Source organism: Streptomyces sp. NPDC086519 (assembly GCF_040686075.1).
Taxonomy (GTDB): Bacteria; Actinomycetota; Actinomycetes; order Streptomycetales; family Streptomycetaceae; genus Streptomyces; species Streptomyces shenzhenensis.
In genome coordinates, this window is sequence record NZ_JBFBJL010000035.1 from 1 (window position 1) to 57,671 (window position 57,671).

A 57,671-nucleotide genomic window follows, 5' to 3' on the forward strand; every position below is an offset into this window, starting at 1 on the left:
CAGCAGCCGGATCCGGCGCACGGCCTCCTCCAGGGCGGCCGCGTGCGAGGACCCGGCGCGGCGCACCGGCCGGTCCGCCGCCACGGCGTCGATGGGGCCGCCGGTTCAGGCGGCCGTGACCTTCACCAGCTCGGTGCCCGCGGCGCTGTGCCGTTCGGCCCAGCTCTCCAGCGCGGTCCGGCAGGCGTGATCGAGGTGGTGCAGCCCGGAGAGGTCCACCCGGACCGGACGGTCCTGGGGCAGCGCCTCCAGGCTGTCGAGGATCTTCGGCAGCCGCAGGAAGGTCGCGTTGCCCGACAGACGGGCGTCGATCGGGCCCGAGCCCTTGTCGACGACCTCCAGTTTCAGGTGCGAGGCATCCCAGGCCGTCTTGACGATCGACAGGGCGAGCCCGATCAGCACGCCCTCGAACATGCTCACCGCGACGATCGACACCGCCGTGACGACGAGGACGAGGGCCTCGCCCCGGTACTCACGCCACAGCACGGCCAGCGCGCGCACCGGGATCAGCTTGGCGCCCGAGTAGACCAGGATTCCGGCGAGCGCCGGGATCGGTATGTACCCCAGCGCTCCCGGCAGCAGCGCCGCGAACAGCAGCAGCCAGACGCCGTGCAGCACCCGGGACGCCTTGGTGCGGGCGCCCGCCTGGACGTTGGCCGCGCTGCGCACGATCACCGCGGTCATCGGCAGCGCGCCGAGCACCCCGCACAGCGCGTTGCCCGCGCCCTGGGCGACCAGTTCCCGGTCGTACTCGGTGCGCGGACCGTCGTGCAGCCGGTCCACGGCCGCCGCGCTGAACAGCGACTCCGCGGACGCGATCAGCGTGAACGCGACGACCGTGCCGATCAGCCCGACGCTCGCCAGTTCACCGAAGGCGGCGAGCGGCGGCGGCTGGACGGACTCCAGCAACCCGTGCACCTCGACGGTGGCCACCGGGAGGTTCAGGAGGAACGCGGCCAGGGTGGCGAGGCCGACGGCGGCCAGCGGTCCGGGGACCGTCCGCACCTTCGCCGGGGCGTGCTTCCACAGCACCAGGACCGCGATCGTGACCGCGCCCAGGTCGAGCGAGGCCAGCGCCTCGCCGTCCCCGAGGGCGTTCAGGAACGCCCCGGGCAGTCCGGCTATCTTGCCGGGGCCCGACTCGGGGGCGGTGGCGGCGAGCGCCGGGTACAGCTGGCCGGCGATCAGCACCAGACCGATACCGGCCAGCATGCCCTCGACGACCGAGACCGAGATGGCCCGGAAAAAGCGCCCCAGCCCCAGGACGCCCATGGTGATCTGCAGGACGCCGGTGGCCAGCACGATCACCCCGAGCAGCGGCAGTCCGAACTCCCTTACCGCCTCGAAGACGAGCACGGTCAGGCCGGCGGCCGGCCCCGACACCTGAAGGCTGCTGCCCCGCAGCGTCCCGGTGACGAGACCGCCCACGATGCCGGTGACCAGGCCGAGTTCGGCCGGGACGCCGGAGGCCACGGCCACGCCCACGCAGAGCGGGAGCGCGACCAGGAACACGACGAGAGAGGCGGTGAAGTCCTGGCGTATGTATGGGAACTTGGTCATCGCGGCGCTCACAGGGCCTCGAAGGTGTCGGTGTCGGCACGGTGTTCGCGCACGGCACCGGTGTGGACCTCGTAGTACCAGCCGCGCAGGGTCAGTTCGCCCTGTGCCAGCTTCCTGTCGATGAAGGGGTACGAGCGCAGCCGCAGCAGCTGGGCGAGCACGTGGTTCTGCACGCCCTCGGCGACGGCCGGGTCCTCGGCCGCCCCGCTCGGGCGCGGCTCGGCACTGGCCAGCCAGTCCCGTACGGCGGGTACGGCGGTCAGGTCGTCGCCGCGCACGAGGGCGCCGACGGCGCCGCAGTGCGAGTGTCCGCAGACGACGATGTCGCGGACGCCGAGCACCTCCACGGCGTACTCGATGGTGGCCGCCTCGCTGGTGGGGTGGGTCGAGGCGTACGGCGGGACGATGTTGCCCGCGGTGCGCAGCTCGAAGAGCTCGCCCGGGCGGGCGCCGGTGATCAGGGCCGGGACGACCCGGGAGTCGGAGCAGGTGATGAAGAGCACCTGCGGGGACTGGCCTTCGGCGAGCCTGGCGAACTCCTCAGGGCGCTGTCCGAACGTACGGGCGTTGTCGATGAGGGGCTGCATGGTGTGTGAACTCCTCCTGGCGCGCTACAGCGGCGCGTCGGGCTTGCACGACGGTGGTGTGGGGGGATGCGGGGTTGTGGGGGGAGACAGCCGTGGCGGAGCCCGACCGGTCAGCAGCGGAAGACCTGCAGCGTGGCCGGTGAGTGGGCTCTGGACGCTCTTGACGCGCGGTGCTGCCCGGCCGCGGGAGGCGCCGGGGTGCGTATGGCCTCGGTGTGCCGTGCGGTGGGCGGACGGTCGTCGGCCCAGCCGGCGGTGGCGCTGCGATGACGGTCCACGCTCTGCGGCGGACCGGGCGGCTCACCGCAGCGGCCGTGGTCGCGGAGGGCGTGCGAGCCGTCGCGCACGGCCTTCGCCGGGACCTTCGGCCCGGCCTGGGCTTTGGCCTCTGCATGACTGAGGGTGTGCGCGGCTGCGAAGGTTGCCGCAGGTGCGAAGAACTGGACGGCGAGCAGGGCGGCGGCGAGGAGCGAGAGCACGGTCCGGGCCGTCGTACCTCGGAACATGAGCCCCCCTCGTGGCAGTTCACGCCTCTCGTGTGCACCAAGCACGGGTCAATGGCTGGTCAAGAAACACGTTAACCCTGCAAAGTTGTTTGCAGGGTCAAATCCGTGTCGCGAGCCGAAGACAGCGTGGAAAATGCCGGTGGGTGGCCTGATCGAGCTCTTGACCTGAAGAACTCGACCACCTGGGAACCGCCCAGGGGGGCCTACCCGGCGGCCACGAGTCCCTTCGCGTCCCTGGCCAGGGCGGTGAGCCGGGATATCGCGCGGAAGTACTTCTTCCGGTAGCCGCCGTTCAGCATCTCCTCGCTGAACAGCTTGTCGAAGGGCAGTCCGGAGGCCAGCACCGGGACCTCGCGGTCGTAGAGCCGGTCCGCGAGGACCACGAGCCGCAGCGCGGTCGACTGGTCGGGCACCGGCTGTACGCCGGTCAGGCAGACGGCCCGCAGGCCGTCGGTCAGCGCGCCGTACCGGCTGGGGTGCACCTTGGCCAGGTGGTCGAGCAGGTGCGGGAAGGCGTCGAGGGAGGCGCCCGGGGTGGCGTACGCCGCCTTGGCCACCTGCTCCTCGGAGTACGGCGCCGGCGCCGCGGGCAGGCCGCGGTGGCGGTAGTCCTCGCCGTCGATGCGCAGCGCGCGGAAGTGGGCCGACAGTCCCTGGATCTCGCGCAGGAAGTCGGCGGCGGCGAACCGGCCCTCGCCGAGCTTGCCGGGCAGGGTGTTCGAGGTGGCGGCGAGCGCGACACCGGCGTCCACCAGCCGGCCCAGCAGCGTCGACACCAGGACGGTGTCGCCGGGATCGTCCAGTTCGAACTCGTCGATGCACAGCAGACGGTGACCGGAGAGGGTCTGCACGGTCTGCTGGAAGCCGAGGGCGCCGACCAGGTTGGTCAGCTCCACGAAGGTGCCGAACGCCTTCAGCGCGGGCTCGGCCGGGGTGGCGTGCCAGAGCGAGGCCAGCAGATGGGTCTTGCCGACGCCGTACCCGCCGTCGAGATAGACGCCGCGGGGACCGGCCGGCGCCTTGGGCGCCCGCGCCCTCCCGAAGCCGAGGAAGCCGCGCTTGCCGCCGGCCACCGCGTGTGCCCCGCCGAGACCGCCGGCGAACCCCTCCAGCACCCGCACGGCCTCGGTCTGGCTCGGCTGGTTCGCATCCGGGATGTAGGTGGCGAAGCGGACCGAGTCGAACCGGGGTGGCGGCACCATCTCGGCGACCAGCCGGTCCGCGGGGACGTGCGGCGACCGGGCACACAGTGACAGCGGGGCCACGTCGGTTATGGGGCTGACCTCGGATGCGGCGGGAGAAGACGACACGGTCACCCATGCTAGTTGCCGTGCCACACTGCACGACATGCGACGCCTGTTCCCTGTGACCGAACGAACAACAGCCCGGGTCGCCGACGGTTCGGCCGAGGCGGAGAACGGCACGGCCGCGGAGCCGGGCGCCTCCCGCGCCGCCCGGCGGGAGCCGGCGGACGGGGAGTGGAGCCTTGCCGAGCTGGCCCTCGCCTACGCCTATCCCGAGTCCGCCGGGCAAGAGGCCTGGCTGCGGGCCAACATGGTGTCCACGCTCGACGGGGCCGGTCAGCACGACGGGCGGTCGCAGCCCATCTCCGGCGCGGCCGACATGCGGATCTTCGGCACCCTGCGAGGGCTCGCGGACGTCGTCGTGGTGGGCGCGGAAACGGTACGCCAGGAGGGGTACCGGCCGGCCCGCGAGCGTGCGGAGTTCGCCGGGGCCCGGACCGCGGCCGGCCAGGCCCCGGTCGCCGCGGTCGCCGTCGTCACCGCGAGCCTCGACCTCGACTTCTCGCTCCCGCTGTTCACCTCACCGCTCGTCCCCACGCTGATCCTCACCGGCGCGGCCGCCGCCCCCGACCGGACGGCCGCCGCCGAGAAAGCCGGCGCCCGGGTGGTGATCGCCGGTGACGGCGTCGGCGTCGACCCCGCCCGCGCGGTCCGCGCCCTCGCCGGCCTCGGCCACACCCGGCTGCTCACCGAGGGCGGCCCCCGCCTGCTCGGGCAGTTCATCGCCGCCGGTGTCCTCGACGAGCTGTGCCTGACCGTCTCCCCGTTGGTCACGGCGGGGAGCGCGCAGCGGATCGCGGGGGGACCCGGTGTCGCCGTGCCCCGCCGCTTCGAACTAGTGTCCCTCCTGGAAGAGGACGGATTCCTGTTCGGCCGCTACCGCCGCTCCTGAAAGCAGCGGAACCTCATGTTCCGCTTGACTTTCGACGCGCGCACCAAATCCGGCAGTACCTGTGCGATCACGGGGCAGGATGGTTTCGGCAGGGGTGCTGGGCCCCCACGGAGGACAGAGGGTCGCAGTGACCCTCTAAGGAGAAGAGGCGCCTGGTGTTCACAAGCGTTCTGATGATCGAGAAGGCCCTGACGTCCGCCGACGTGGAGTTCGTCACCACCTTGCACGGGGACGAGCAGGTCGCCTTCCACGTGCTGCTCCAGCCGCGCGGCGACCAGGCGGACCGCCTGCTGCGGGCCATCGACGACATCGCACTCGGCGAACTCGACGAGGCCGCGCGCGAGCGGGAGACCCCCGAGGGGGATGCGGCGAAGGCCCCGGCCGAGCAGGCGCTGGACGTCTCCCTGACGGCCCTGCGGGCGGCGGGGAGCACGGCGGAGGGGCGGATGGTCGAGGACCACCCGCTGGACGCGCTGCGCAAGCTGGTGGAAGAGGTGGGCGCGGACGAGGTGATCGTGCTGACCGATCCGCACTACGTGGAGGAGTTCTTCCACCGGGACTGGGCGTCCCGGGCGCGGCACAAGGTGGGGGTGCCGGTGCTGAAGCTGTTCTCGCACAGCAAGGCGTAGGCGCCGTAGAGGGGTGCGACGCGGGGGCGGGTCCGGGTGAGTCGCGGCTTGTCGCGCAGTTCCCCGCGCCCCTTGGGCCGGCTGCTCTCCCGTCGGCCGGGATGCGCGGCCGGCCGCGCCTGCGCGGCGGCGGCCGCATACGCACCCTGCGGGGTCCCGCGGGTTCGAGCGCATAGGCTAGGGCTGCTTTCGCACGTCACCGTCCCTGGGAGAAACACATGGCACCCGGCCTTCCTTCCGCCATGGAGCGTCCGCACTTCATCGGGATCGGCGGCGCCGGGATGTCGGGGATCGCCAAGATCCTCGCTCAGCGCGGGGCCGAGGTGGCCGGGAGCGACGCCAAGGAGTCGGAGACCGCCGAGGCGCTGCGGGCCCTCGGTGTCACCGTGCACATCGGGCACGCGGCCGGGCACCTCGCGGACGACGCCAGCTGTGTCGTCGTGTCGTCGGCGATCCGCGAGGACAACCCCGAGCTGGCCCGCGCCGCCGAGCTGGGCGTCCCGGTGGTGCACCGCTCGGACGCCCTCGCCGCCCTGATGGACGGCCTGCGTCCGATCGCGGTCGCCGGCACGCACGGCAAGACCACCACCACGTCCATGCTCGCGGTCTCCCTGACCGCGCTGGGGCTGGACCCCTCGTACGCCATCGGCGGCGATCTCGACGCCCCCGGCTCCAACGCCCTGCACGGCGCGGGCGAGATCTTCGTCGCCGAGGCGGACGAATCGGACCGCAGCTTCCACAAGTACGCGCCCGAGGTCGCCATCGTCCTCAACGTGGAGCTGGACCACCACGCCAACTACGCCTCGATGGAAGAGATCTACGAGTCCTTCGAGACCTTCGCCGGGCGGATCGTGCCCGGCGGCACGCTGGTGGTCAACGCCGACCACGAGGGCGCGCGCGAGCTCACCCGGCGGGTGGCGGGAAAGGTGCGGACGGTGACGTACGGCGAGGCCGCGGACGCCGACGTCCGGGTGCTGTCCGTCGTACCGCAGGGCCTCAAGAGCGAGGTCACCGTCGCGCTGGACGGGGCCGAGCTGACGTTCACGGTGTCCGTGCCCGGCCGGCACTACGCGCACAACGCGGTCGCCGCGCTCGCCGCCGGCGTGGCCCTGGGCGTCCCGGCCGCCGGACTCGCCCCCGCCCTGGCCGCCTACACCGGGGTCAAGCGGCGCCTCCAGCTCAAGGGCGAGGCGGCCGGCGTCCAGGTCATCGACTCCTACGCCCACCACCCGACCGAGATGACCGCCGACCTGGAGGCCATGCGCGCCGCCGCCGGGGACGCCCGGATCCTGGTCGTCTTCCAGCCGCACCTCTTCTCCCGGACCCAGGAGCTGGGCAAGGAGATGGGCGACGCGCTGGCCCTCGCGGACGCGTCGGTGGTCCTCGACATCTACCCGGCCCGGGAGGACCCGATCCCCGGGGTCACCAGCGAGCTGATCATCGAGGCGGCGCGGGCCGCGGGCGCCGACGTCACGGCCGTGCACGACAAGGACGAGGTCCCCGCCGTGGTCGCGGGAATGACCAAGCCCGGTGATCTGGTTCTCACCATGGGCGCGGGCGATGTGACCGACCTGGGCCCGAGGATCCTGGAACGCCTGGCGAAGTGAGGGGCTGAGAGTCATGTCGTACGACGTCGAGAAGCCGGACGAGCAGTGGCGGGCGGAGCTGTCGCCGGCCGAGTACGCCGTGCTGCGTCAGGCGGCGACCGAGCCGGCCTTCAGGGGTGAGTACACCGACACCAAGACCAAGGGCGTCTACTCCTGTCGCGCCTGCGGTGCCGAGCTGTTCACCTCCGACACGAAGTTCGAGTCCCACTGCGGGTGGCCGAGCTTCTACGACCCGAAGGACACCGACGCGGTCGAGCTGGTCGAGGACCGCACGCACGGGATGGTGCGGACCGAGGTGCGATGTGCGCGGTGTGGGTCGCATTTGGGCCACGTGTTCGAGGGGGAGGGGTATGCGACCCCGACCGACCAGCGGTACTGCATCAACTCGATCTCGCTTCGGCTGGAGCCGGACGCGAGCTGACCGCGGCCGGCGGACGACGGACCGGATGATGCCCGCAGCAGCGAGTTCTCCGCGGGCGTCATCGCGTGTCGCCGGGCCCGGCTACGCCAAGGGGCCCGGCGCCGGCCGAACGCGGCAGACCGCGCGCGCAGCGGTCGGCTCACTGGCCGCTCGGCCTGGATCGCCGACCAGGACGCCGGTCTCCCGCGCGGCCGTGTGGTCCGCCTGAGTGCCGTGCGTGCGCCCGGCCGACGGCATCCCGACCCGGTGTGGCCGTGGTCCGCGCGCCCCGGGCCGTTCCCGGCCACGTCGACCGTGGCGGGCGCACGCGGTCACGGTGCTCACCGTCGCCGGGGTCGACGCCGCACTCCATCCCGGCTCGTGGGGCCGGTGGAGCGGTCTCGACAAGCCGGTGGCGACCGGCGAGCAGCCTGCCCGTCCCGCCCTCGGCGCTCAGCTCACGACGGGCACCGGGTCGGCGCCGAACGGCACCGACGCGCGTGACACGACCGGGGCCGGGTGGCGCCACAGGCCGCGGCGCGCGAGCTCGGGCAGCACGCCCTCGCCGAACCAGTAGGCCTCCTCGAGGTGGGGATAGCCCGAGAGCACGAACTCGCTGATCCCGACCGAGCGATACTCCTCGATCAGGTCGGCGATCTCGGTGAACGAGCCCACGAGAGCGGTCCCGGCGCCGCCCCGCACCAGTCCGACGCCGGCCCAGAGGCCGGGGTGGATCTCCAGGTCGTCCTTCGAGCCGCCGTTGAGTTCGAGCATGCGACGCTGTCCCTCGCCGGCCGAGCGCCGCAGTCCCGCCTGGATGCGGTCGATGTCGGCCTGGTCGATCTGGTCGAGCAGACGGCCCGCCTCGGCCCACGCGGCCTCGGAGGTGTCCCTGGCGATGGTGTGCAGTCGGATGCCGTACCGGAGCGTCCGGCCGTGCTTCGAGGCCGCGGCGCGAACCCGGTCGAGCTTCTCGGCCACGGCGGCCGGCGGCTCACCCCAGGTGAGATAGACGTCGGCGTGCCGGGCGGCGACCTCGATGCCCTCGGGCGAGGAACCGCCGAAGTAGATCTCGGGCTGTGCGCCGGGGAGGTTGTTGAGGCGCGAGTTCTGCACCGACAGGTAGCGGCCCTGGAAGTCGACCGTCTCGCCGGCCCACAGCGCCTTGGTGATGGTCAGGAACTCGTCGCATCGCGCGTAGCGCTCGGCCTTGCTGAGGAAGTCGCCGTACATGCGCTGCTCGTGGTCCTCGCCGCCGGTCACGATGTTGAGCAGCAGGCGACCACCCGAGAGGTTGACGAAGGTGCTCGCCATCTGGGCCGCGAGGTAGGGACCGACCGAGTCGGGGCGCAGCGCGACGAGGAACTTCAGCCGGTCCGAGAGGGCGCTGACCATCGCCGTGGTCACCCAGGCGTCCTCGCACCACGCGCCCGTGGGCGTCAGCGCGGCCTCGAAGCCGAGCTGTTCGGCCGACCGGGCGATCTGCCCCAGGTAGGGCACGGACGCGGGCCGGCCGGAGGCCTCCGCGGCGAGTCCATGACCTCCTCCGATGATGTGGCGGCCGTCGCCGCCGTTGGTGGGGAGGAACCAGTGGAACTTCAGGTCGTTCACGAGTGCGTCTTTCGTTGTCGGGTCGGGGCGACGTTCGGGATGTTCGGCGTCAGGGCGTTCGGCGTCCGTCAGAGCTGGCCGTGCCGGGGCGGTGGCTGCCTCTCGACCGCCCAGCGGCCGAGGTGCTGCAGCTTCCACGCCGCCGGGTCGTGCAGGGTGTGGGTGCGGGCGTTGCGCCAGTGCCGGTCGAGCCCCTCGGCGCTCAGCGCCGCCCGGGTTCCGGCGACCTCCAGAAGCCGTGAACCCACCTCGACCGACACCCGCGTCGAGGAGGCGCGCGCGGCGGCGACGGCGAGGGCGGCCGCGGCGGCCGACTCCTCCGAGAGGTCGCCGTCGGCCGCGTCGACGGCCCGCCCCGCCTCCGCCAGCAGCGCCTCCGTGCCGCGCACCGCCAGCTCCATCTCGCCGAAGGCCTGGACGATCACCGGGTCCTGCGCGGCGCGGTCGATGCCGTGGATCGCCATCGCGTCGGGGTAGGGACGCGACTTCGTCGTGACGAAGGCGGCGGCGTCGTCGAGCGCCGCCCGCGCGATGCCGGTGTCGATGGCGGCGTGGATCAGCTGGGCGGAAGACCCGAACGTCGTGGGGCCGGTGAAGACCTCGGCGTAGTCGGTGATCCACTCGTCGCCCACCAGGACGTCCGTGAAGGTGGCCGTCCCCGAGGCGGTGGTGCGCTGGCCGACGGCGTCCCAGTCGTCGACGACCGAGACACCACCGGCGTCGCGGTGCACCCAGGCGACGTGCATCGGGCCGTCGGGCCCGAGGTGGGCCAGCACGGGGATCCAGTCGGCGAAGAGCGCGCCGGTGCAGTAGAACTTCGTGCCGTTGAGCCGCCACCCTTCCCCGCGAGCGTCGCGCGTCAGGGTGGTGCGGAAGTCCCGCACGTGCCTCGTGCCCCGCTCGGACTGGGCGTTGCCGAACCACCGGCCCGCCAGGACCTCGCCGAAGAGCCGCTCCTGCTGCGACCGGCTGCCCTGCAGCCGCAACTGGTTGACGTAGACGAAGTGACTGAGCGGAATCTGGCCGATGCTCGGATCGGCCCAGCTGATCCGCCGCACCACCTCCGCCACGACCGACGCGGGAAGACCAGGACCGCCGAACGCGCGCGGAACGGTGATGGCCAGCAGACCGCTCAGGGCCAGCCGGCGCAGCTGTTCGAACGGCAGGATCCGCTCGCGGTCGCGCGCCGCGGCCTGTGGGGCGAACTCCTGGGCCAGCCGGGCGGCCGCGGCGAGCGCGCCCGCGGCGTCGAGCACCTCCACCCGTGCGGCCGTCCTGATCGGCCGGCGTGGATCGGCCGCCTCGGCCGGCGCCCTTCCCCCGGTGGTCGCCGGAAGCCCGGCCTCCTGCAACGTCATGAGATGTGCACCCCTCTTCCCGGCTCCCCGGATCAGTGACTGGAGGTGAGCGCGGCCTTCTCCGCCTCGGCCCAGCTGCGCGGTCCGTTCGTGAAGGCTCCGCGGTAGCGGGCCGCCGGATGACGCTCGGAGAGCCGGTCCTGACCGAACAGCTTGCGGCGCAGCGTGCCCTCGCCGTACTCGCGCTGCGCGAGGCCGCGCTCGCGCAGCACCGGCAGGACCTTGTCGGCGAACTCCTGGAAGGACCCGGGGATGACCCAGTTGATGACGTTGATGCCGTCGACACCGGCGGCCTGCCACAGCTCGACGGTGTCGGCGATCTGCTCCGGCGTGCCCACGACCACGGTCTCCTCCAGCCGCTGGATGGCCAGGTCGCCGACGGTCGGCTCGCGGTCGGTGATGTGCTTGCGCAGGTGTTCGAGGAAGCCCTTGGCCGTGTTGGTGTCGATCTGGCTCAGCGGCGTGTCGGCGGGGTAGACCCGGCCGGACTTGTCGACGATCGCGGAGTGCGCGGAGTAGCCGTCGGCACTGACGTACTGCTGGTACCACTGGAACTTCTCGCGGGCCTCCTCCTCGGTGTCGCCGATGACGAAGGAGAGCCCCTGGTGGAAGGTGATGTCGTGCGGGTCACGGCCGTACGACGCGGCGAGCGCGCGGGTCTCCTCGATCTGCTGGCGGGCGATCTCCGGCGTCGGGGCGATGAGGAAGACGGCCTCGGCGTTGCGAGCGGCGAAGTCGCGGCCCGGGCCCGATGAGCCGGCCTGGAAGAGCAGCGGTGTCCGCTGCGGCGAGGGGGCCGGGAGGAACGGCCCCTCGACGCGGTAGCGCGGCGAGGAGTGGAAGATCTTGTGGATCTTGCCCGGGTCGGCGTGCCGGCTGCCCGCCTTGTCCTGCACCAGCGCGTCGTCGTCCCACGAGCCCTCCCACAGCTTGTAGGTCACGTCGACGAACTCATCGGCCCAGCGATAGCGCTCGGAGTGGTCCGCCAGCGCCTCGTAGCCGAAGTTGCGGTAGCCGTTGTCCTGGGTGCCGGTGACGATGTTCCACGCGATGCGGCCCTTGGAGATGTGGTCCAGAGTGGTCAGCTGGCGGGCGAAGTTGGTCGGGTGCTGCTGGAAGACGTTGCTCGTGACGGCCAGGCCGATGTTCTCGGTGTGGGCGGCCAGAGCCCCCACGAGCACGGCCGGGTCGTTGCTGGGGATCTGCAGGCCCTCGTTGACGTAGACCGAGTAGTCGGCTTCGGCGTCGCCGTAGAGGCCCACGACGTCGGCGAAGAACATCGAGTCGAACTTCGCCTCCTCGAGGATCCTGGCGAGGTTGATCCACGTCTCGACGTCGTTGAAGTTGTGCTGCTGAGCGTCCGGCCGGCGCCACTGGCCGTGGTGGATGTGGCTCGTCGTGTTCATCACGAAGGCGTTGAAGAAGAGGCGCTTGCGCTCGGCGGGGGTGGTGCTGGGGGTCATGAGGCACTCCTGTGCGGGGAGACACGCGCGGTGTCGGGGGTGTGGACGGTGGGGCTGTCGGCGGGGGCGTCGGTGGAGGCGCCGGTCTGGTTCGCCCGTACGGCCTGCCAGGTGCGGGTGATCCACTCGCTCGGCGAGGTGCCGTTGAGCGCCGCGTCGCCCACGATCGTCTGGCGGTAGATCACCGGGTTGTGCGAGGCCAGCGTGCGTGCGTTGCGCCAGTGCCGGTCGAGCCGGAAGCGCTCGGTCACCGCCGACGCGCCGCCGACCTCGAAGATCTCCGTCGTCAGGTCGAGCACGAGCTCGATGACCGCCGTCTGGGCCGCGAAGACCGCGAGGTCCGCGGCGTCGAAGAGCTCGGCGGTGGCCTCCTGTACGAGCTGGGCCCGGTGCACCCGGTCGAGCTCGTCGACGGCGGCCAGCGTGGTCGCCGAGGCGGCGAAGGACTTCGACCGGACGCGTCCGACGACCTGCTGGATCTGCGGGTCGAGCCGCGGCTGGGGGTACAGCGGGTTGGCGAGGTTGCGCCCACGCTGGTGGACGAAGGCGATGATGTCGCGGACCGCCGCCCGCGCGATGCCCGACAGCGTGGCGAGGTGGACGAGCTGGTAGACCGCGAACAGCGTCGTCCCGCGGAAGGCCCCGTTGGGATAGACCTCGACGTCCTCGGGCGCGATCCGGACGTCCTCGAAGACCGTCGTGCCCGAGCCGGTCAGGCGCTGCCCGAAGCCGTCCCAGTCGTCGATCCGGCGCACACCCGGGGCGCCGGCCGGGACCAGGACGTCGGCACTGTGCTCGGCGTCGAGCGTCGCGGTCGTCTGGATCCAGTCGGCGAAGAGGCTCCCGGTGGAGTAGAACTTCCTGCCGCTCAGCGACCAGCCGGCGTCGTCGCCGGAGCCGGCCGCGTGGACCGTGGTGACGTTCTCCCAGAAGGAGCCGTTGCCCTGCTCCGACTGGGCGTTGCCCACGACGGCGCCCGCCGAGATCCGCCGCAGCCAGCGCTCCCGGACCTTCGGGTCCTGGTGCACCAGCAGCGACTCGACGAAGCCGATGTGGCCCCGCCACAGCTGCGGCAGGTTGGAGTCCGCCTCGGCCAGCGCGATGAGCAGGCGGAAGAACTGCGGCGGCGTCGCACCCAGTCCGCCGGACTCCACGGGTACCCGGACCCGGCCGAAGCCGGCCGCCCGCAGCGCCTCCACCTCGTCGTACGGCAGCCCGCGGTCGGCCTCGCGGCCGATCGCGCCGAGGGCGATCTCCTCGAAGACCGGCCCGAACCGCTCGCGCAGTTCCGCGTCGGTGATCCCTTCGCTGAGGGTGTGGCCGCTCATGCCTGCGAGACCCGGGGCAGGGCGGTGAGGAGCCGCCGGGTGTAGTCGTGCCGCGGGCGCTCGAAGACGTCGTCCGCGGTGCCCGACTCGACGACCCTGCCGTCCTTCATCACGAGGATCCGGTCGCTCATGTGGTGGATCACCCCTAGGTCGTGGGAGATGAAGAGGTAGGAGACGCCGAGCTCGTCCTGGAGGTCCGTCAGCAGGTCGAGGACCTGCGCCTGGATCGAGACGTCGAGGGCCGACACCGGCTCGTCGCAGACGATGACGCCGGGTTCGGGGGCCAGCGCCCGCGCGATGGCCACGCGCTGGCGCTGGCCTCCCGAAAGGCGCAGCGGGGCCGAGTCGAAGTGCTCCTCGCGGAGCCCGACCTGCTCCAGGAGCCTGACGGCCCTGCCGCGCGCCTCCGCACGCGAGGAGGGCGGGGTGGGCCCGGTGGCCAACGCGTCCGTGAGGATGCGCCCGACCGGCCACCGGGGGTCGAAGGAGCTCAGCGGGTCCTGGTAGACCACGCCGATCCCGGGGCGCAGCGGGCGACGCTGTGCCCGGGTGAGGCTCGACCACGGCCGGCCGTGCAGCAGCACCTCGCCGGCGGTCGGGTCGATCAGGGACAGGGCGATCCGGGCGGTGGTGGTCTTGCCGGAGCCGGACTCGCCGACGATGCCGAGCGTCTCACCCTGGAAGAGCTCGAAGGAGACGTCGTCGACGACGGTGCGGTCGATCCTGTCCGGGCCGGTGTAGACCTTGGTGAGCTGGCGGGCGTCGATGACCGGCCGGTCCCGCTCGACCGCCCTGCGGGTGCGGACGGAGGGCGAGCCGGCGGCGTCCGAGGCGGGCTTCACCAGCCGCTGGCCGCGCGTGTGCTCCGACGGCACCGCGTCGAGCAGCGCCTGGGTGTAGGGGTGCCGCGCGTGGCGCAGGATCTCGTGCGCGGGACCCTGCTCGACGATCTCGCCGTCCTTCATCACCGCGATGTCGTCGGCGAGGCGGGCCACGACGGAGAGGTCGTGGCTGATCAGGATGATCGCCCGGCCGCGTTCCTTGGCCTCGATGAGCAGGTCGAGGATCTGGGCCTGGATGGTCACGTCGAGGGCCGTCGTCGGCTCGTCGGCGATGAGCAGCGGCGGGTCCAGGGCGATCGCGCTGGCGATGAGCGTGCGCTGCCGCAGGCCGCCGGAGAGCTCGTAGGGCCGCTGGCGCGCCTTCACCTCGGGCTCGGGCACGCCGACCGAGGCGAGGAGCTCGATCGCCTTGGCCTTGCGCGACGTCCTGGTGCCGACGCCGTGGAGCCTGAGGGGCTCCGCCACCTCGTCACCGACCCTGCGGAGCTGGTCGAGGGAGACGAGCGCGTCCTGGAGGACGAAGCCGACCTCCTTGCCCCGGATCCTGCGCCAGGCACGTTCGCTCTGGCGGGTGAGGTCGAGGCCGTTGAGCGTGATCCGGTCCGCACTCACCCGCGAGTCGCCGCCGGTGAGGCCGACGAGCGTGCGGGCGGTGACGGACTTGCCGGAGCCGGACTCGCCCACGATCGCCAGGCAGCGGCCGGGGTGGGCGGAGAAGGAGATGCCGTGGACGACCTCGCGGCCGCCGAACCGGACGCGGAGCCCCTCGACGCTGAGCAGCGACGCGTCGAGGGCCGGCCCGTCGGGACGGGCGGACCGGCGGGGCACGGCGACCTCGTCGGTGCCGGTGCCGGTGCCGGTGCCGGTGCCGGTGTCTCCGGCCGCGGTTTGGGCGGTGGGCGGCGAGACGGTCATCGGGCCGCTCCTTCCAGTCGCTGCCGGATCGCCCGGCCGAGGGTGGTGACCGAGATGGCGAAGAGGACGATCACGAGGCCTGGCAGGACCTCGAGCCACCACTGGGTGGTGATGTAGTTGCGCCCGGAGTCGAGGAGCGCGCCCCACTCGGGGTTCGGCGGCGGGACGCCCAGGCCGAGGAAGGCCAGGGACGAGGCCCACACGATGGACTGTCCGACGCCGAGGGTGACGACCGCGACCAGCGGGCGCATGGCGTTGGGGAAGAGGTGGTGGAGCAGGACCGTCCGCCGGCTGTGGCCCAGTGCGTGGGCCGACTCGATGTAGCCGGCCTGGCGCACGTTGAGCACCTGACCGCGCACCATGCGGGCGTAGCCCGGCATGGAGCTGATCCCCACCGCGATGATCGACGTCTTGACCGACGGCCCGAAGACGGAGATCACGAGCAGTGCCGCCAGCAGGGAGGGGAAGGCGAAGAAGACCTCGAGGACGCGGGTGATGATCGTGTCCACCACGCCGCCGGCGAGCGCCGAGACGAAGCCGAGCACGATGGCCAGGCCCATGGCGATCGCGGTGGCACCGAGGCCGATCCCGAGGGAGAGCCGGGTGCCGTGGACGACTCGGCTGAAGACGTCGCGGCCGGCCTCGTCGGTGCCGAAGAGGTGGTGCCACGACGGCGCGGCGAGGGCGTCGGTCAGCTCGATGTGGGTCGGCGTCGTGGAGGCGAGCACGCCGGGCGCGATCGCGGCCAGCACGACGAGCGCGACGAGCACGGCCGAGAGGGTGGCGCCGGGGCCGAGGCCGAGGCTCCGGCGGACGGCCCGCCGGGGCTCGACCACCTCCGCGCCGATCGGGTCGGGGCTGAGCGGGACGGCGGTCATGAGGCACGCAACCTTGGGTCGATGGCGGTGTAGGCGAGGTCGACGAGGAGGTTGGCGACGACGTAGATCGCGGCCACGACCACGACGACGCCGGCTACGGTCGGGACGTCGCGCGTGCTGACCGCGGTGTTGAGGACCATGCCGATGCCGGGCCGCCCGTAGATGTTCTCGACGATGACCGCGCCCGAGACGAGCGCGCCGAGCGCCCAGCCCGACAGGGTGACCGCCGGCAGCACCGCGTGCCGCAGGGCGTGCCTGAGACGGACGGCGGTGTCGCTCATGCCCCGGGTACGGGCGGTGGTGACGAACGGCTGGTCGAGGACCTTGTCGAGCTCGTCGCGGATGACCTGCCCCAGGAAACCGCTCAGCGGGATCGCCAGGGTGAGCACCGGGAGGACGAGGCCCGAGGCCCCCGAGCCGCTGATGACGGGGAAGAGCGGGACCTTCACCGCGAAGACCACCAGCAGGATGACGCCCACCCAGTAGTGCGGCAGGCTCGCGGTGAACGCCTCGAAGACCGAGCCGAGTCCCTCGAAGGCCCGTCCGCGCTTCACGGTGAGCAGCGAGACCGCGAGCGCGATGACCCAGGCCACGACGAGCGCCGAGACGGTCAGGACGAGGCTCGGCACGATCTGGGCGCCGATCACCTTCGTGACCGGCTGGTACTGCGTGTAGGACGTGCCGAGGTCTCCCTTGAAGAAGCCGCCGAGGTAGTGCAGCCACTGGGAGACCAGCGGATGGTCGAAGCCGAACTCATGTCTCACCGGGGCCAGTTGGGCCGCGGTGTAGTTCTGCTGCTTGCCGTTGCGCATGTTGAGGATCGCCGTCGCGCGGTCGCCCGGGATCAGGATCTGGGCGAACCAGGCCAGGGAGGCCGCCGCGAGGAGCACGCCGACCGCCGAGACGAGCTTGACGGCGGCCCTGCGGGCGGCCCGCGCGGTCGCCCACGCGGGCCGCCTCGGCGTCGTGAGCGACGCCGGGTCAGGGGTGATGGCAGTCATGACAGACCTCGGATCACTGCTTGGCGGTGAAGTACGCGTCGGAGAAGACCGGCTCGCCCTGGCTCTTCTCCACCCAGAAGCCGTGGAGCTTGTCCGAGACGGCGATCAGCGTGTTCTGGGTGTAGAGCCCGATGCCGGCGGCGTTGTCGTTGATGATCTTCTGGGCCTGCTTGTACTGGTCGAACCCGGCGGCGGTGTCGGTGTTCGTGTTGGCCTTGTCGATCAGCCGCGTGAGCGTCGGGTTGTTGTAGAAGGACTGGTTGTTGCCGTTCGGGTTGTTCTTGGTGGACTCACGCCAGACGATCCAGAGGATCGCCGGGCTGGGGCTGGTCCAGTACGACGCCTGGGCGTCGTAGCCGTCCGGGCCGCTGTACTTGCCGCCCCACGACTCGGCCTGCGTGGCCGGCACGAGGGTGACGTCGAAACCGTTCTGCTTCCACTGCTCCTGCAACGCCTGCAGGACGGTCGCGCCCTCGCTGGTGAAGATGTATCCCGGGCCGTAGACGAGCCGGATCCTCAGCTTCTGGCCGCCCTTGGCGTAGATCCCGTCGGCGCCCTTCTTCCAGCCGGCCCGCGCCAGCAGCCCGGCGGCCTTGCCGGGGTTGTAGGGGTACGGGTCGGTGCCGAGGTAGCCGGGGGTCGACTGCGAGACCGCGGGGTTGGGCTCGTAGGGGATCACGCCGTGGAAGCCCGCTGTGACCGCCGCCTTGCGGTCGGCGGCGTAGGCGAAGGCCTGACGGACGAGCTTGTCCGTGAACGGCCCCTTCGCGGTGTTGAGGTAGAACGAGACCGGGTGACCCGGAGTGATGTAGCGGATCGTGTTCTTGAACCTGGACCGGGCGTCCTTCCAGTTCACGGTCGGCACCTCGTAGACCACGTCGGACTGGCCCGTGGTGAGCGAGGCGTAGCGCGAGGTGCCGTCGGCGACGAACTTCCAGTCGATCTTGTCGACGTACGCCGGGCCGTGGTGCTTCGCGGTCGCGGGCCACGAGGTGTAATGCGGGTTCTTCTTGAAGATGACGTCCCGGCCCTTGTTCCACTTCTCGACCGTGAAGGCGCCGGAGCCGATCGGCTGCTCGCAGTTCTGCTCCTTCGTCCGGGTCTTGAGCGCGTGCTCGGACTGGATGCCGAAGTACCCCTGCGTGATCAGGCGGAGGAACTCGGGGTAGGGCTTGGTGAGGTGAACGGCGACGTGGCTCGCGTCGATCGCCTCGGCGCTCTTGTAGTACGGGTCCATCGACACCTTGGCGGTGCCGTTGAGGTCGGTGTTCTCGAACTGGTTGAAGTTGTAGGCGACGGCCGCGGCGTCGACCGGGGTGCCGTCGGTGAACTTCACGCCGTCCTTGAGGGTGAAGGTGTAGGTCAGGCCGTCGGCCGAGGTCTTCCACGAGGTGGCCAGCCACGGCTTGACGCTGCCGTCCTCGGCCTCGGCCACGAGGCCGTCGAGGACCTGGCGGGAGATGTAGGCCTGCTGGATCCAGCCGCCGAAGATGCAGGGCGGCTCCTGGACGTGCGTGTAGGTGATCGTGCCGCCCTGGACGGGCTTGCCGTTGGCGCCGTCGGCCGAGCCGCTGCCGCTGCCGCAGGCCGCCAGCGTGAGGCTCGCGAGCACGGTGCCGACGGAGGCGGCGGCGAGACGGGGTCTGGTGAAGTAGGTCATCAGCCGGCTTTCTCTGCAAGGGGGTCGGGCGTGGGGATCGGGTCCGAGATGCCCTCGGGGCGGGGGAGGTTCCTGCCGCCGCGGTAGCGGGTGGCGGGGTGGTCGGGCGGCAGCCGGTCGCCGCGGCCGAAGATGCGGTCGCGCAGCGACTCGGACTCGTCGTACGACGTGCGCAGCCGGCCCCGGGCCCGCAGGACGGGCACGACGAGCTCGATGAAGTCCTTCGCCGTGTCGAAGGTGTGGTACTGGAGCAGGTTGATGCCGTCGAGGCCGAGGTCGTCGAGCCAGTGCTCGATCGCGTCGGCCGCCTGCTCGGGGGTGCCGACGACCGAGAGCGGGTGGCGGGAGATGTCGCCGAAGCCGGCGAGGAACTCACCGACGGTTCCGTCGGACGTCAGCTGCCGCCAGCGACCGGCACGGCCGTCCTCGGCGGCGACGTCGGCGAGCGGGGTCTCGGGCGGGAACGCGGTCGGGTCCCACGGGAGTCCGGCGTGGGCGAGGTAGCCCTCGGGGTCGGAGAGCTCCTGGAAGCGGGCGGCCTTGGCGCGCGCCTCCTGCTCCGTCGGCGCGACGATGACGCCGGCCGTCGTGATCACCTTGAGGTCGTCGCGGGTCCGGCCGGCGTCGACGGCGGCCTGCTTGAGGTCGGCGACGAGCCGCTTGACCGCGTCGGGGGTGCCGCCGCCGGTGAAGACGACCTCGGAGTGCTTGCCGGCGAAGGCGATGCCGTCGGCCGACTGGGTCGCGGTGAAGAGCACCGGGGTGCGTTGGCGACTCGGGCTGGGCAGGTGCGGGCCCTCGACCCTGAAGTGCTTGCCGACGTGGTCGATCGGGCGGATCCTCGCCGGATCGGCGAACACGTTGTGCTCGCGGTCGGCGACGATCGCGTCGTCGTCCCAGCTGCCCTCCCAGAGCTTGTAGAGCACGTCGAGGTACTCGTCGGCGATCTCGAACCGCGTGCTGTGCTCGACCTCGTCCGGCAGCCCGTGGTTGCGGGCGGCGTTGGGCAGGTAGGACGTGACGATGTTCCAGCCGACGCGGCCCTTGGTGAGGTGGTCGAGCGTGCTCGCCCGGCGGGCCCAGGCGAACGGCGGTTCGTACGTGGTCGAGAAGGTGATCCCGAAGCCGAGGTGCTTCGTCACGGCGGCCATGGCCGGTACGACGACGGCCGGGTCGTTGTTGGGGATCTGCAGACCCTGCTTGACAGCGGTCTCCGCGGAGCCGCGGAAGGTGTCGTAGGTGCCGACGACGTCGGCGAGGAAGACGGCGTCGAAGCCGCCCTTCTCCAGCAGCCGGGCCAACTCGGTCCAGTACTCGATGTCGTTGAACCGCTCGCGGTTGTTGTCCGGCAGCCGCCACAGGCCGTGGGTGATGTGGCTGACGCAGTTCATCTCGAAGAGGTTGAGGATGAGCCGCTTCTTCCCTGTGGAACGCGGCGGTCGGGCGGATGGCTGGGTGCGGGACATGGGGCCCTTCGAGGGGTGCTGGATGTTTCGGAGTCCGGCTCGGGGAATCAGGCCGCGGCGAGGACGTGGTGCCGGGCGGTGAGCGCGGCCGAGAAGGCGTCGGCGACCCGGTAGACCTCGCGGGCGGTGTCCTCCTGGACGGTGACCGCGCCGTCCGGGGCGGCCGTGATGTGCTTGTCGACCACGAACCAGCCGGGCAGCACATGGTCTGCGCCCATGGAGGTGAGCACCGGCCTCAGCGCGTAGTCCACGGCCAGGACGTGCGCCGGGCTGCCGCCGGTGGCCAGCGGGAGCACCGCCTTGCCCGCGAGGGCGTACTGGGGCAGCAGGTCCAGGAGGGTCTTGAGGAGACCTGAGTAGGCGGCCTTGTAAACGGGTGTCCCTATCACCACGCCGTCTGCTCTCTCGAACAACCGGGCCGCGTCCTGGATCGCAGGGTGGCCGAAATCAGCCCCCAGCAGCGCCTCGGGAGGCAGGGAGCGCACGTCGAGCGGGATCACGTGGTGTCCCTGCCCGGCGAGGCGCGCGTCGAGGTGGCGTAGCAGGCGACCGGTGCGGGAGGTCGCGGACGGGCTTCCCGAGACGGAGAGCACGGTGGGCATGAGGGCTCCTTCACAGAGGGCAGGGCGGCAGCGCGCAGGGGAGCGCCGGCCGTGGGCTGCCGTCCCGTATCGACCGAAGCGGTGGAAACGGGCAGGTCACGGTCACGTGAGGGGATGGAGAGAAGAGACGCCGGACCGGCGGAAGGTCAGGAAGAACGCCGCCCGGCTGCGGGCAGGCGAAACCCGGGGGTCACGGCGGGAAAGCGCGAGAGGAGAACTCGCTCAGCGGGCGGCGCGAGGCGAACAGAGGCCGCTGGACACACGCGAGAGGTCGACGTGGCGTCGACGCGTGAGGTCCTTGCGCTGGTTCATGTGAAGGATTTAAGCAGATGATGGCCCGATCGGTCGAGGTGACCCCTGCTAAGGATCGGTGATGCCCTGATAGGGTTCCCCTTTCATGCGGATCGAACAGCTCGAGTACCTCCAGACCGTCGCCCGGCTCGGGTCCCTGCGCCGCGCCGCCGAGGCCCTGCACCTGTCGCAGCCCGCGCTCAGCGAGACCGTCCGCAACCTCGAACGCGAACTCGGTGTCGGCCTGCTGGACCGCCATCGTTCGGGAGCCCGCACCAGCGATGCCGGCCGCGAACTGCTGCCGCACATCGCCGCGGTTCTGGAGGCCGTGGACCGGCTGCGGCAGGCCGCCGACCACCAGCACCAGGTCAGCCGGATGGTCAGGCTCGGCACGGTGCATGCCGCGACCGTCCCGCTGCTCGTCCCCGCCGTCCAGGACTTCCGCGCCGCACACCCGCAGACCCAGGTCGAGATCGTCACCGCCCAGCAGGTCGACATCCACCGGATGCTCACCGAGGGCGGCCTCGACCTGGGTCTTGTCAACTACCTCACCGGCGACGACCTGCCGCCCGACCTGGACTCCACCCAGCTGCTGCGTGGTCGCCCCGTCGTCTGCCTGCGCCCCGACAGCCCACTGGCCGCGCACTCCGCCGTCAGCACCGACGCCCTGCTGCGCGAGCCCTTGATCGTCATGCGAGCCGGTTATGTGATGCACCGCTACATCCACCGGCTGCTGCGCGGCCGCACCCCGGCCTTCTCCTACTCCACCGACGGCGCCGAGATGGGCAAGCTCATGGTCGCCGAGGGGCTGGGCGCCACCGTGCTGCCCGACTTCAGCGTCATCGGCGACCCGCTGGAACGCAACGGCGTGATCACCTGGCGTCCGCTCGCCGACGCGGAGAAGGACACGGAGGTCCTGATGGTCACGGAGCGCCGCCGCTCCGGTTCGTACGCCGAGGCCGTCCGCGATCTGCACGACATCCTGCTGGAGCGGGCGCGGCTGTACCAGCGCTAGCCGGCGGTGCGGGCGGCGGTCGGGCTGCCGGGCAGCGTCAGCGTGAACACCGTGGCGGCCGTGGGGTCCTCGCCCAGGGCGATGGTCCCGCCGTGCGCCTCCACCAGTGCCCTGGCCACCGACAGGCCGAGCCCGCTGCCGCCGCGGTCGCGGCTGCGGGCCTTGTCGACGCGGTAGAAGCGGTCGAAGACCCGGGCGCGGTCGCCGGCCGGGATGCCGGGGCCGTGGTCGGTGACGCTCACCGACGCCGAGCCGGCGACGACGGCGACCGTCACGGACACCGGGGTGCCGGCCGGCGTGTGGACGGCCGCGTTGGTGAGGAGGTTGTCCAGCACCTGGCGGATCCGCACCGGATCGAGGCGGACCGGGACCGGGTCCGGGCCGGCGGTCACCGTCAGGGGGTGGTCGGCGTGGGCGGCGCGGAGGGCGTCGGCGGCCTCCCGGACCAGCTCCGTCAGGTCGGCGTCCTCCAGCCGCAGCGGCGTCTCCACCTCGGCCGCGTCGAGCCGGGCGAGGAGCAGCAGGTCGTCGAGGAGGACGCCCATCCGGGCGGCTTCCGCGCGCAGCCGGGCCAGATGGCGGTCGCGTTCCCCGGGCTCGTTGGCGGCGGCGTACTGGAAGAGGTCGGCGTAGCCGCGTACCGACATCAGCGGGGTGCGCAGCTCGTGCGAGGCGTCAGCGACGAAGCGGCGCAGCCGCTGTTCGGCCTCGGCGCGCACGGCGAGGGAGTGGTCGATGTGTTCGAGCATCGTGTTGAAGGCGGTGCGCAACTCCTCGACCTCCGGCCCGCCGCCCCGTTTCGCCGCGCGCAGCGGCAGCCGGGCCGCCGACTCCGTCAGGTTGTGCGAGGCGATGCCATGAGCCGTGTGCGCCATGTCGCTCAGCGGTTCGAGGCCGTGCCGCAGCAGCCGTCGGCCGAACACCACCAGCGCCAGCAGCGCCAGCCCGAAGGCGACCACCTGGACCGTGACCAGCTGTCGTACCGTGTCGTCGATGCTCTCCGTCGGCGCCCCGCTGACCAGCACCACGCCCGGCTCCACCGCGCAGCCGCGCAGCCGGTACTCGCCCTCGCCGGTCAGGTCCCTGGTCCGCAGTACCTCGGTGCCCGCGGCGATCTGCGCCTTCGCCACCGAGGTGAGCGGGGCGATGTCCGCGGGCAGGTCACCGCTCTCCTCCGGCTTGCGCAGCACCGGGGTGCCGTGCGAGACGTCGTACACGGCGTAGTACCAGTGGTAGTACTTCTTGCCCTGGAGCGTGCCGTTCTGCGCGATGCTCTTGGACTGGGCGACCTGGGCCAGGCCGAGCTGGTCGTCCAGCTGGGCCGACAGGTAGTCCCGCATGTACGTGGTCAGGGCCGTGCCGACGACCGCGAACACCACCAGCGCCAGCGCCCCGAGCCCCAGCGCCAGCCGGGTGCCCAGGCGCATGGTCCGGTACGAGCGGCGCAGCCTGCCGGTCACGGGGCAGCCTGGGGCCGTATGACGTACCCGAAGCCGCGCACGGTGTGGATCAGCGGCTCCCCGCCGGCCTCGTCCATCTTGCGGCGCAGCCGGCTGACGACCAGCTCCACCACGTTCGAACGGCCGCCGAAGCCGTACTCCCAGACGTGGTCGAGGATCTGCGCCTTGGTGAGCACGGTCGGCGACTTGCGCATCAGGTAGCGCAGCACCTCGAACTCGGTGGGGGTGAGGGAGAGCGGCCGGTCGCCGCGGCGGACCTCGCGGGTGTCCTCGTCCATCGTCAGGTCGGCGATCCGCAGGACCGAGCGCTGGAAGCCGGGACCGGCGCTGCGCCGCAGGACCGTGCGCAGCCGGGCCATCAGCTCCTCCACCGCGAACGGCTTGACCAGGTAGTCGTCCCCGCCCCGGGTCAGCCCGGCGACCCGGTCCGCCACCCCGTCGCGGGCCGTGAGGAACACCACCGGCACCATCGTCCCGGAGTGCCGCAGCCGGTCGAGCACGCCGAAACCGTCGAGGTCGGGCAGCATCAGGTCGAGCACGACGATGTCCGGCCGGAACTCGGCGGCGCGGGCCAGCGCGTCCGCACCGGAGTACGCGGTGACCGCCTCCCAGCCCTCGTACCGGGCGACCGTCGCGACCAGGTCGGCGATCGGCGGGTCGTCGTCCACGACGAGGAGTCGTACTTTTTCCACCCGCTCATACTGCGGCACCCGGCCGTGGGCGCCGGCCCCGTGCTCACCCAGAGAGCACATCGATAGCCAGTTGAAAGCCGTCCGACAGGAAATCGACAGCGGCCGCGGGTCTCGACCGGCGCCTCGGGCACCCCTTCGGGCACGGTCGTCAAGGGCACCACCGTCACCACGGACAAGGGCCCGGTGCGGGTCCAGGTCATTCTCCGGTGACCGGCTCTCCGCGGCGCAGACGCTCCAGCGTCCGAGCCGTCCGCAGACCACGGCCGCCGTGCCGGTGCTGACATCGGAGACACTGAAGGCACAGAGCGCCGGCATCGGCACGGTGTCCGGCGCGACGATCACCAGCGACGCCTGCCGGGAGTCCCTCCAGGCCGCTGCCGACGCGAAGGGCTGAGCGTGCACCGAGTCGAACACGTGATGGGCTTCCCGGTCTCCCTCCGCGTCGACGACGCGGGTGACTTCACGGGGGCCGCGGACGCCGTCTTCGCCTGGCTGCGCGAGGTCGACGAGCGGTTCAGCCCGTTCCGGCCGGACAGCGAGGTCTCCCGTATGGACCGGGGCGAGCTCGCCGAGTCCGAGACGAGCCCCGACCTCGCCGAGGTGCTCGCGCTGTGCGAGGAGTACCGGCTGGCGACCGGGGGCGCGTTCGACGCACGGCTGCCGGGGCGGGGCCTCGACCCGTGCGCGGTGGTCAAGGGCTGGTCGGTGCAGCGGGCCGCGCGCCTGCTGGCGGTGGCCGGGGCGAAGCGGTTCGTGCTGAACGCCGGCGGTGACGTGGTCGCCGCCGGCGGCCCCTGGCGGGTGGGGGTACGCCACCCCGACCACGCCGACCGGCTGTGCACCGTCCTCGAACTCACCGACGGGGCGGTCGCCACCTCCGCCCGCTACGAGCGCGGCGACCACATCATCGACGGCCGCACCGGGCGCCCGGCGACCGGGCTGCTCAGCCTGACCGTCGTGGCCCCCTCGCTGACCGAGGCGGACTCGGTGGCCACGGCCGCCTTCGCGATGGGCGCCGAGGGCGTCGGGTGGGCGGCCGCGCGGCCGGGCTGCGAGGTGTTCGCCGTGGACGCGGAGCGGCAGGTGCTGCGGACGGCGGGCTTCCCGGTCGCGGATGAGCCGCCGGCAACCGCCTGACCGGACGCCGCCCGCGTTCGTCTCGTTCATGACCACGACGATCGGAGCGCTGTCCGGCGCGGTCGGTTCCCCGGTGCCGCGCGGTGTGCTGTCGGCAGGTCACAAACTGAAGAGGATCAGTCAGTCGCCAAAGTGCTGAAACAGTTCCGGTTTAGACTCTGTCCGCAACGGCCTGCGCCACGGCGACCGTGGTCGATTACCGGGCACTTTCTGCCAAACCCGAAGGGCATTCGGCGTTTTGATACGGATAGATTCAGTCACCAAGCGGTACCCGGACGGAACGGTCGCCGTCGATCGGCTCTCCCTGGAGATACCGGATCGCTCGATCACCGTCTTCGTCGGTCCCTCCGGCTGCGGCAAGACGACGACGCTGCGGATGATCAACCGAATGGTGGAGCCCAGTGAGGGCCGGATCCTCCTCGACGGCGCCGACATCCAGGCGCAGCCGGTCAACACCCTGCGCCGGTCGATGGGTTACGTCATCCAGAACGCCGGCCTCTTCCAGCACCGCACCGTCATCGACAACATCGCCACCGTGCCCCGGCTGCTCGGCTGGAGCAAGCAGAGGGCGCGGGCCCGGGCGGCCGAGCTGATGGAGCGGGTGGGGCTCGACTCGGCGTTCGCCAAGCGCTACCCGTACCAGCTCTCCGGCGGCCAGCAGCAGCGTGTCGGTGTGGCCCGGGCGCTCGCCGCCGACCCGCCGGTGCTGCTGATGGACGAGCCGTTCTCCGCCGTCGACCCCGTGGTCCGCAAGGGACTTCAGGACGAACTTCTGCGCATCCAGGGTGAGTTGGGCAAGACCATCGTCTTCGTCACCCATGACATCGACGAGGCGATCAAGCTCGGCACGATGGTCGCCGTGATGCGCACGGGCGGCCACCTCGCCCAGTTCGCCCCGCCGGCCGAACTGCTCACCGACCCGGCGGACGCCTTCGTCGAGGACTTCCTCGGTGCCGACCGGGGCATCCGGCGGCTGTCCTTCTTCCCGTCCGCGGGCCTTGAGCTGCAGCAGGCCCCGATCGTCGCGATCGACGCCGATGCCGGCAAGCTCGCCGCGCGCACCTCGGCGGACACCCCCTATCTCCTCGTGACGGACCTGGACGGCAGGCCGCTCGGCTGGGGCGAGCCGCGGGCCCTGACCGCCGGTTCGATCCGGCCGGAGCAACTGATCCCCCACGGGCGGCCGTTCGTGCCCGGCAGGGACTCGCTGCGGGCCGCCCTCGACGGTTCCGTCCTCTCGCCGACCGGCTGGGCCGTGGCCGTGGACGGCGAGGGACGCGCCGTCGGCGTCGTCTCCCAGCAGGTCATCGGCGCCGCGATCCGCACCGCCCACGCCGAGGGCCGCGACGACGCGAAGGCCGGGGGATGAGCGGCTTCTTCGACATCCCGAGCGACCTCCAGAACACCTACTTCGGCCTGATCGGCCTGCATCTGCGCGAGGCCCTGATCCCGGTCCTGGCCGGTCTGCTGGTCTCGCTCCCCGTCGCCCAGCTCTGCGTGCGCCTGCGCTGGCTGTACCCGCCGGTGCTGGGCGTGACGACGGTCCTGTACGCCATCCCCTCCCTGGCCTTCTTCGTCGTCCTCATCGACTACACGGGCCAGACCGAGACCACGGTGATGATCCCGCTCGCGGTGTACAGCCTGGTGGTCCTGGTCCCGGCCATCGTGGACGGCGTCCGCTCGGTCCCGGAGGAGACCCTGGCCGCCGCGACCGCGATGGGTCTGGGCCCCGTACGCCGCTACTTCCAGGTGCAGTTGCCGATCGCCGTCCCCGCGATCATCGCGGGCCTGCGCGTCGCCACCGTCTCCAGCATCTCCCTCGTCAGCGTCGGCATGCTGATCGGCAACCAGGGCGCCCTCGGCAACCTGCTCAACGACGCGAACATCTACCACCGCCCCGAACTGGCGGTGAACTCCGTCGTGACCACGGCCGTGCTGGCCATCCTGGCCGACGCCGCCCTCGTCCTCGTACGCCGTGTGCTGACGCCCTGGATGCCGAAGGAGAGCACCCGGTGAACGTCCTCAACTTCGTCCACGCCTTCTTCAGCGACAGCTCGCACTGGCACGGCTACGACGGCATCCCCACCCGCGTCTGGGAGCACATCCAGTACTCCCTGGAGGCCCTCGCCTACGCGGCGGTCATCGGCCTGCCCATCGGACTGCTCACCGGCCACTACGGCCGCGGCGGCAACGCCCTCGCCCTGGTCGCCACGGCCGGCCGGGCGCTGCCCAGCTTCGGCCTGCTGGTCCTGATGTTCATCTGGCTCGGCTTCGGCATGCTGCCGGTGATGATCCCGCTGGTGATCCTCGCCGTACCGCCGATCCTGGTCACGACGTACGAGGCGATGCGCTCGGTCGACCCGTCCCCGGTGGACGCGGCCCGGGGCATGGGGATGCCGGAGACACGCGTCCTCTTCCAGGTCGAACTCCCGGTCGCCCTCCCGCTGATCCTCAGCGGCCTGCGCTCGGCGGCCATCCAGATCGTCTCGACGGCGACCATCGCGGCGTACGTCAGTCTGGGCGGCCTCGGCCGCTACATCATCGACGGCCTCTACCAGAAGAACTACGAGAAGGTCGTGGGCGGCGCCACGCTGGTGGCGGCCATGGCCCTGGCCACACTGGGCATTTTCTGGGCGGTACAGAGACTGACGGTCTCTCCCGGAGTACGACGGGGCAACTGACCCAGGGTGCGGGGAACTGCGCGCTCAGCCGCATGCGGCCCGCAGTTCCCCACCCGCCGGACTACCCCCCACTCCGCGCCAACGCCAGTTCCAGGACGACAAGCAGCGCGTCCCGGACAGAACCCCGTTCACGTGCGTCGAAGACGACCAGCGGGGTCCCCTCGGCCACGTCCAGCGCCCACCGGACCTCGTCCAGCGTGTGCTCCACGCGCCCGTCGAACGCGTTGATCGCGACGGCGAACGGAATCCCCTTGTGCTCGAAGTAGTCGACCGCGGCGTAGCAGTCGTCGAGGCGACGCGTGTCAACGATGACGAGCCCGCCGAGCGCGCCCTCCACGATGTCGTCCCACATGAAGCCGAAGCGTTCCTGCCCGGGCGTGCCGAACAGATACAGCTTCAGCGTCGGGTCGATGGTGATGCAGCCGAAGTCCATCGCCACGGTCGTGGTCGTCTTGCGCGGGGTGAGCGTGAGGTCGTCCACACCCGCCGCGACCTCGGTGATCGACGCCTCGGTGGTCAGTGGCTCGATCTCCGAGATCGAGCCGACGGCGGTGGTCTTGCCCACGCCGAAACCGCCCGCGATGACCATTTTCACCGGCAGCGGCGGCCGTACGGCCGTACGCCCGGTGCCCCGGGTCAGCGAGTCAGTCGGTGTCACGGAGTACCCCTCGGGAGTCGGGGATGGCCCGCAGGCCATCGATAACCCTGCGCAGGACGGACGAGTCGTGGGTGGCCTCGAAGTCGGGCACGTGCACCGTCAGCTGCCCGGCCTCGCGCAGGTCTTCGGCCAGCACCCGGACCACGTTCAGGTGCAGCCGCAGCCGCGCCGCCAGTTCCGCGAGCGACTGCGGAATCCGGCACGCGGCGACAATGTCGTGCTGCTCGAAGGAGAGCCGGTCCAGCACGGCGAGCCCGGCGGCGGTGGCCACCACCTGGGTCTCGACGGGCATCGCCGGTCCGGAGGCGCTGTCCGCCACCCGGCCGGCGGTGACCAGGAACGGCCGTACGGCGGGGGCGGGGCCGACCGGGTCCGGGCCCGGGGGCGGGGTGCCGTCCGCCATGGCTGTGTATTCCTCTCTCGGCCTTCTCGGCGTGCCGACCGGCGGTGCCGGTCAGCGCGTCTGTGGGACGCCGACGCTGTTCTTGAGTTCCAGGACGAGCTGCGGACTGAGCGCCGCACCCGCGCGGTTCGCGAACAGCGTCATCTCGTAGGCGATGTTGCCGAGCTTGGCCTCCTTGTCGGCGACCACGCCGAGCACGGCGCCGTTGCCGATCGCGGAGACGATCACATGGCCGCCCTCCAGGTCGATGATGACCTTGTTGAGGCCGCCCAGGCCGTAGTTGCCGGAGGCACCGGCGGCCAGGCTGGTGATGCCGGAGACGATCGCGGCCAGCCGTTCGGAGTGGGCGCGCTCACGCAGTTCCGAGACCGCGATCAGCAGTCCGTCGGAGGACACGGCGATCGCGTCGACCACGCCTGCGGTCTCGGTGGCGAAGCGGTTCAGCAGCCAGGTGAAGTCGGCTGCGGCCGCCTGCAGGTCGGTCGGCGTGGTGCCGCCCGTCGGGGTGTCACCTGTCGACGTGCTCACTGCTCGGCTCCTTCCGGAAGGTGGTTCTGGTGCTGCGGGGGGTGCGTGGGGTCGTTGTGCGGCCGGGGCCGCTCGTGGCTGCCGGTGTCGCTGTCGCGTCGGGCGCGTTCCACCGCTGCCTCGAACTCGTCCAGCTCGTGCCGTTCGGCCTCGGCGTCGCGGGTGCGTGGCGCCTGGGCGAGGCTCTGGGCGGCACCGACGGTGGTGCGCAGGGTCGCCCCGCGTACCCGGCGGCGCAGCGGGCGGGTCCCGTCGCCGGAGCAGGGATCGGAGTCGGGGCCGGCCGGGGGCTCGCCGGAGCGGGCGGCCGGGATGAGCGGGGCCTGCGCAGCGGCCGGCTCGGCGGTCGCCTCGCGGCGCGGCAGCCGGCGCGGGAGCGGGCTCTCCGGCTCGGCGGCGGTCGGCACCATGACGGCCGGGGTTGGGCCGGTCGGCTCGGCGGCCGCCACCGGTGCCACCGGTACCGGCGGTGCTGCCGTTTCCCCGGCGAACGGGGTGCCGGGGGTGTCCGCCACCGAGCTCATCGTCAGCAACAGACGGGCGGGCAGCGTCACTTCGGCGGTGACACCGCCGCCCGGGGTCCGGGTCAGCTCGACGCCGATCTCCCAGCGCCGGGCCAGCGCACCCACCACGAAGAGGCCGAGCACCTTGGTCGGCACCAGGTCGAGGCGCTCACGGCGGATCAGCCGCTGGTTCTCCTCGGCCAGCCGCTCGGCGCTCATGCCGAGGCCGTGGTCGGTGACGACGATGTGGGCGCCCGCGTCACTGGAGCGGACGGTCACCTCGACGGGGCTGCCGGCCGGCGAGAACGACACCGCGTTCTCCAGGAGTTCGGCCACCATCAGCGTGAGGTCGCCGATGATGTCCGGCTCGATCATGGCATCCGTGCCCGCGTACAGCCGTACCCGCTGGTAGCCCTCGATCTGGCCGAGCGCGGCCCGGACGACGTTGGACACCGGGGTCGGGCCCGCGGCCAGCACGGTCTCGCGGATGCCGGCCAGCAGCATCAGGCTGTCGGCGTTGCGGCGCAGGCGGACGGCGATGTGGTCGATGGAGTAGAGGCGTTCGAGGAGGGCCGGGTCGGTCTCGGCCCGCTCCACCGCGTCGATGAAGGCGAGCTGGCGGGTGGTCAGGTTGCTGACGCGGCGGCCGACGTTGCCGAACATCTCGGCGGTGTTGCGGCGGCTGAGCACCTGGCGTTCCAGCAGGGCCGCGGCCGTGGTCTGCACCTGGTTGAACGCCTCGGCCAGGTCACCGATCTCGTCGCGGGCGGTGACCGGCATGTCCCGCAGCCGGGGCGGGCCGGAGTCCTCGGCGTCGTCGTCGGCGACGCGGGCGAGTTCGCGGCCCGCCACCTCGGCGACCTCGTGCGCGACCCCGGTCAGCGCCTGCACCGGGCGGATGATCGAGCGACGCACCAGCGCCGCGAGGGCGATCCACAGGACGAAGCCGAGCAGCGAGCCGTTCAGCAGCCAGATCGCGCGCCACCGCGCGGAGGCGGCCGTGGCGTCGGCCCGTTCGGCGATCTGGCCGATGAGCGAGGTGGTGATGGTCAGCCGGGCGGTGGCCTGGTCGTGGTAGGCCGGGTAGTCGGAGAGCGCGTCCTTGACGGCCCGCCGGATCTGGCCCTGGTTGCCTGAGACCAGCTTGGTCGGGTCGATCTGAAGCTCGGCGAAGGACTCGGCGATGGTGCTCTGGGCCTTGGTGTGCTCGACGTCGGCCAGCTGCCGGGCCTGGCCCTCGGTGGCGAACCGGGTGAACCGGGCGGCCTGGTGCTGGTAGAGGTCGTAGGCGCCCACCGCGTTGGTGAACTCGATCAGGGCGTTGGTGTCACCGGTGGTCGCCGCCAGCACGTTGGTCTCGAAGGCGCCGTGGGCGGCGTCCGCGCGCAGCAGCGAGTCCAGCAGGTTGCCGGTGAAGGTGGAGGCGAGGTTGGTGTCGCGGTCCAGACCGAGGCCGTCGATCAGGTCGTTGGACGCGTTGGCGTACGCCGGGTCGATGTTGTCGGCCGGCAGGTAGGCCTGCTCGACCGACTCCCGCAGGCTGGACAGGCCCTCGACCTGCCGCAGGGCGTCCCCCTCGGTGCCCGGCAGCCGGTCGCCGAAGACCTCACGGACTTTCGTGACCTGGGAGTTCACCGCGTCCTGGGCCTTGCGGTAGGCGGCGGCCGAGGGCTTGGCGTCGCCGGACTCGTACCGCGCGGAGAGCAGGATCGCCTGCTGGTGTTCCGCCTCGACGTTGTCCACGAGGCGTGCCACCTGCGCACTGTCCCGGACCGTCTGCGAGGCGTCGTCCGCGCTGGTGGACTGCCGGACCAGATCGGTGAAGACGTACGCCAGCAGTACGGCGATGACGGCGAGCGGCACACCGACCAGCAGGTTGAGCTTGCGCCGGAAGGGCCAGCGGTCGGCGAAACCCCGTACCCCGCCCCGCGCCTGGGCGGGCCGGACGGGCGCGTCCACCTGGTTCGTGGACACCGGGCCTCCTTCATGAGGGTGTCTGGTCTGGGGGCGTCTTCACCCCGAGCTGCTGCGGAACGACACCGAGTAGCGGGCCCCGTGCACCGCTGTGACCGATATCAACTGCCGTGAGACTACAGCGTTCTGGAAGCCCGGTTCCGCTTGCTCTCTATCAAGAATCCGTTACAAAGAGACCGCGCTCCGTCCACAACTGGACACGGATCGAAGCCAATCGGTGACCCGGAGATACTTGACTGACCGAGAACCGGCTGGATTGGATCGATGGAGTGCTTCGCAACACCCCCACCCTTCCCACAGCTCCCGGAACGGCAACCGTGACTTCCAACACCCTTCCCAGCAGGTCAATCCGGACATACCGAGGCGTGGCGGCCGTCGCGCTCGCGGCGACGACGGCCCTGCTGGCGGGCTGCTCCTCTTCTTCCGGCGACAGCAAGTCCGACCCGCTGTCGGACAGCAAGGCGAGCGGGGACACCGTTGTCGTCGGCTCCAACAACTTCTCCGAGAGCACCCTGATCGCCGACCTCTACGGCGAGGCGCTCAAGGCCAAGGGCGTCAAGGTCACTTACAAGCCGAACATCGGCAGCCGCGAGACCACCTACGGCCTGCTCAAGAACGGTTCGATCTCGGTCCTGCCCGAGTACAACGGCGCCCTGCTCGCCTACCTGGACCCGAAGGCGGCTCCGAAGACCGTCGACGAGACCACCAAGGCCGTCGAGGCCAAGCTCGCCCCCAAGCTGACGCTGCTGAACCCGGCGGACGCGCAGGACAAGGACACGGTGACGCTCAACGCGGCGACCGCCGCCAAGTACAACCTCACCGAGAAGTCCTCCATCGCCGACCTCAAGGACATCGCCAAGGACCTGGTCATCGGCGCCTCGCCGGAGTTCCAGACCCGCCAGCAGGGCCTGGTCGGCCTGAAGTCCGTGTACGGCCTGGAGTTCAAGTCCTTCAAGGCGCTCGACGCGGGCGGCGCGCTGACCGAGGCCGCCCTGAAGAAGAACGCGGTGCAGGCCGGCGACATCTTCAGCACGGACCCGACCATCACCAAGGAGAAGTTCGTCGTCCTCCAGGACCCGGAGAACCTCTTCGGCTTCGAGAACGTCCAGCCCCTGGTCTACAAGAGCGCCCTGAACCAGACGGCCATCGACGCCCTCAACGCCGTCTCCGCCAAGCTCGACACCGCGACCCTGCTGGACCTGGACACCCAGGTGCAGTCGGACAACAAGGACCCGCTGGACGTCGCCCAGGCCTGGCTGAAGAAGGTCGGCCTCACCAGCTGACCCGCCTCCGGCCCTCCGCGGATCCCCCTGGATCTCCCTGGCTCTCCCTGGACCTTCCTTGGACCGTGTCGTACTCGACGGCAACGGCCTCGGCCTGACCGGACTCGTCCGGCTCGCCGACGCCGTTGCCGGTCCCGTCGTACCGCCCGAGGCGCTCGACCGGGTCCGCCGTGCCCACGAGAGGGCCGACCGCCTCGCCGCACAGGGGCGCTGGTACGGCCGCGGCACCGGCGTGGGCGCCCACCGCTCCGTCACCGTCGACCCGTCCGACGCGGCCGGTCACACCCTGCGCCTGCTGCGCAGCCACGCCGGCGGCGCCGGCCCGCTGCTGCCGGCCCGTCAGGCCCGCGCGCTGATGGCCGTCCGCGCCAACCAGCTGCTCGCCGCCGGGTCCGGCATCCACCCTTCCTTCGTCACCGCGCTGACCGACGCCCTGCGCCTCGGCGCGCACCCCGCCGTCAACGAGTACGGCGGTGTCGGCACCGGCGACCTCACCGCCCTGGCCCAGACCGGCCTGACCCTGATCGGCGAACGTCCCTGGCTCACGGCGTCCCCCGACGCCGAACTGCCCGCCCCGGTCACCCTCCACCCCGGCGACTCGCTCGCCCTGCTCAGCAGCAACGCCCTCGCCCTGGGCCGGGCCGCCCTGGTCTGCCACGACCTGGACGTCCTGCTGCGGGCCACCCACGCGGTGGCCGCCCTCTCCCTGGCCGCCGTCTCCGGCTCCCCGGAGGCCTACGCCCCCGAGGTGCACGCCCTGCGTCCCTACCCCGGCCCGGCCAGAGCAGCGGCTGAGGTACGACGCCTCCTGGCGATGCCCGACCGCCCGCTCACCACCGGCCGCCGCATCCAGGACCCCTACGGCTTCCGCGCCTTCCCGCAGGTGCACGGCGCGGCCCTGGAGGCCGCCGACGCCCTCCGCCGCATCATCGAGACGGAGATCAACTGCGCCACCGAGAACCCCGTCCTGGCCCCCGACGGCAACCTCTACCACCACGGCGGCTTCTTCGCGGCCCCGCTCGCCCTGGCCCTGGACGGCCTCGACCTCGCCCTTCTCCAGACCGCCCAGCTCTCCGCCGCGCGCCTCCAGGCCCTGACCCGCGCCGACCTCACGGGCCTGCCCGCCTTCCTGACCGCGGGCCCGGTGAGCAGCTCCGGCACGATGATCCTGGAGTACACCGCCAACTCGGCCCTCGCGGAGCTCCGTTCCAGCGCCACCCCCGCGTCGGCCGGCCACACCGTCCTCTCCCACGGTCTGGAGGAGGCGGCGAGCTTCGCCGGCCAGGCGGCGAAACAGGCCGAACGGGCGGCGGAGGCCTACGCGGTGGTCCTGGCCTGCGAACTGGTGGTGGCGGTGCGGGCGTTGCGGCTGGGACCGGTGGAGCCGGCGGTGCCCGTCTTCAGGGTGGCCGCGGCGGCTCTGCCGGGGGACATGGAGGACCGCGCGCTGACGGGAGACGTGACGGCGGCGACGGCGCTGCTGCCCCTGCTGGCCGACGTCTGAGCAGCCCTGCCCCGCTGGGCCACGAGCCGGCCGACGTGAGCCGCCTTCGCCCCCGCCCCCGCCGGCCCGGCCCCGGCTGCGGTCAGAGGTCGAACTCGTGCGGCGGCAGGTCCAGGGTGTAGCACGCCTCGCGGACCACGGCCTGCTCGGTCTTGTCGAAGTCGCCGTCCGCGCCGCCGATCACGATGCCGATCTGGATGACGGCACGCGCCTCGGCCGGCTTCTTCTTGGCCTTGGCGACCTCCTGGAGCACGCTCACCTTGCCGAAGGCGAAGTCGGTGGTCAGCTTGTTCAGGTTCTCCTCGAAGCGGCGGCGCAGGTCGTCCGCCGGGAAGTTCTGCAACACCTCGTTGGTCGAGATGAGTTGGGCGACCCGCTGGCGCTCGGCCGGGTCGATCGTGCCGTCGGCGGCGGCCACGAGCGCGCACATCGCCATGCTCGCGTCGCGGAACGCACCGCTCTTCAGGTCGTTCTTCTTCGAAACGAGCTGGGTCTGCATCTGCGTCGCGGACTCCTTGATGCGGTCCCACAGGGCCATGCGCACTCACTCCTCGGTCGGTACAAGACCTGCTTGCCAGGAAATTACTTCTACAACACCGTAGAAACTTGTGCGGCGGCCGATAAGTTCCCGCGTCCTAAACTGTCCCTCCGGCCCGCGACGGGTCGCTTCGACCCGATCCGCGACGGGCCCCCGCCGCGGTGGACAGGAGGACCACGACGGTGGCGACGGTGCCCGGCAGCGGTCGCGAGGACCCCACCGCGGACGTGCTCACGGAGGCGGCCGCGGCCTTCGGGCTGCTCGCCTCGCCCGCCCGGCTGCACATCGTCTGGGCGCTGGCCCAGGGCGAGAGCGATGTCACGGGCCTCGCCGAGCGGGTCGGCGGCGCGCTGCCCGCCGTCAGCCAGCACCTCACCAAACTGAAGCTGGCCGGCCTGGTCCGCTCCCGCCGGGAGGGCCGCCGCCAGGTGTACCTGGTCGACGACCCGGACGTCGTCGACGTGGTACGCCTGCTCGTCGGCCGCCTCACCGCCCGCACCGCCGACGCCGAGCTCCCGGCCCCCCGACGGCTCCATGGTCTGTGAGGGCGAGGCCGCCACCTCGCTGCAGGTGCTGCGCCGACTGGACACGGGACCGCGCGGGCTGACCGAGGCCGAGGCCGCGTCCCGGCTCACCGACCTCGGCGAGAACACCCCGCCCCGCCCGCACACCGTCTCCTGGCCGCTGCGCTGCGCCCGTGCCCTGCGCGATCCCTTCACCGCCGTCCTCCTCACCCTCGGCCTGGTCTCCGCCCTCGTCGCCTCCTGGGGCACGGCCGTCGTGATCCTCGCCCTGGTCGCGGTCAGCGCCGCGCTCCGCGCCCTCGGCGAACACCGGGCCGACCGTGCCCTGGCCGGTCTGCGCGCGCTCGTCGCCGGCACCGCGACCGTGCTGCGCCGCAGCGACGCGGACGCACCGCCGCGAGCCCGGGAGGTGCCGGTCGCCGAACTGGTGCCGGGTGACGTCGTCCGGCTCGGACCCGGCGACCTGGTCCCGGCCGACGTACGACTGCTGCGCGCCCGTGGGCTGACCGTGCACCAGGCCGTGCTCACCGGCGAGTCGGCGCCCGTCGCGAAGACGGCGGTCGACGTCCCCGGGACCGCAGACGACGGTCCCTTCCAGGAGCCGTACCTCTGTTTCCAGGGCAGCGGGGTCGCCTCGGGCAGTGCCACGGCGGTGGTCGTGGAGACGGGGGAGCGGACCCGGTTCGCCGTCGCGCAGGGCGCGGCCGCGCCGCGGGAGGCGAGCGCCTTCGACCGGTCCGTGCACGGCATCTCCTGGGTGCTCGTCCGGTTCATGCTGCTCACTCCGCCGCTGGTCCTCATGGCCAACGCCGCCCTGCGCGGCCGCGGACTGGAGACGCTGCCCTTCGCGGTCGCGGTCGCCGTCGGGCTCACCCCCGAGATGCTTCCGGTGATCGTCACCACCTGCCTGGCCCGGGGCGCCGCGCTGCTGGCCCGCGCCCACCGGGTCGTCGTACGGCGGCTGCCCGCGCTGCACGACCTGGGCGCGGTCGACGTGCTCTGCATCGACAAGACCGGCACCCTCACCCAGGACCGGCCCGTCGTCGATCGCGCCCTCGGACCCGACGGCGCCGAGGACCCCGAGGTGCTGCGCTGGGCGGCCGTCGGCGCCTGGTGGACCCTGCAACTCGCCGAACTGCCCGCCCCCGACGCCCTCGACGAGGCCCTGCTCACGGCCGCCGGACCGGTGGGGGAGGAGTACGACGGCGTCGGCGCCGTCCCCTTCGACCCCGAGCGGCGCGCCGCCACCGCCGTCGTGGCCGGCACCCCCGGCACCCATGTCCTCGTCACCAAGGGCGCCGCCGAGGACGTACTGCGCCGCTGCGACCTCGGCCCCGCCGAACGCGACCGTCTCCTCGCCCTCGCCGCCGCTGAGGCCGAGGCCGGGCTGCGCGTGCTGGCCGTGGCCACCGCCCGGCTCCCGGCCCGCACCCGCCCCTACACGGCCGCCGACGAACACGGCCTCGCCTTCCGCGGCCTGGTCACCTTCCGCGACGCCCTCGCCCCCGGCGCCGCCGAGGCGCTGCGCGGCCTGGCCGACCTCGGCGTCTCGATCCGGATCCTGACCGGCGACCACCCGGCCACCGCCGCGCGGGCCTGCCGGGACCTGGGACTGGCAACCGTCGAGGCGGGAAGGGCGACGGACGTACCGCGCCCGGCGGACGGTCCGGCCCCGGAGGGCACGGGCCCGGTCCGCGAGTCCGTCGTCGTCGCCCGCTGCACCCCCGAGGACAAGGCGCGGATCGTCGCCGGGCTGCGCGCCGCCGGGCACACCGTCGGGTTCCTCGGGGACGGGGTCAACGACATCCCCGCCCTGCGCGCGGCCGACGTCGGGATCGCGCCCCGCACCGCCGTGGACCTCGCCCGGGAGACCGCCGACGTGGTGCTGGCCGAGAAGGACCTCGGCGCGATCGGGCACGCCGTCGCCGCCGGCCGGCACAGCAGCGCCAACATCGCCTCCTATCTGCGGGTCACCCTCTCCTCCAACCTCGGCAACGTCATCGCGATGCTCTTCGCCGGCCTGCTCCTGCCCTTCCTGCCGATGCTCCCGGTCCAGGTGCTCGCCCAGAACCTCTGCTTCGACGCCGCCCAGCTCGCCTTCGCGTACGACCGCCCCGGCCCCGCGGCACTGCGCCGCCCGACCGTGCTGCGGCCACGTGCCTTCCTGCGGTTCATCACCGGCTTCGGGATGCTCAACGCGATCGCCGACCTCGCCACCTTCGGCGTTCTCGCGCTCGCCCTGCGCGGCCCCGACGCCCTCGACGACCAGGCGGTCTTCCACTCCGCCTGGTTCACCGAGAACCTGCTCACCCAGGCCCTGGTGATGTTCCTGCTGCGCGGCGGCACCCGCCCCGGGCCCGTCGCCCGGGCCGCCGCCGCCCTCGCCGCCGTCGGCCTGCTGCTCCCGCCCGGTCCGGTGGGCGCGGCCCTGGGCATGACCGGGCTGCCGCCCGCCTACCACGCGCTGCTGGCCGCCGTCCTGGGGCTGTACGCCCTGGCACTGCGGGCGGTGCGGGCCCGCCATGACCGGCGGCGGCCGGGCCGGTCGTAGCGCCGGTCGCGGTCACCTTTCCCACCTTGGGTTGTACAGTTGCGCAACGTAGCAATCGTCACTGCCGGGCCGGGGCGCGTGAAGCACCCTCCGTCGGCACGGAACAACGTGAGAAAGGGAGGGGCGGTCATGCTCCGCAACGGACTCGAACCCTGGCACCTGCTGGTCGTCGCGATCGTCTTCATCGTGCTCTTCGGTTCCCGGAAGCTGCCCGACACCGCCCGCGCCCTGGGCAAGTCGATGCGCATCCTCAAGAGCGAGGCGAAGGCCATGAAGTCCGACGACACGGCGGCGGCGCCGGTGGAGCCGACGTCGGTGCAGATGGCGGCGGAGCCGGCCGCGGCCCCCGTGCAGCCGGAGCCCAGGCAGGCCGCCGAGCCGACCGTCGCGACGAGCTGACGCCGACCGGTCCGGTACCTCACGGGTCCGTGGTGCGCAGGGCGTGACCGGTCCGGGTGCCCGGCCCTCGGCCCGCGGGTCCTGAAGACCACCGATTCCACGGACCCGCGGCCGGATCACCCCGGCCCGGCGCGCGGACGGCGCCGCCGGCACCCCGGTGGGCGTCGCGGTGGTCCACGATTCGTCGGCGGCCCGCCGCTCACCGCCGGACCCGGCGCCCGCGCTGCCGGACGGCCCGGCGCACGGACGGCCCCGCCGGACCGGCTCCGGCGCGCTGCCGGATCGGCTCCGGGCGGTCAGCTCCGGGCGGTGATGAAGGCGCTGACCCTGTCGGCCAGTTCCTTCCCGGCCTGTTCCTTCGCGGTGTCGTCGGGCGCGGCGATGGCCGAGACGTGCGGGCGTGCCGAGCCGGCGCCGACGATCACGAACTCCTGGTGCGGGTTGGCGCGCGCCGCGGCCTCGGTCGCGGGTCTCATGCCGGTGCCGACGGTGACGATGAGCTCGCAGTGGTGCTGCACGGCGCCGTTGAAGTACGGCAGCGCGGCCTTGGCGTCGATGGTGGGGGTGGGGAAACGCTGGGCGTTGACCCCGCCGGAGCGCGCCGCGTCCTGCATGCCCTGCCAGGACGCCTGGCTGAGCCGGGCGTCCGTGGCGCCCGCGGGCGAGACGAGCAGACAGGCCCGGAAGTTGCGGGAGACGTTGGCGGCCTGGGGCTGGGCGCTCCGGTCTCCGGCGAGCAGCACGGTGAGCGACAGGACCGCCACGAGGACGGCGGCCGTGGCCGCCGCGATGACCGGGTGGCCGCACACCGGAGTGGCGAAGCGGTGGAGAAGGCGCGCGGTGGGAGCCGGGAGCCGCATGCTGATCGGGTTCCTCCTGGGGATCACGTGGGACCTGGGGATCACGTACGACGACGGGCGCGGCGGCGGACGAGGAGGCCGCCCGCCCCGGCGGCGGCCACGACCGCCACGGCGCTGATCAACGCGACGGTCACGCCGGACGTGCCGCCCGTCGCGTCGGCCGCCTTCGGGGCGCCGTCCCCGGGTGCGGTGAGCAGCGGATTCGCGGTGGCCGCCGGAACCGGTGCGCCCAGGGCCTTGAGGGGATCGACGATGCCGTAGCCGAAGCGGTCGTCACGGCCGGAACCCCCGCCGGGGCGGTCGGCGGTGCCGATGAGCCGGGCGATGATCTGCCCGGCGCTCTCCGACGGGTGCGCGGCACGCAGCAGCGCGGCGGCCGCGGACACATAGGGAGCGGAATAGCTGGTTCCGTCCTTGGTGAGGTAACCGCCGCTGTTCCGCGTCGAGCAGATGTCCACCGCCGGGGCGGCCAGCGCGATGTAGGACCCCGACTCGCCGGAGGCCCAGAAGCCGCCGGCCCGGGTGGTGCCGGAGACGGCGACCACTCCGGGGAACGCGGCCGGATAGGTCACGGGGTTTCCCGCCCGGCCGTTGTTGCCCGCCGCCGCGACCACGACGATGTCGTGGCGGCGCGCGTAGGCGACCGCGTCCCGGACCTGCGGGTCGGGGTCGGTGGTCACCATCGAGATGTTGATGACCGAGGCCCCGTGGTCGGCGGCGTAGACGATGCCCCGGGCGAGGGCGAGCGGATCCGCCGCGTTGTCGGCGCTGACCCGGACGGGGAGCACCGTCGCCCGGGGGGCCAGCCCCGCCATGCCCTTGCCGGTGCCGCCGGAGCCCGCGATGACTCCGGCGACGGAGGTGCCGTGCGAGTCGGTCGACAGGTCGATCCGGCCGTCGGCTGCCTGCCGGGTGACATCGGCACCGGGCAGGACCCGGCCCGCCAGATCCGGATGCCGGGCGTTCACCCCGGTGTCGACCACCGCGACCGTGACGCCGTCCCCCTGGCTGAGCCGCCAGATCCGGGAGGCGTCGAAGTGCTCGGCGTCCAGGGGCCATTCGGCGCTGAGCGGGGTGGGCGCGGCGGTCTGCCGTGCGGTGGCCGCGGGTGCGGCACCCAGGAGCAGCATCAGCGGCACGCCGACGTATGCGCAGGCTCGTAACGCGCCCGACTGTCCCCGTCTCATCTGCCCCCGCAGCCCCTCTGGTGTCCCGTGAGAGCAGCCTTCCTCCGCAACTGGAAAGAGCGGGGCGGGAGGTGGCCAGGAAAGCCACAAGGACTTGCAATGTACCGGTCAACCCTGGCGCGCAATGCCGGTCTTTGATCCCAATGGCCCGGGATGTAGGGCTGTCCTGGCCCGTCATCCCGCTGATAGAAGATCCCGCTGTCTGGAGTTGGATGTCGTACATCGCTGGGGGGCAACGACAGTGGGCCGCTTGTGGGTATCCGTTCGGCGTGCGCCGGTTTCGCTCAGAGCCACCGCGTTCGTCGCGATCGCCGCACTGATCGGCGTGCAGGGCTCCCAGGCCGCCCAGGCCTTACCGAGAGCGGCGGTCACCCCCGCCACCCCGAAACAGCAGAGCGGTACCGCCGCGGGCAAGAAGCACGCCGTCCCGGCCTCGGCGACCAGGAGCAGATCCAGAACCTCGCTGGCCAACTCCGGGCCCGGCCAGGTCAAGGGCGCGGTGGGAGCGTACAAGGTCCACGGCGCGAAGAGTGACCCGGTCAACTCCGGCAGCCGGATCCACAAAGCCCCGAAGCCCGTCGCCGCACCGGCGACGAAGAAGCATCGGGGCTTTGTCGCGTCCACCAGCGTGGAGCAGCCCAGGCTCGACACCGCCACCACGACCGTCTTCAAGAACGCCGACGGCACCTACACCGCCCAGATCCACACCCACCCGGTCAACTACCGCACATCCGACGGCACCTGGGCGCGCATCCCCGCCGGCGCCACCGGCACCCGCACCGCCGCCCCGGGAACGGCCTCCACGGCCTCCTACCGGACGGCGGCCGCCGCCGGCAATCCGACCGGCCAGGGCAACGCCTCCTCCTCGACCTACGTCGAGTCCGGCGTCACCCAGAACTTCCACGGCAACGGGCAGCTGTACGTCGGCAAGTACCAGAGCCACGACTACACCTCGTTCCTCCAGTTCAGCGGCTTCGGCACCCAGTTCGCCAACGACTACGTCGTCAACTCGACGCTCTGGCTGGACACCGAGTACTCCGGCCTGGACACCACCGGCGCCTGCGCGGCCGAGGCGGTGAACGTCGCCCCCGTCTCCGCCTCCTGGGACCCGGCGAAGATCGACACGTATCCCGGACCCGCGGCCGGCGCGCAGACCGGCACCGCCTCCTTCGCGGCCGGCACCGACTGCTCCAACGGCCGCCAGTGGGAGGGCATCAGCCTCGACACCAAGACGGTGATGAACTGGGCCCACGGCTGGGCGGCCAACTACGGTCTGCGGCTCAGCGCGGCGTCCACCGCCGCCGCGGCCAAGGAGTTCTACGCCGACGACCCCTACCTGGCCATCGAGTACACGCCCAACGGCGCCGGGGCCTCCTACTCCGAGGTCAGCTACGCCTCACCGTGGAACAACCAGCCCGGCTGGGGCAAGGTCACCGTGCAGAACCGCGGTACGGCCACCTGGACCCCGACCAACGGCTACAAGCTCTCGTACCAGCTCTACACGGTCTCCGGCACCACCCGCACCCTGCTCACCAGCCCCGCCGCGACCCCGGCGGTCATGCCCTCTTCGGTCGCGCCGAACAAACCGGTCACCGTCACCGCGTCGATCCCCGCACTGACCGCCGGCAAGACGTATCTGATCTGCTGGGACATGTCCTACAACGGGACGCTGTTCTCCACCTACGGGGTCCCGCAGACCTGTTACTCACTGCCGGTGGTCAACAACCCGCCGATCGTGGACACGTTCACGCCGGGCAACAACGGCTCGGTGTTCAGCCTCACCCCGACGCTGGCCGTGACCGCGCACGACCCGGACAACTACCCGGGTACCGGCCTCAGTTACTCGTTCAACGTCTACGCCAACGGTTCGACCACCGCGCTGGCCGCCTCGGGCTCGCTGACCACGCCGGTGTGGACCGTCCCGGCGGGCAAGCTCGCCTACGGCAAGACGTTCTACTGGACCGCCCAGGTCAGTGACGGCAACGCCGCCTCGCTGTGGTCCGCGCCCGACTACTTCACCATCCCGGCCGCGCCCCAGCCGCTGGTCACCGCACACCTCGGCGCGGCCCCGTACGACGCCACCGTCAAGGGCGTCGACCCGCAGCTCGGCGACTACTCGACGCAGACCACCGACGCGACCGTCCCGGGGCCGTCCGACGGCCCGACGCTCAGCGTCCAGCGCACCTACAACAGCCTCGACCCCGGTGTCTTCAAGGCGTTCGGCGCGGGCTGGTCGTCGTTGCTGGACATGCGGGCCACCGAGGACGCGGACGGTTCGGGCAACGTCGTGATCACCCTGGCGGACGGGCGCCAGGAACGGTTCGGCGCGAACGGCGACGGCACCTACAGCCCGCCGGCCGGCGACTACGCCGTCCTGTCCGCGCCGGCGTCCGGGTACGGCACCTCCGGCTTCATGCTGACGGAGAAGTCGGGCACGCGGTACTTCTTCCAGAACCAGGTCACCGATCCCGTCACCGGCCAGACCTACTGGGGGCTGACCCAGTACGGCAACCGCAACGGTCACGGCCTGGACGTCCAGTGGCTGCCTGTCACCCTCACCCTTCCGGACGGCAGCACCATCAAGTCCGAGGAGCCGACGGGGTTCGGCTACGTGCTCGCCCAGGACAACGGATACAACAACGGCGACTTCAACGGTGCCGACATGGGCACCACGCTCCAGCTCACCTGGGGCGTCCAGCAGGTCACCGCCTCGGACGGCACCGTCAAGAACGTCCCGCACGTCGACAACGTCACCTCCAAGCCTGGCCTGTTCGCCGCCACCCGCAACCCGTGGACGTACGGCTACGATGCCGCCGGCGACCTCACCTCGGTCTGCCCGCCCGCCAGCAGCAGCTCCACCGCGACGGCCTGTACCCAGTACAGCTACACCTCGGGCGCCAACTCCGGATCGCACTTCGCCTCGATGGTCCTGGACTCCAACCCGACGGACTACTGGCGGCTCAGTGACGCGACCGGCTCGGCCACGGCCGAGGACGGCGTCGTCGCCAACGAGGCCACCACCGACGCCACCGCGGCCAACGTCACGTTCGGCCAGGCGGGCCCGCTGGCCGGCACCCCCGCCACCGCGGCCTCCTTCAACGGCACCAGCTCCTATCTGGCGCTGCCCGACAACCTGCCCGCCAACGCCGGCAACCTCGCGGTCGGCATGTGGTTCAAGACCACGCAGGCGGGCGGGACGCTCTTCTCGTACCAGGGCGGAAAACCCGGCACCGCCGTCTCCGCGAACTACACCCCGTCGGTCTACATCGGCACCGACGGCAAGATCCATGCCGAGTTCTGGGACGGCAAGGCCACGCCGATGGCGTCGCCCGCGGCCGTCAACGACGGCAAGTGGCACTACGTGGTGCTGTCGGGGGCCCGCACCAGCCAGACCCTGTTCCTCGACGGCGCCCAGGTCGCCACCCGCACCGGTAGCACCATCACGGTGAGCGGCCAGCCCTACACCACCGTCGGCGCGGGCGAACTCGCCGGATCCTGGCCGTCGGTCCCCTCCGGCAACGCCCTGGGCTGGTTCAACGGCCAGATCGAGGACGTCTCCTTCCTCCAGCACCCGCTCGGCCTGCCCGCCGTCCAGCAGGAGTACGCCTCGGCCACCCTCGCCGCCCGCGAGCTGACCGGCACCACCCTGCCCTCCGGCAAGACCGCGCTCGCCGTCGGCTACGACGCGCTGACCGACCGCGCCTCCTCCGTCACCGACGCCGACGGCGGCACCTACCAGCTGGCCACCCCGGTCACCACCGGCAGCAACGACTACTACTACGGCGCCGTCCGCGGCACCCGGCCCGCCCACGACTACCCGATGACCGAGCCGGCCGGCCTCACCGCCGCCGACCAGTACGGCATCGACAACCCGGCCGGCGGCGCGTCCGACGGCATCTACAACGACGTCATGCTCGGCGAACCCGGCATCTTCGGCCCCGGCGGGGACTCCGCGGCCGGCTTCAACGGCACCGACTCCTCCCTGTCACTGCCCACGGGAGCCCTCGACGACAGCAGCGGAAACGCCTCCGTCGCCCTCTGGTTCAACACCAAGCAGGCGGGCGGCGTCCTCTTCTCCTACCAGAACGCCCCGATCGGCTCGGTGCCCACCAGCTACACCCCGGCCCTCTACATCGGCACGGACGGCCTGCTGCACGGCCAGTTCTGGGACGGCAGCCTGTCCCCGATGGCCTCCAAGGCGGCGGTCAACGACGGCAACTGGCACCTGGTCGTGATGACCGCGAGCGGCACCGGCCAGACGTTGTGGCTCGACGGACAGAGCCAGGCCACCCGCACCGGCAAGTCCATCGCGGGCCAGGTGAAGACCTGGGGCGAGACCACGGTGAGCGTCGGCGCCGGATACGTCGCGGGTTCCTGGCCGAAGCCGCCGGCCAACGCGCAGGGGTACTTCAACGGAGAGATCGGCCAGGTCGGCATCTACCAGACCGACCTCGGCCAGAGCGGCGTGGAGGCACCGCTCGGGCTGTACACGGCCAAGGGCTCGGCCACCATGCTCATGCCGTCGACCACACTGACGGTCACCGACCCCGCGCAGCACACCGAGACGTACACCTTCGACCCGTCGAACGGAAACCGCACCACCGCCGTCACCGACGCGGGCGGCGGCCGGACGACATACGCCTACGACTCCCTCGGCTTCCAGGACGCCGTCACCGACCCCGACGGGCACTCGACCAGCCGTCAGCACGACGCTTACGGCAACGTCCTGGCGACGACGACCTGCCGCCAGGTGAACTCCTGCCAGACCTCGTACTTCAGTTACCACACCAACGCCGCCGACCCGATGGACCCGCTCAACGGCAAGGTCCTCTACGCGGCCGACGCCCGCTCCGGCGCGACCGGCACCGCCAACCCGGCCTACCGGACGGCCTACACCTACACCCCGTTCGGCGCCCTGGCCACCGTCACCACGCCGCCGACACCGGACTACCCGAGCGGCCGGAAGACCAGATACACGTACTACAACGACAACGAGAGCTTCACGGACAACCACGGCGTGGCATACACCGAGGTGTACGGAATGCTCGCCACGGTCACCGACCCGAGCGGCAAGGTCACCCGCTACCACTACTGCGGCACCGACCACCTCGGGAAGGTCTGCAGTGAGACGGACCCGTCCGGCCAGGTCACCTACTACCTGAACGACTTCCTCGGCCATCTCACCACCAAGGTGGTCAGCTCCGACGCCTATCCGGTCACGTTCCCCACCGCCGGCGCGCCGGTCGGCGGCGTGCAGACCACGTACACCTACGACCCGCTGGGCAGGACCCTCACCGAGACCGGTCCGGCGACCACCGACGCGGTCAGGGGCGTCACCCACACCCCGAAGACGACGTACACGTACGACGCGGACGGCGACCTGACCGGCATCTCGACCGCCGACACCACCGGTCACGACGCCACCCGCGCCACGACCTACGTGTACGACGACAACGACCGCGTCAAGACCGTCACCGACCCGGCCGGCCAGGTCACCGCGTACACGTACGACACTTTCGGCCGGAAGACGACCGAGACGAACCCGGCCGGCACCACCTACCGGTACGCCTACTCGCCGACCGGCCGGCTGCTCACCACCACCCTGCTCGGCTGGACCGGTGACCCGACCGCCCCCTCCGACCCGGCCGACCTGGTCGTGGAGTCCCGGGCCTACGACCCGGCGGGGCGGCTCGCGTCCGTCACCGACTCCATGGGCCGGACCACCGCCTACGGTTACTTCGACGACAACCTGCTCCAGTCGCAGACCGACGCCTCCGGCACCTCCATCGCGACCACCACCAAGGCCTACGACTACGACGCCGCCGGCAACATGACGTGGGAGTGCGACGTCTGGTCCGGCACGGCCTGCCTCAAGCAGACCCAGTACACCGTGGACGCCGCCGACCGGACCACCAGGACGGCGGTCGACCCGTCCGGCGTCAACCGGATCACCGTCAACACCTTCGACCCGGACGACAACGTGCTGTCCCGCGTCCTCACCGGCGGCGGCCAGACCCGGCAGATCGGCTACTCCTACGACGCCGCCGGGAACCGGGTCGCCCAGTCCGTACGGACCGACACCACGGGGCCGACCGGCTACTGGCCGCTCGACGAGGGCGCGGTCACGGCCGCCGACTCCTCGGGCAACGGCTTCACCGGCACGCCGTCCACCGGCACCTCCTGGGGGCCGCCCGGCGGCAACTACACGTCCTTCAACGGCACTTCGGGTGCGGTCCTCACCAGCGGCACGCCCGTCGTGGACACCACCAAGGCCTTCTCCGTCTCGGCGTGGGCCTACCTGAGCGCCACCAGCACCACGAAGGACTTCACGGTCGTCAGCCAGCAGGGCGCCCAGAACAGCGCCTTCCAGCTGGAGTACAACCACACCACCAAGTCCTGGGCCTTCGTCCGCGCGAGCAACGACACCACCACGGCCACCAACTACGTCGCCAGCGACCCCACTCCGGCCACCGCGGGCACCTGGACCCACCTGGTCGGCGTCATGGACGCGCTCGGGAACATGAGCCTGTACGTCAACGACGTCGAGGTCAGCGGCAACTGCCTCAACTGCACCCTGGTGACCGACCCCACCCCGATGGCCAGCACCGTGGGCGTGGCGATCGGCCGGGGCAAGGCCGCCGGCGCCTCGGTCAACTGGTTCGCGGGTCGGGTCCGCGACGTCCAGCTCTACGGGCGCGAACTCAAGCCGAACGAGATCAGCCAGCTCTACACCTCCTCCACCAACACCGGCGAGTCGCCGGTCACGGTGGGCGCGGCGGGCTGGTGGAAGCTGGACGACGGCGAGAACCCGTCCGCCGGCGACCACTCCGGCGCCGGGAACGCCGGCACCCTGAACGCCTCGACGAGCTGGTCGACGGAGAACGGCGGCTCCGCCGTCTTCGCCGGGGCCGGACAGATCGCCACCGGCGGGTCCGTGGTCGACACCACCAAGAGCTTCTCGGTGTCCGCCTGGGCGAAGATCACCACCACCCCGACCGGCACCTGGCAGACGGTCATGGCCCAGCAGGGCACCCAGGCCGCCGGGTTCTCGCTCGACTACAACCCGACCGCGGGCCGGTGGGCGTTCGACCGGGCCACCACCGACGTGGCGTCCCCGACCCTCGCCGGTGCCACCTCCACCGCCGCCCCCACCCTCAACACCTGGACCCACCTGGCCGGCACGTATGACGCGAGCAGCGGCAAGATGACGCTCTACGTCAACGGCACCGCCCAGAACACGGCGACGGACACCACACCGATCGCGAGCTCCGGGCCGTTCGTCATCGGCCGGGGCTACACGGCGGGCGCGGCCGCCCAGTACTTCAACGGCTCGGTCAGCAACGTCCAGACGTACAACCGCGTCCTGTCCGCCACCGAGGTCGCCGCGCTGCACACCTCGGCCGGTACCGCGGGCTCCGCGCCGCTGACCACCAGCTGGACCTACGACCAGCGCGGCCTGCCGGTCACGATGACCGACGCACGCGGCAACGCCGCCGGCGCCACCGCGTCCGCCTACACCACCACCTACGCCTACGACGAGGACGGCCGGCTCACCACCACGACCTCGCCGCCCGTCAGCACCGAGACCGGCGGGGGAGCGGCCCAGCAGACCGTGGCCGTCGCGAAGTCGGGCTACGACACCTTCGGCGAACCGGTCGAGACCGACGACGCCGACGGCAACATCGTCACCACCACCTACGACCTCGACGGCCGTGTCCAGGCCGTCTCCCAGCCGGCGTACACCCCGCCGGACGGCTCCGGCACCATCACCCCGACCACCTCCTACACGTACGACGCGCTCGGCGACGTCCACACCGAGACCGACCCGCTGCAGCACACCGCGTCGTACGTCTACGACCAGCTCGGCGACCGGGTCCAGCAGACCCTGCCCGGCGGTCTGGTCACCCACGTCGGCTACGACACCGACGGCGAGGTCCTCAACACCACCGACCCGACCGGCGCCAGGACCGAGGCGACCTACGACGCGCTCGGCCGCGAGGCCACCAGCACCCAGGTGGAGCGCAGGCCCTCCCCGGCGGCCTATACGACGAAGTACGGCTACGACGGCCTCGGCGACCTCACCTCGATCGAGGACCCGCTGGGCAACACGGCCACCGCGGGCTACGACGCCCTCGGCGAGACCAGCACCGTCACGGACTCGTTGCACAACACCACGTCGTACGCGTACGACGTCGCGGGGCAGCTCATCAGGACCACTGCCCCCGACCTCACGGCGACCACACAGGGTTACGACCAGGCGGAGCGGCTCGTCTCGGCCGCCCGGCTCGACGCGAACGGCGCCACCCTCAGCTCCACCTCGTACGGCTACGACGCGGCGGGCAACCAGACCTCGGCCACCGACGCCCGCCAGCACACCACCACCGCCACCTTCGACGCGCTCAACCGGACCGTCAGCCAGACCCAGCCGGTCGACGCGAGCACCTCGATCACGACCTCCTTCGGCTACGACGCCGCGGGCAACGAGACCCGCTACACCGATGCCGACAAGAACGCGACCTACTACACCTACAACCCCCTCGGCGGGCAGGAGACCAGCGTTGCCCCCAGCGTCACCGGTCTCACCTCGGCCGCGGACCGCACCACGACCTTCTCCTACGACGCCGACGGCAACCAGCACACCCTCACCCGCCCAGGTGGGGTCACGATCGCCGAGACCCACGACGCGAACGGCCTGCTGACCGCCGAGTCCGGCACCGGCGCCGAGGCCGCCACCGCGGCCCGCTCCTTCGGCTACGACGACGACGGCCGCCTCACCTCCGTCTCCGCACCGACCGGTACCGACACCTTCGTCTACGATGACCGCGGCCTCCTCCTCACCATGGCGGGCCCTGGTGGCACCGCGAGCTACGGCTACGACTCCGACGGCGACATCGCCACCCGTACCGACGCCACCGGCACCGCCACCTTCGGTTACGACGCCGACGGCCGGGTCAACAGCGAGACCGACCCGCTGACCGGCACCACGGCCACACTCACCTACAACCAGCTCGGACAGACCAAGTCCGTCACCTACGGCACGGGCGGCGCGACCAGGTCCTACGACTACAACACCTCCCACCAGCTCACCTCCGACGTCCTGAAAACCCCTTCGGGGGCCACGGAGGCGTCGGTCGCGTACACGTACAACGCCGACGGCCAGATCGCCACCCAGGCCACCACCGGCACGGCCGGTTCCGGCACCAGCACCTACGACTACGACTACGCCGGCCGTCTGAAGTCCGCGGCCACCGGCTCGGCCACTATCAGCTACGGCTACGACGCCAACGGCAACCGCACCAGCGCCGGTGCCGCCACCGCCACGTACAACGCCCGGAACGAACTGACCTCTGTCACCAGCGGGTCAGCCACCACCACGTACGCCTACACCGCGCGCGGAACGACGTCGAGCGTCAGCTCCGGCAGCTCCACCACCACCTACACCTCAGACGCCTTCGACGAGTTGACCGCCACCGGTACCGGCGCCGGCTACGGCTACGACGGCCTGGGCCGGCTGGCCACCGCGAGCTCGGGGGGCCGCACTGCCGCCTTCAGCTACGCCGACGGCACCAACAACCCCGTCTCCGACGGCACCCAGTTGTTCGCCCGGGACGCGGACGACGGCGTACTCGCGGTCGGCGCGGCCGGCGGTACGAGCGCCGGCCTCGCCCTGACCAACAGCCACGGCGACGTCACCGGCACCTTCACCGCCACCGGCTCGGCGCTCACCGGCTCCACCGCCTACGACCCCTACGGCACACCCACCGCCACCAGCGGCAGCCGGACCGACCTCGGCTATCAGTCCGGCTGGACCGACCCGGGGACGGGTTACGTCAACGCCGCCGCCCGCTGGTACAACCCGGCCAACGGCGACTTCACCAGCGCCGACACGGTGAGCAACCCGCCCACCCCGGCCGTCAACGCCAACCCGTACGCGTACGGCAACGACGACCCGCTGGACGCCACGGACACCTCCGGCCACGACGCCTGCACCAGCGACGACATCAAGGCCCAAGAGGAGGCGTACGAGGCGCAGCAGGCCTGGCTCAAGCAATGGCAGGCGGGCGCCTGGGACCGGATGGAGAAGTACTCCCAGGACCAGTACAAGGCCTGGGAGCGCGAGCATGCCCGGGAGATGGCCCGCAACGAGGCCGACGAACGGGCCCTGCAGCAGCAGATCGCCGACCAGGAGCGGCAGTTCGAGAACGAGTTCAACGACGCCATGAACTGGCAGCCGTCAGGTCACTCGGGCGGCCGTGGTTCGGGCTCGGACAGCGTCTCCTACGGCAACTCGTACGGTTCCTACGGCTCGCACGGCTCGTCCGGGAGCAACTACTCGTCCCTGTACTACGGAGTCGCCGCCGGAGGGGCGCTGACCTACGGCTACGGCGCCGCGAGTTCCGCGAGTGGCGGGGCCGCCGCCGAGGGCCTGGGGGCGGTCGGCGACGTCATCTGGGAGGAACTCGCCTCCGCCAGCGCCGAGGAACTCCTCTTCGGCCTCGCCCTGGCCGCCTCGGCGGACGACGACTGCGGCGCCCACGGCATCCCCACCCGCCCCAAGAACCAGAACCTCGGCGGCGTCAACACCACCCCGGTCGTCGGCACCACCCCGGACGAGGACGCGGCCGCGGCAGCCGCCCACCAGGCCACCAGCTCCTCGGCGGCCACCGACACGGGCGTCGCCACGGCCACCAACGGCCCCGGCGGCAACGGGACGGCGACCGACGAGGACAGCCAGTGCGGCACCGTGCCGCGTGACATCCGCTACCAGTACGAGGACCTCGACGCGGAGAACCGGGCCCAGGGGGCGACCGCGTTGATCTGTCCTTCGGACCTGAAACCCAGCGGCAGCAAACGGGACAGCATCGCCTCGGTCCCCGTGGCCGGGTTCCCGGACGGTCCCACGAACAGCCTGGGTCCCGGTAGGGCGACCTACAACAAGACCCACATCATCGGTGACCAGTTCAACGGGGCACCGAAGGCCGAGAACCTCTTCACCGGGTACGACCGTATGAACAAGAGCGGCATGCGGCGGTGCGAGAAGAAGATGGAGACGCAACTCAAGCAGGGGAACTGGGTGCAGTATTCCGCGACCCTGGAGTACGGCGACGACACAAATCCCATACCCACCGGAATACACATGACGGCCACTACCAAGGCCGGACCGCTGTTCGATGTGACAGTGGAGAACAACTCGGACTGGCAGGACACATGCTGAACGTTTCGGACCTTGAACGCGCGATCCAGGGACTGCGGGCGCTGCGTCCGGCCTCGGCCCGCCGGGTCGACTGGCCCACCCTGGAGCGCTCACTGGGCGTCGGCCTACCGGCGGACTTCAAGGAGTTCGCGGAGGCCTACCCCCCGGTCGAGGTCGACGAGTTCCTCCGGATCTGGAGTCCGACACCCGGACGGGAGGAGGAGTTCGTCGAAGGGGTGCGGTACGGTCTCGAAGTCCTGCGGGATCTGCAGGAGTCCGGCGACACCGAGGAGTACACGGCCTACCCGGAGCCGGGAGGGCTGCTGCCATGGGGCGAGTCGCTGGAAGGCGATGTCTTCTACTGGCGTACGGTCGGCTCCGATCCGCAGCAGTGGCCGGTGGTCGCCAGCGGGCGCAACGGCGCCTGGTGGGAGTGCGCGGGCGGCATGCTTGCGTTCCTGGTCGGCGTGGCCGACGGGACGGCGGAGAGGTCCGAGCTGCCCGACGGCGTACTCGGACCGGCCGCGTCCGTGGTGCTGCTCGGTTCGTGAGGCGCGACGACCTCGACCTACGCCGTCCCGCCCTCGGAAAAGAGGCCTCCGCACCCCCGCCGCCGGTCGGCGGAGAGGGTGCGGAGGCCGTCTTTCACACGTTCACTACGCCTGGACGGTGTCCGCCGCCCGTGCCTGCTTCTTCCGCTGCCGCCGACTCACCCGCGGCTCCTGGTCCGGCAGCCAGCCGAAGATCATGCAGCTGCCGACGGCCCCGAGAGCGAGGCCGACGAAGAAACCGCCCAGGTTGGAGGTGACCCAGCTGCCCAGGGAGCACAGCATGCCGAGGATGGAGTAGAAGAGACGCTGCGAGGGGCTGAAGAGGGTCAGCAGGCCGCACAGCACCATGACCGCCGGCAGCAGATAGCCCGCCACACCCTGCATGCCGACATGGACGATGACCTTCAGCGAGGCCTTCTCGGTGAGCAGGATCCACCCGCCGCCCAGGGTCAGCAGCAGGCCGCCCAGGAACGGCCGACGTGCCCGCCAACCGCGGAAGGCGGGCTGCCACCCCTGGTGTGGAGTGTCTGTGTCGGACATCAGCAACCCGAGTCGCTGAAGCTGAGTTTCAGGCCGGGGAGCGTGAACGTCCCTGCGGTTGTCGCGTAGTTGGTCTGCCGCAGGTTGTCGATGTGCACGGTGTCGGCCTGCTGGCTGAAGACGCCCAGAGGTCCCTTTACCCCGGCCTTGTTGAGTTCGCTCGCGTCGTTGCCGATCTCAATGTTGTTGAAGGACGCGTCGCCCGACAGCAGGGTCGAGTCGGTGGTCAGGTCGGTCGCCTCCACCTTCGACGAGCCGCTGCCCGCCTTGATGAGCAGGTTGGTGCCGCCGAGGTCGACGCTCTGGCACAGGCTGTCCAGGGTCGCCTTCTTGATCGCGGAGGTGACGACCAGCACCTGGCCGCCGGTGTCACCGGCGTTCGGGCTGTCCTTGGCCATGTTGTCGAGCCCGCCGAACTGCTCGAAGCCGGTGCCCTGGAGCGACTTGGCGGTGACCGTGAAGGGCATGCCGGAGATGTAGAACGACACCCCCAGTGCCCCCTGGGCGGTCAGGACCGCGAGGCCGGCGACGGCCAGGGTGGCCGGGACGGCCATCACGGCGGCCCGGCGTGCCCGGACCCGTCCCCGTCTCTGTTGCCCCCCGGTGGTTCCGGTGGTCTCTGATGTGTCTGAAAGAGAACCGCTTCCCGGGTTCTCAGGCGTGTTGTCGGCGGACGGAACGTCCGGGGACGAGGCCATGTCTGCTCCCATGCATTAGTCACGCGGGTTGGGCTTCAGCGGCCCGTTGTCCTGGCGCGGACAGCGGCTGCCGCGCCCCCTCCTCGCAACTCCCGGCGGGCGCAAGGACGTTCTGGTTACGCGGCAGTAGCCAAGCTGAAAGTTACCGGCGGTTACTTTTCAGGGTCAAGACAGTTGTGAAAAAAGAGTGTTGAATTCACGTCAGTTGTGTCCCGGCCATGCATTCCCATGATCGAATGCCCAACTCCCTTGATCGGTCTTGACGTTGACGGGCAATCAGGTCTACAACTCTCCCTGTTTCCTTCGGGTCCGTGGCGCCGGATCCGCCGAGCGGCGTCGACCGCTTCCCGGCCTCTTCGATCACCGCTCCGATCAGCGGCGTCAGCACGGTCGCTTCCCCCCAGGGGCCGTGCCCGCACGCCTGCGACCGGCCCGGCCGGAGGCCTAACCCCCCAGGCTTTCGGCCGGTGTCCGGCCTGACCGCTGTTGCCGGCCCGTCACGTACGGAGAAGGCGTGACGAGCCGGCAACGGCCGGCGCCGCATTCGCGCCCCTTCGCGCAAGTCCCCCCAATCAACGCAAGTCCCCTAGAAAGAGGCAACCCGCATGCGTACGCGATCCCTCCTCGCCCTCGCCGGTACCGTCGTCGCCCTCTCGGTCGCCGCCACCGTTCCGGCCTCCGCCGACGGCGCCGTGCTGACCACGGGCAGCGCCGGCGGCACCGCCGTCGCGGTCGGCGACACCCTCAGCGCCTCGCTGGCCAGCGGCACCACCGCCACCCTCTACTCGAGCGCCACCAGCACCAGCGGCATCACCTGTGCGGACTCGACCTTCACCGCGACGGTCACCGACAACCCGGCCGCCTCCGGCACCGCCACCGAGTCGGCCACCGCGCAGACCTTCGGCAGCTGCACCAGCAACGTGACCGGTGTGACCGGCGTCTCCAGCATCACGGTCGACAACATGCCGTACACCACCGCGGTCGCCTCCGACGGCTCGGTCACGGTCACCCCGCCGAGCGGCTCGACCATCCAGACCACCGTCAAGCTGAAGACCCTGCTGGGCAGCATCACCTGTGTCTACCAGGCGCCCAGCCTGTCCGGCACCAGTTCCAACACCGACAACAGCCTCGCCTTCAGCAACCAGGCGTTCACGAAGACCTCCGGCTCGATCCTCTGCCCCTCCGCCGGCTACTTCACCGCCAAGTACGCCCCGGTCACCGACAACGGCGCCGCCGTCTTCGTCAACTGACCTCGTAACAAAGGCTGTCAGCGTCGACGCAGACGCGACGCCAGGGCGGCGCCGCCGGTGAGCACCAGCACCGCGGCGGCGCCGCCTGCCAGCAGTGGCGCCGACGGGCCCGCACCGGGGTCCGTGTCGGAGGCCACGGGAGTGCCGTCGGCGGCGGTGGTCCCGGTCTTTGGGGAGACCGGGGGCGCCGCCGCCGTCCGCTGTGCGCGGGCGGCGGCGCTCGCCGAGGTGCCGGAAACGGGTGTCGCGGTCGGCCGCGGCTTCGCGCTCGCCGTCGCCGCGCCGTCCTTCCGTGCGTCCTTCTCCGCGCTCTTCCCGGCGGTCTTCTTCGCCGAGAACACCACGTCGGAGCACGAGTAGTAGGTGTCCGGCGTGCTGCTGGTCTGCCAGATCGTGTACAGCACCTGACGGCCCGTCCGGTCGGCGGGCAGCGTCGCGCTGAAGTGGTACGCCCCGTTCGTCAGCGGCGGGTCCTTGAACTCCGCGAAGGGCTGCGCGGGCAGTTCGGACCACGTCAGCGGTTTCGTCGGGTCGTAGCCCTGCTTGGTCAGATACAGCTTGAACGTGCCGGAGTGCGCGATCGTCGCGGCGTACGTCATCGTGACCCGGGCGCCCGGAGTCAGTTCGGTCGCGGGCCAGTCCGCGCGCGCCAGGTCGAGCCCCTTGTACGCCGGCAGACCGCCGCCGCACAACCTGCCGTCCGGAATCACCTGCCGGTCCCGGCCGTCGACGCCCGCCACCCGCACGTCGTCCCACGCGACGAAGTTCTGCCCGCTCGCCGTGATCGCCGCCCTGCAGGCCGCCGTCGAGGCGCTGCCGCCGCTGGGGGAGCAGGCATAGGCCCGGCTGGCGGGAGCGGTGGGCGCGCCGTGCGCCTGGGCGGACCCCGCCGCCCACGACAGGAGCAGCAGCGGGGCCGTCGCGGCGGCTGCCGTGACTCTCAGGCGGGCGGTCGTCCGAGTCATCGGGAGGTCTCCTCGGCGGGCGCGGGTAGGGGGTCTGCCGGGGGAGTACGGGAATCGGGGCCGCACTGTTCAGTGCGGTTGATCACAGGGCCGGTTGAAGTGCGTGGCACCGACCGGCTCGTCCGTTTTGCTGACTTTCCAGGCGCCGTTGAGAACCGACCGTCCGGCTCGTATCGTGGTGATCACCGATGATCGACCGGCCGCCCGCATCGCTTCCGGAAAACGGTGAGAACGCAAGGGAGAGGCGTGTTCTGATCTCGTCCGTTTGCGCACCGCGGACCCCTGTTCGCGTGGTCGCACGCGCGACGTGCACGAGTGCGTCACCAAGCTCCGCACAGGTGCCTCCCGCTGCCGCACCGTGAGCTATCGTGTGCACGGGGTAAAAAACAAACCGCATGCCCCGTCGGTTTGGAAGTCGTGAAGCCGTGAAGTCATGAAGTCGTGGAGCCGTGAAGGAGCGTCGAGTCGATGGCGAGGCAGTTACGCGCGGAGCAGACCCGCGCCACGATCATCACCGCCGCCGCCGACCTTTTCGACCGGCGCGGCTATGAATCCACCAGCCTGAGCGAGATCGTCGAGCACGCGAAGGTCACCAAGGGGGCGCTGTACTTCCACTTCGCCGCCAAGGAGGACCTGGCGCACGCCATCATGGAGCTCCAGTCCCGTACCTCCAGCCAGTTGGTGCGGGAGATGGACAGCCGCGGCTACTCCTCGCTGGAAGCCCTGATGCGCACCACGTTCGCGATCGCCCGGCTCGCCGTCGACGGTCCGATCCCGCGCGCCGGACTGCGCCTCGCCACCGCGGACGTCACCGTACGGCCGCCGCTCAGGCACCCGTTCACCGAGTGGCTGGAGTTCGCCACCCGCAAACTCATGGGCGCCGTCAAGGAGTCCGACGTCCACCCGGACATAGACGTCGGCGCGGTCGCGCACTCCCTGATCTGCTTCTTCGTCGGGACCCGCGTCGCCGGCCGCCACCTGGAGCCGGTGGGGCGACTGCCGCGCAGGGTCGCCGAGATGTGGTACCTGATGATCCGCGGCCTGGTCCCGGTGCACCGGCGCGCCCGCTACCTGACCCTCGCCACCCAACTGGAGCGCGAGATCAGAACGGCGTGACGGCCGGCGTGACGGCCGGCGTGACAGGTGTTCCGCGGTCCGGCGGAGCCGGGCGGCCCGCGCGATAGCGTGGCGCCCATGCCCGACTCCGCCGAACCGCCCGTGATCCTCGGCACCACCGGCCCCTTCCCGCACAGCGTGCTGGCCGAACGGCACCCCGCGATCATCCGCCAGGTGCGGGACGCCTTCCCGTACGGCCCCGCACAGCACCGCGCCCTCGACGCGCTGCTGCACAACTGCACCGAGGGCGTGATCGAACCCCTGCCCGGTGACGCCGGCGGCTGGCGCGACTGGGGTCTGGGCACCTACGTCGGCCGGTCCTGGTTCGACGTGCCGTGGCTGTGGTCCGAGAGCTACTTCTACCGCCGGCTCCTGGACGCCGTCGGCTACTTCGCCCCCGGCCCCTGGCAGGGCATCGACCCGTTCCGCCCGTTCAAGCTCGCCGAACTCGACGCCAAGGAGACCGACGAGGAACTCGCCGCGCTCGACGACCTCGGCGACGACCCGGACCGGGCCCTGCTGCACGGCTCGCTCTGGGGTAACCGCGCCGACCTCGGCTT

The 57,671-nt window shown here is 71.5% G+C and carries 47 protein-coding genes (1 of these 47 running past the window's edge); 20 read left to right on the forward strand and 27 right to left on the reverse strand.

What is annotated here, in order from left to right; translation table 11 throughout:
- Positions 1-105: 105 nt before the first annotated feature.
- The 4 genes from AB0P24_RS29100 to zapE form a co-directional block, all read right to left on the reverse strand.
- Positions 106-1,560, reverse strand: coding sequence for a SulP family inorganic anion transporter (locus AB0P24_RS29100; RefSeq protein WP_365799071.1), 1,455 nt, complete (start codon positions 1,558-1,560; stop codon positions 106-108).
- 8 nt (positions 1,561-1,568) lie between these two features.
- On the reverse strand, positions 1,569-2,147 hold the full coding sequence (locus AB0P24_RS29105) for a carbonic anhydrase (RefSeq protein ID WP_365799073.1): 579 nt from the start codon (positions 2,145-2,147) through the stop codon (positions 1,569-1,571).
- Positions 2,148-2,257: 110 nt separating this feature from the next.
- A complete protein-coding gene (locus AB0P24_RS29110; protein WP_365799075.1) occupies positions 2,258-2,653 on the reverse strand; it encodes a hypothetical protein in 396 nt (131 codons plus the stop codon).
- Between the two features lie 203 nt (positions 2,654-2,856).
- The gene (gene zapE / locus AB0P24_RS29115) at positions 2,857-3,963 is read right to left on the reverse strand and encodes a cell division protein ZapE (protein WP_365799077.1); all 1,107 of its coding nucleotides are present in this window, start codon (positions 3,961-3,963) and stop codon (positions 2,857-2,859) included.
- 37 nt (positions 3,964-4,000) lie between these two features.
- On the opposite strand from zapE, the gene AB0P24_RS29120 reads away from it, so the two are divergent.
- The 4 genes from AB0P24_RS29120 to msrB all read left to right on the forward strand — a co-directional run bounded on the left by AB0P24_RS29120 (position 4,001) and on the right by msrB (position 7,506).
- A complete protein-coding gene (locus tag AB0P24_RS29120; RefSeq protein ID WP_365799079.1) occupies positions 4,001-4,849 on the forward strand; it encodes a pyrimidine reductase family protein in 849 nt (282 codons plus the stop codon).
- A gap of 173 nt (positions 4,850-5,022) precedes the next feature.
- The gene (locus AB0P24_RS29125; RefSeq protein WP_181808418.1) at positions 5,023-5,478 is read left to right on the forward strand and encodes an indole-3-glycerol phosphate synthase; all 456 of its coding nucleotides are present in this window, start codon (positions 5,023-5,025) and stop codon (positions 5,476-5,478) included.
- Positions 5,479-5,696: 218 nt separating this feature from the next.
- Complete coding sequence (murC, locus tag AB0P24_RS29130; protein ID WP_365799081.1) at positions 5,697-7,085, forward strand: UDP-N-acetylmuramate--L-alanine ligase; 1,389 nt, start codon at positions 5,697-5,699, stop codon at positions 7,083-7,085.
- A gap of 13 nt (positions 7,086-7,098) precedes the next feature.
- Positions 7,099-7,506, forward strand: coding sequence for a peptide-methionine (R)-S-oxide reductase MsrB (gene msrB, locus AB0P24_RS29135; protein WP_365799083.1), 408 nt, complete (start codon positions 7,099-7,101; stop codon positions 7,504-7,506).
- A 432-nt stretch (positions 7,507-7,938) separates the two neighbouring features.
- Here the strand turns inward: msrB and AB0P24_RS29140 are convergent, their stop codons facing one another.
- From AB0P24_RS29140 to AB0P24_RS29190, 11 genes are all read right to left on the reverse strand, one after another.
- Positions 7,939-9,096 (reverse strand): LLM class flavin-dependent oxidoreductase, encoded by a 1,158-nt coding sequence (locus AB0P24_RS29140; protein WP_365799085.1) that lies wholly within the window; start codon positions 9,094-9,096, stop codon positions 7,939-7,941.
- Positions 9,097-9,164: 68 nt separating this feature from the next.
- Entirely contained in the window at positions 9,165-10,454 is a 1,290-nt protein-coding gene (locus AB0P24_RS29145; protein ID WP_365799087.1) for an SfnB family sulfur acquisition oxidoreductase, read from the reverse strand.
- A 32-nt stretch (positions 10,455-10,486) separates the two neighbouring features.
- Complete coding sequence (locus AB0P24_RS29150; protein ID WP_365799089.1) at positions 10,487-11,917, reverse strand: NtaA/DmoA family FMN-dependent monooxygenase; 1,431 nt, start codon at positions 11,915-11,917, stop codon at positions 10,487-10,489.
- Positions 11,914-13,245 (reverse strand): acyl-CoA dehydrogenase family protein, encoded by a 1,332-nt coding sequence (locus tag AB0P24_RS29155; RefSeq protein WP_365799091.1) that lies wholly within the window; start codon positions 13,243-13,245, stop codon positions 11,914-11,916. The genes AB0P24_RS29150 and AB0P24_RS29155 overlap by 4 nt, the downstream gene beginning before the upstream one ends.
- Positions 13,242-15,002, reverse strand: a complete 1,761-nt coding sequence (locus AB0P24_RS29160; protein ID WP_365799093.1) for an ABC transporter ATP-binding protein — start codon at positions 15,000-15,002, stop codon at positions 13,242-13,244. Before AB0P24_RS29160 ends, AB0P24_RS29155 begins: the two co-directional genes overlap by 4 nt.
- Positions 14,999-15,880, reverse strand: coding sequence for an ABC transporter permease (locus AB0P24_RS29165; protein WP_365799095.1), 882 nt, complete (start codon positions 15,878-15,880; stop codon positions 14,999-15,001). Before AB0P24_RS29165 ends, AB0P24_RS29160 begins: the two co-directional genes overlap by 4 nt.
- Positions 15,877-16,881, reverse strand: a complete 1,005-nt coding sequence (locus AB0P24_RS29170) for an ABC transporter permease (protein ID WP_365799097.1) — start codon at positions 16,879-16,881, stop codon at positions 15,877-15,879. Before AB0P24_RS29170 ends, AB0P24_RS29165 begins: the two co-directional genes overlap by 4 nt.
- A gap of 13 nt (positions 16,882-16,894) precedes the next feature.
- Positions 16,895-18,541 carry an ABC transporter substrate-binding protein gene (locus AB0P24_RS29175; RefSeq protein ID WP_365799099.1) on the reverse strand — a complete coding sequence of 549 codons (1,647 nt, stop codon included), beginning with the start codon at positions 18,539-18,541 and terminating at the stop codon, positions 16,895-16,897.
- Entirely contained in the window at positions 18,541-20,007 is a 1,467-nt protein-coding gene (locus AB0P24_RS29180; protein ID WP_365799101.1) for an NtaA/DmoA family FMN-dependent monooxygenase, read from the reverse strand. The genes AB0P24_RS29175 and AB0P24_RS29180 overlap by 1 nt, the downstream gene beginning before the upstream one ends.
- A 47-nt stretch (positions 20,008-20,054) precedes the next feature.
- Positions 20,055-20,609, reverse strand: coding sequence for an NADPH-dependent FMN reductase (gene ssuE / locus AB0P24_RS29185; protein ID WP_365799103.1), 555 nt, complete (start codon positions 20,607-20,609; stop codon positions 20,055-20,057).
- A 222-nt stretch (positions 20,610-20,831) separates the two neighbouring features.
- Positions 20,832-20,921 carry a putative leader peptide gene (locus AB0P24_RS29190; RefSeq protein ID WP_365799105.1) on the reverse strand — a complete coding sequence of 30 codons (90 nt, stop codon included), beginning with the start codon at positions 20,919-20,921 and terminating at the stop codon, positions 20,832-20,834.
- 85 nt (positions 20,922-21,006) lie between these two features.
- On the opposite strand from AB0P24_RS29190, the gene AB0P24_RS29195 reads away from it, so the two are divergent.
- Positions 21,007-21,915, forward strand: a complete 909-nt coding sequence (locus AB0P24_RS29195) for a LysR family transcriptional regulator (protein WP_365799107.1) — start codon at positions 21,007-21,009, stop codon at positions 21,913-21,915.
- Here AB0P24_RS29195 and AB0P24_RS29200 read toward each other — a convergent pair.
- Positions 21,912-23,375, reverse strand: coding sequence for a HAMP domain-containing sensor histidine kinase (locus AB0P24_RS29200; RefSeq protein WP_365799109.1), 1,464 nt, complete (start codon positions 23,373-23,375; stop codon positions 21,912-21,914). The genes AB0P24_RS29195 and AB0P24_RS29200 overlap by 4 nt on opposite strands.
- Positions 23,372-24,067: a response regulator transcription factor gene (locus tag AB0P24_RS29205; protein WP_365799111.1), complete on the reverse strand. Its 696-nt coding sequence runs from the start codon at positions 24,065-24,067 to the stop codon at positions 23,372-23,374. Before AB0P24_RS29205 ends, AB0P24_RS29200 begins: the two co-directional genes overlap by 4 nt.
- Before the next feature lie 268 nt (positions 24,068-24,335).
- Here AB0P24_RS29205 and AB0P24_RS29210 point away from each other — a divergent pair, with 268 nt between their 5' ends.
- The 5 genes from AB0P24_RS29210 (at position 24,336) to AB0P24_RS29230 (ending at position 27,885) form a co-directional block, all read left to right on the forward strand.
- A complete protein-coding gene (locus tag AB0P24_RS29210; RefSeq protein WP_365799113.1) occupies positions 24,336-24,461 on the forward strand; it encodes an FMN-binding protein in 126 nt (41 codons plus the stop codon).
- A 2-nt stretch (positions 24,462-24,463) separates the two neighbouring features.
- Positions 24,464-25,204: an FAD:protein FMN transferase gene (locus AB0P24_RS29215; protein WP_365799115.1), complete on the forward strand. Its 741-nt coding sequence runs from the start codon at positions 24,464-24,466 to the stop codon at positions 25,202-25,204.
- Positions 25,205-25,442: 238 nt separating this feature from the next.
- Positions 25,443-26,573 carry an ABC transporter ATP-binding protein gene (locus AB0P24_RS29220; protein ID WP_365799117.1) on the forward strand — a complete coding sequence of 377 codons (1,131 nt, stop codon included), beginning with the start codon at positions 25,443-25,445 and terminating at the stop codon, positions 26,571-26,573.
- Positions 26,570-27,220, forward strand: coding sequence for an ABC transporter permease subunit (locus AB0P24_RS29225; protein ID WP_365799119.1), 651 nt, complete (start codon positions 26,570-26,572; stop codon positions 27,218-27,220). The genes AB0P24_RS29220 and AB0P24_RS29225 overlap by 4 nt, the downstream gene beginning before the upstream one ends.
- Positions 27,217-27,885, forward strand: coding sequence for an ABC transporter permease (locus tag AB0P24_RS29230; protein WP_365799121.1), 669 nt, complete (start codon positions 27,217-27,219; stop codon positions 27,883-27,885). Before AB0P24_RS29225 ends, AB0P24_RS29230 begins: the two co-directional genes overlap by 4 nt.
- Before the next feature lie 61 nt (positions 27,886-27,946).
- Here AB0P24_RS29230 and AB0P24_RS29235 read toward each other — a convergent pair whose 3' ends face one another.
- The 4 genes from AB0P24_RS29235 to AB0P24_RS29250 are packed head-to-tail and all read right to left on the reverse strand — an operon-like array spanning position 27,947 to position 31,951.
- Positions 27,947-28,543, reverse strand: coding sequence for an ATP/GTP-binding protein (locus AB0P24_RS29235; RefSeq protein WP_181808011.1), 597 nt, complete (start codon positions 28,541-28,543; stop codon positions 27,947-27,949).
- Positions 28,530-28,946, reverse strand: coding sequence for a DUF742 domain-containing protein (locus AB0P24_RS29240; RefSeq protein ID WP_089104679.1), 417 nt, complete (start codon positions 28,944-28,946; stop codon positions 28,530-28,532). Before AB0P24_RS29240 ends, AB0P24_RS29235 begins: the two co-directional genes overlap by 14 nt.
- 51 nt (positions 28,947-28,997) lie before the next feature.
- Positions 28,998-29,474 (reverse strand): roadblock/LC7 domain-containing protein, encoded by a 477-nt coding sequence (locus AB0P24_RS29245; RefSeq protein ID WP_181808013.1) that lies wholly within the window; start codon positions 29,472-29,474, stop codon positions 28,998-29,000.
- On the reverse strand, positions 29,471-31,951 hold the full coding sequence (locus AB0P24_RS29250; RefSeq protein ID WP_365799124.1) for a sensor histidine kinase: 2,481 nt from the start codon (positions 31,949-31,951) through the stop codon (positions 29,471-29,473). Before AB0P24_RS29250 ends, AB0P24_RS29245 begins: the two co-directional genes overlap by 4 nt.
- A 317-nt stretch (positions 31,952-32,268) precedes the next feature.
- On the opposite strand from AB0P24_RS29250, the gene AB0P24_RS29255 reads away from it, so the two are divergent.
- On the forward strand, positions 32,269-33,234 hold the full coding sequence (locus AB0P24_RS29255) for an ABC transporter substrate-binding protein (protein ID WP_365799126.1): 966 nt from the start codon (positions 32,269-32,271) through the stop codon (positions 33,232-33,234).
- Positions 33,235-33,292: 58 nt separating this feature from the next.
- Positions 33,293-34,738 (forward strand): aromatic amino acid lyase, encoded by a 1,446-nt coding sequence (locus AB0P24_RS29260; RefSeq protein WP_365799128.1) that lies wholly within the window; start codon positions 33,293-33,295, stop codon positions 34,736-34,738.
- Positions 34,739-34,820: 82 nt separating this feature from the next.
- Here AB0P24_RS29260 and AB0P24_RS29265 read toward each other — a convergent pair whose 3' ends face one another.
- Entirely contained in the window at positions 34,821-35,276 is a 456-nt protein-coding gene (locus AB0P24_RS29265; protein WP_181809014.1) for a tellurite resistance TerB family protein, read from the reverse strand.
- A gap of 182 nt (positions 35,277-35,458) precedes the next feature.
- Between AB0P24_RS29265 and AB0P24_RS29270 the strand changes: the two genes are divergently transcribed.
- The 3 genes from AB0P24_RS29270 (at position 35,459) to tatA (ending at position 38,750) form a co-directional block, all read left to right on the forward strand.
- Complete coding sequence (locus tag AB0P24_RS29270) at positions 35,459-35,821, forward strand: metalloregulator ArsR/SmtB family transcription factor (protein WP_365799130.1); 363 nt, start codon at positions 35,459-35,461, stop codon at positions 35,819-35,821.
- Positions 35,811-38,351, forward strand: a complete 2,541-nt coding sequence (gene mgtA, locus AB0P24_RS29275) for a magnesium-translocating P-type ATPase (protein ID WP_365799132.1) — start codon at positions 35,811-35,813, stop codon at positions 38,349-38,351. The genes AB0P24_RS29270 and mgtA overlap by 11 nt, the downstream gene beginning before the upstream one ends.
- Positions 38,352-38,480: 129 nt before the next feature.
- The gene (gene tatA, locus AB0P24_RS29280; protein WP_365799134.1) at positions 38,481-38,750 is read left to right on the forward strand and encodes a Sec-independent protein translocase subunit TatA; all 270 of its coding nucleotides are present in this window, start codon (positions 38,481-38,483) and stop codon (positions 38,748-38,750) included.
- 296 nt (positions 38,751-39,046) lie between these two features.
- On the opposite strand, the gene AB0P24_RS29285 is transcribed toward tatA, so the two are convergent.
- Both AB0P24_RS29285 and mycP read right to left on the reverse strand, forming a co-directional pair.
- Entirely contained in the window at positions 39,047-39,610 is a 564-nt protein-coding gene (locus tag AB0P24_RS29285; protein WP_365799136.1) for a hypothetical protein, read from the reverse strand.
- Positions 39,611-39,651: 41 nt separating this feature from the next.
- Positions 39,652-40,797, reverse strand: a complete 1,146-nt coding sequence (gene mycP, locus AB0P24_RS29290; RefSeq protein ID WP_365799138.1) for a type VII secretion-associated serine protease mycosin — start codon at positions 40,795-40,797, stop codon at positions 39,652-39,654.
- A gap of 250 nt (positions 40,798-41,047) precedes the next feature.
- On the opposite strand from mycP, the gene AB0P24_RS29295 reads away from it, so the two are divergent.
- On the forward strand, positions 41,048-52,012 hold the full coding sequence (locus tag AB0P24_RS29295; protein ID WP_365799140.1) for a LamG-like jellyroll fold domain-containing protein: 10,965 nt from the start codon (positions 41,048-41,050) through the stop codon (positions 52,010-52,012).
- Complete coding sequence (locus tag AB0P24_RS29300) at positions 52,006-52,542, forward strand: SMI1/KNR4 family protein (RefSeq protein WP_365799142.1); 537 nt, start codon at positions 52,006-52,008, stop codon at positions 52,540-52,542. The genes AB0P24_RS29295 and AB0P24_RS29300 overlap by 7 nt, the downstream gene beginning before the upstream one ends.
- A gap of 105 nt (positions 52,543-52,647) precedes the next feature.
- Here the strand turns inward: AB0P24_RS29300 and AB0P24_RS29305 are convergent, their stop codons facing one another.
- Positions 52,648-53,082, reverse strand: coding sequence for a DUF6114 domain-containing protein (locus AB0P24_RS29305; RefSeq protein WP_365799144.1), 435 nt, complete (start codon positions 53,080-53,082; stop codon positions 52,648-52,650).
- Complete coding sequence (locus AB0P24_RS29310) at positions 53,082-53,780, reverse strand: DUF6230 family protein (protein WP_365799146.1); 699 nt, start codon at positions 53,778-53,780, stop codon at positions 53,082-53,084. Before AB0P24_RS29310 ends, AB0P24_RS29305 begins: the two co-directional genes overlap by 1 nt.
- A gap of 605 nt (positions 53,781-54,385) precedes the next feature.
- Here AB0P24_RS29310 and AB0P24_RS29315 point away from each other — a divergent pair.
- Positions 54,386-55,030 carry a Tat pathway signal sequence domain protein gene (locus AB0P24_RS29315; protein ID WP_365799148.1) on the forward strand — a complete coding sequence of 215 codons (645 nt, stop codon included), beginning with the start codon at positions 54,386-54,388 and terminating at the stop codon, positions 55,028-55,030.
- A 17-nt stretch (positions 55,031-55,047) separates the two neighbouring features.
- Here AB0P24_RS29315 and AB0P24_RS29320 read toward each other — a convergent pair whose 3' ends face one another.
- Positions 55,048-55,995, reverse strand: coding sequence for a lytic polysaccharide monooxygenase (locus AB0P24_RS29320; protein ID WP_365799150.1), 948 nt, complete (start codon positions 55,993-55,995; stop codon positions 55,048-55,050).
- Positions 55,996-56,463: 468 nt separating this feature from the next.
- Between AB0P24_RS29320 and AB0P24_RS29325 the strand changes: the two genes are divergently transcribed.
- Entirely contained in the window at positions 56,464-57,111 is a 648-nt protein-coding gene (locus AB0P24_RS29325; protein WP_365799152.1) for a ScbR family autoregulator-binding transcription factor, read from the forward strand.
- Between the two features lie 78 nt (positions 57,112-57,189).
- Positions 57,190-57,671, forward strand: the start of a protein-coding gene (locus tag AB0P24_RS29330; RefSeq protein WP_365799154.1) for a damage-control phosphatase ARMT1 family protein. It continues 676 nt past the right edge of the window; the window shows 482 of its 1,158 coding nt (coding positions 1-482); it begins with the start codon at positions 57,190-57,192; its stop codon lies off the right edge, out of view.

What these genes read in the sequence shown, in the direction of transcription:
- AB0P24_RS29120 (WP_365799079.1), top strand. Translation starts at nt 4,001, where the DNA reads ATGCGACGCCTGTTCCCTGTGACCGAACGAACAACAGCCCGGGTCGCC.
- ssuE (WP_365799103.1), bottom strand. Translation starts at nt 20,609, where the DNA reads ATGCCCACCGTGCTCTCCGTCTCGGGAAGCCCGTCCGCGACCTCCCGC.
- AB0P24_RS29190 (WP_365799105.1), bottom strand. Translation starts at nt 20,921, where the DNA reads ATGAACCAGCGCAAGGACCTCACGCGTCGACGCCACGTCGACCTCTCG.
- AB0P24_RS29105 (WP_365799073.1), bottom strand. Translation starts at nt 2,147, where the DNA reads ATGCAGCCCCTCATCGACAACGCCCGTACGTTCGGACAGCGCCCTGAG.
- AB0P24_RS29325 (WP_365799152.1), top strand. Translation starts at nt 56,464, where the DNA reads ATGGCGAGGCAGTTACGCGCGGAGCAGACCCGCGCCACGATCATCACC.
- tatA (WP_365799134.1), top strand. Translation starts at nt 38,481, where the DNA reads ATGCTCCGCAACGGACTCGAACCCTGGCACCTGCTGGTCGTCGCGATC.
- mgtA (WP_365799132.1), top strand. Translation starts at nt 35,811, where the DNA reads ATGGTCTGTGAGGGCGAGGCCGCCACCTCGCTGCAGGTGCTGCGCCGA.
- AB0P24_RS29100 (WP_365799071.1), bottom strand. Translation starts at nt 1,560, where the DNA reads ATGACCAAGTTCCCATACATACGCCAGGACTTCACCGCCTCTCTCGTC.
- AB0P24_RS29195 (WP_365799107.1), top strand. Translation starts at nt 21,007, where the DNA reads ATGCGGATCGAACAGCTCGAGTACCTCCAGACCGTCGCCCGGCTCGGG.
- AB0P24_RS29110 (WP_365799075.1), bottom strand. Translation starts at nt 2,653, where the DNA reads ATGTTCCGAGGTACGACGGCCCGGACCGTGCTCTCGCTCCTCGCCGCC.
- AB0P24_RS29155 (WP_365799091.1), bottom strand. Translation starts at nt 13,245, where the DNA reads ATGAGCGGCCACACCCTCAGCGAAGGGATCACCGACGCGGAACTGCGC.
- AB0P24_RS29145 (WP_365799087.1), bottom strand. Translation starts at nt 10,454, where the DNA reads ATGACGTTGCAGGAGGCCGGGCTTCCGGCGACCACCGGGGGAAGGGCG.
- murC (WP_365799081.1), top strand. Translation starts at nt 5,697, where the DNA reads ATGGCACCCGGCCTTCCTTCCGCCATGGAGCGTCCGCACTTCATCGGG.
- AB0P24_RS29180 (WP_365799101.1), bottom strand. Translation starts at nt 20,007, where the DNA reads ATGTCCCGCACCCAGCCATCCGCCCGACCGCCGCGTTCCACAGGGAAG.
- mycP (WP_365799138.1), bottom strand. Translation starts at nt 40,797, where the DNA reads ATGAGACGGGGACAGTCGGGCGCGTTACGAGCCTGCGCATACGTCGGC.
- AB0P24_RS29320 (WP_365799150.1), bottom strand. Translation starts at nt 55,995, where the DNA reads ATGACTCGGACGACCGCCCGCCTGAGAGTCACGGCAGCCGCCGCGACG.
- AB0P24_RS29310 (WP_365799146.1), bottom strand. Translation starts at nt 53,780, where the DNA reads ATGGCCTCGTCCCCGGACGTTCCGTCCGCCGACAACACGCCTGAGAAC.
- AB0P24_RS29315 (WP_365799148.1), top strand. Translation starts at nt 54,386, where the DNA reads ATGCGTACGCGATCCCTCCTCGCCCTCGCCGGTACCGTCGTCGCCCTC.
- msrB (WP_365799083.1), top strand. Translation starts at nt 7,099, where the DNA reads ATGTCGTACGACGTCGAGAAGCCGGACGAGCAGTGGCGGGCGGAGCTG.
- AB0P24_RS29265 (WP_181809014.1), bottom strand. Translation starts at nt 35,276, where the DNA reads ATGGCCCTGTGGGACCGCATCAAGGAGTCCGCGACGCAGATGCAGACC.
- AB0P24_RS29170 (WP_365799097.1), bottom strand. Translation starts at nt 16,881, where the DNA reads ATGACTGCCATCACCCCTGACCCGGCGTCGCTCACGACGCCGAGGCGG.
- AB0P24_RS29160 (WP_365799093.1), bottom strand. Translation starts at nt 15,002, where the DNA reads ATGACCGTCTCGCCGCCCACCGCCCAAACCGCGGCCGGAGACACCGGC.
- AB0P24_RS29165 (WP_365799095.1), bottom strand. Translation starts at nt 15,880, where the DNA reads ATGACCGCCGTCCCGCTCAGCCCCGACCCGATCGGCGCGGAGGTGGTC.
- AB0P24_RS29225 (WP_365799119.1), top strand. Translation starts at nt 26,570, where the DNA reads ATGAGCGGCTTCTTCGACATCCCGAGCGACCTCCAGAACACCTACTTC.
- AB0P24_RS29305 (WP_365799144.1), bottom strand. Translation starts at nt 53,082, where the DNA reads ATGTCCGACACAGACACTCCACACCAGGGGTGGCAGCCCGCCTTCCGC.
- AB0P24_RS29300 (WP_365799142.1), top strand. Translation starts at nt 52,006, where the DNA reads ATGCTGAACGTTTCGGACCTTGAACGCGCGATCCAGGGACTGCGGGCG.
- AB0P24_RS29240 (WP_089104679.1), bottom strand. Translation starts at nt 28,946, where the DNA reads ATGGCGGACGGCACCCCGCCCCCGGGCCCGGACCCGGTCGGCCCCGCC.
- AB0P24_RS29150 (WP_365799089.1), bottom strand. Translation starts at nt 11,917, where the DNA reads ATGACCCCCAGCACCACCCCCGCCGAGCGCAAGCGCCTCTTCTTCAAC.
- AB0P24_RS29175 (WP_365799099.1), bottom strand. Translation starts at nt 18,541, where the DNA reads ATGACCTACTTCACCAGACCCCGTCTCGCCGCCGCCTCCGTCGGCACC.
- AB0P24_RS29125 (WP_181808418.1), top strand. Translation starts at nt 5,023, where the DNA reads ATGATCGAGAAGGCCCTGACGTCCGCCGACGTGGAGTTCGTCACCACC.
- AB0P24_RS29285 (WP_365799136.1), bottom strand. Translation starts at nt 39,610, where the DNA reads ATGCGGCTCCCGGCTCCCACCGCGCGCCTTCTCCACCGCTTCGCCACT.